This window comes from Paraburkholderia youngii, assembly GCF_013366925.1.
GTDB classification, from domain to species: domain Bacteria; phylum Pseudomonadota; class Gammaproteobacteria; order Burkholderiales; family Burkholderiaceae; genus Paraburkholderia; species Paraburkholderia youngii.
Genome location: NZ_JAALDK010000001.1, coordinates 227524 through 285194, shown reverse-complemented (window position 1 = coordinate 285194; position 57671 = coordinate 227524). Strand labels below are relative to the sequence as shown.

Genomic DNA, 57671 nt, shown 5'->3' with positions numbered 1-57671 from the left:
GGATTGCCGGCACCGAATTGCCACGACTTTACGCCGCTTCCAGCGCCCACTCCACATGCTCGCGCACGAGCGCCGACGGATCGTCGGCTCGCTGCTTCAACGCCCGCACGATCGCATCGCGCGCGTCGGCGTCGAGAGCGCCGGGCGCGGCGCGCAACGCGTTGCCCATGCCGACCGCGAGATTGCGCAGCCAGCACTCGTAGCCGATGCGGCGAATCGCGCTGCCCTGCATGCGCGTATCGAACTCCTGCGCGCTCCACGCGAACAGTTCGACCAGCGACGCGCGATCGAGCCCGTGCCGCACGTCGAAATCGGCGACTGGCGCGGCCTGCGCGAACTTGTTCCACGGACACACGAGCTGGCAATCATCACAGCCATACACCCGATTGCCGATCAGCGGCCGCAGCTCGCGCGGGATACTGCCCTTCAGCTCGATCGTCAGATACGAAATGCAGCGGCGCGCGTCGACCTTGTACGGCGCGACGATCGCGCCGGTCGGACAGGCGCCGATGCAGCGCGCGCAGCTGCCGCAATGCGAGCCCGGCGTTTCGGGCGCGGCCTCGGGCGAGGTTTCGGCGTCGGTCGGCAGCGGGATGTCGACGTAGATCTCGCCGAGGAAGAACAGCGAGCCGGCGTCGCGCTGCAGAAGCAAGGTATGCTTGCCGCGCCAGCCGATGCCGGCCTTCTGCGCGAGCTCGACTTCGAGCACCGGCGCCGAATCGGTGAACACGCGATAGCCGAACGGCCCGGTCGCCGCTTCGATCCGGTCGGCCAGTTGTTGCAGGCGCTGACGCATCACCTTGTGATAGTCGCGGCCGCGCGCATAGATCGACACGACCGCCGTCGATGGGTCCGCGAGCCGCGCGTGCTCGGCCGCGCGCCAGTCGCGCGCGCGGGGTGTCGCGCGTGACGGGGGTGGACTTACGTCTTGCGGCATGCTTTCAGGCGCGCGTTCATGCGCCCCTTCATACGTCTCTTCAGCCGCCTCTCCTTCCAGCGTCCGCGCAGGCAAATAGGCGATGCGCACGGTGATCACGCGTCGCGTGCCGGCCACAAGCTCGGCGGGCCTCGCGCGTTTCATGCCGTGTTTGGCCATATAATCCATCTCGCCGTGGCAACCCGCTTCGAGCCACGCTGCAAGCGGCGCTTCGGCGGCCGACAGATCGGTATCGCTAATGCCGATCGCCCCGAAACCGAGTTCACGGCCCCACGTCTGGATGTCGAGCGCGAGCGCCCGAAGCGCCGCCTCATCCAAACGGGACGTTGCATCAGAAGCTCGCACGGCATCAACGGCCGATGCGGGCGTGCAGGAAACAGGGGACTTCGGACTTCGGTTCATCACGCCATTTTACGAGAATGCCCGTCAATCCCGATCACGCGACCCTACCGTCCGCTCCGGTGCTGCTCGAACGCTCTTTCGCGCTCGCGGACGAGGCCGCCACGCAGACGTTCGGCGCGCGCTTCGCACAGGCGATCGAAAGCGTACGCGCGGCCTCGCAGCAGGCACAGTCAGCACAGCCCGGCGCCGTAAGCGACCTCGCATTCCACGGCCTGCAAGTCCAACTCGTCGGCGATCTCGGCGCCGGCAAAACCACGCTCGTGCGCGCGACCTTGCGCGGCCTCGGCCACACCGGCCGCGTGCGCAGTCCGACCTACACGCTCGTCGAACCGTATGTGCTCGCACGGCCCGCTGGGGAACTCGCGCTCTATCACTTCGATCTGTACAGATTCTCCGATCCGTCCGAATGGGCCGACGCGGGCTTTCGCGAATATTTCGATAGCGGCGCGGTCTGCCTCGTCGAATGGCCGCAACGCGCGGGACCGCTGCTCGGTGTGCCGGATCTCGTCTTCTCGCTCGGGCTCGTCGGCAACATGGACGCAAACGCGGACGCACGCACACTCGTCGCACGCGCTTATAGCGAATCAGGAAAGGCATGTCTCGAAAGATGTTAATCAAACCGTTCCATTCGATCGAATCGGCAGCGGGCGCAACGCATAACTGGCGGCGCCGGCAGATCCTGCGCGCGGGTGCGTCGACGCTGGTGCTCGGCCTCGTCGCGCCGCGCCTCGCGTTTGCGAGCTCGGTGCTCGGCGTGCGTGTGTGGCCCGCGCGCGACTACACGCGCGTGACGATCGAATCCGATCAGCCGCTGCAGAACACGCAGCAACTGCTGCAGGGACCGGACCGGCTCGTCGTCGATCTGAACGGCCTCGATCTCGATCAGGCGCTCAAGGAACTGGTGTCGAAGATCACACCGAACGATCCGCAAATATCGTCGGTGCGGGTCGGGCAGTATCAGCCGCACGTGGTGCGAATGGTGTTCGACCTGAAGGGCTCGGTGAAGCCGCAGGTGTTCGCGCTGCCGCCAGTCGGCGCGTACAAGTACCGGCTCGTGTTCGACCTGTATCCGGCAGTCGCGCCCGATCCGCTGATGGACCTGCTCGCGCAGTCCGAGCGCAAGCAGCAGGCGCTCAACGAAGAAAACGGCGCGCCGCCGGCGACGCTTTCCGGCCCCGGCACGCCGCCGCCCGTCGACAACAGCGAGGCGTTCTTCGAGCATTACGCGCAGAACGGTGGCGCGGGTAGTGGTGCTGGCAATGGCGGTGCGGGCGTACCGCGTCCGCCCGCGCGTGGCACGCCGGCGCCGTCCGCACCCGCCATTGCCGGCAGGCAGCCCACACCCTCTGCGCCGTCCGCGCCGCCCAGCGTGATCGCCCGCAACAAGGATGGCAGCGCCAACGGCAACGGCACCGCACGCGGCCTCGACAGCAACAACGACAACCTCGGCGACAACGGCGACACCTACGCATTCACTACGCCGAAGTCGGGCCGCAGCAACACCGTGCGACTGCTCACCGTCGCGATTGATCCGGGTCATGGCGGCGAGGACCCGGGCGCGATCGGCGGCTCAGGCACCTACGAGAAGCACGTCGCGCTCGACATCGCGAAGAAGCTGCGCGCGAAGATCGACGCGCAGCCGAACATGCGCGCGATGATGACGCGCGACGCCGACTTCTTCGTGCCGTTGAACGTGCGCGTGCAGAAGGCGCGGCGCGTCGGCGCGGACCTGTTCGTGTCGATCCACGCGGACGCGTTCACGACGCCCGAGGCGAAGGGCTCGTCGGTTTTCGCGCTGTCGGAGCACGGCGCGTCGAGCGCGGCCGCGCGCTGGATGGCGAACAAGGAAAACTCGTCGGACCTGATCGGCGGCATCAACATCAAATCCGACGACGCCACCGTGAACCGCGCGCTATTCGACATGTCGACCACCGCGCAGATTCGCGACTCGATGCGCTACGGCAACTTCGTGCTCAAGGAGATCGGCGACATCAACAAGCTGCACAAGGGCTCGGTCGAGCAGGCCGGCTTCGCGGTGCTGAAGGCGCCGGACATTCCGTCGATCCTCGTCGAAACCGCGTTCATCAGCAATCCAGATGAAGAGCGGCGCCTGAACGACGACGCGTATCGCGACAAGATGGCCAACGCGATTCTGACCGGCATCAAGCGCTATTTCGCGGCGAATCCGCCGCTCGCCAAGAGCCGCATGACGTGATGTCGGCAGCCACTCGCCGCCTGCCAGCACGTATTGGCGTTGGCTGGACGGTTCTCGCCGGCCGAAGCCTGAGATGGCGTCGAGCCGACGCCTGACGAAGATCGGGAGGCCCGATACGGCGCGGGCCTTTTTCGCATGAAGAAGCCCCGCTGAAGCGGGGCAACGATCAAAACTCAAAGGTCAACGAATCGTGGCAGCAAATCCTGGTCTGCCAGACGGATTTCGATATCGTTAGCCGCCTTGACGTGTTTGCGGTTGTTCACGTCGAAGACGTCATCCGTCACGCTGACGATGATCGTGCCTTGCTGCTTGTGTTCCCGCATGACAGGGATCAGGGCGCGCGCTTCTGGCACTTGAGCGGCTGTCAGAGTATGTGGCAAGTAGAGCATCCAGCTAACGCCAGGACGATCTTCAAACACTTTTTCCTTGAAATAGAAGTACGGACCGAATGTGATGTAGAACGACCCATAGATTTCCACAATTTTAGAAAGAACCTCTGCTACGGAGTTATAGTCGCCCAGGCGGGAATTCCGATTTCCCATCTTCTCGTTAAGGGATATGTCAAGCGATTTTGAAAAAATCTCTCCGCCATCAATCTCGACTGTTATTGATGCGCCAACCTGATCCGATCTAACCCCATTCCATATTCCGATTGATTTTGGATCGTCTTTGCTTTTCCCCGGGTACTCTCTCGAAAGAGCATCGATTGCAGTCGTTGATGGAACTTTGTCGTCATAGGCGCGATGCTGAAGTGCCTCTTGCTCGCTCTCGCCCTGTAGATACCATTCGCTCAACTCCCTATCTTTGCGTTTCAGTAGGTCGATGACAGGCCACAGGCGACTCAAGTGAGTTTGCCAATCTGCATTGGGTAAATCAGTCCGATCACGATGTTGTTCTGACAGGTTCATTATTTTCTCACGGCTGGAAAACGGAAGAAACGCCAAATCTCTGCAGTGGCGGCAACATAAACTCTCTCGTTTTAGATGTCTGAAAATACCACATCAGTTTGGCGGGTGGATTGCTGCGTGCAATCGTGCCTTGCTTTTTGATTTGTTCAGCCATGTTTGTAAAGCCTTTAAAAAACTCAAGCGGTCTTCCATTTCCACCGATAAATTGGTCGTAATTCCCCTTGGCTTCCTGCAAGAGACATTGGGAAGGCTGGAAACCATCAAAGTCTGTGCCCAGCCACGCCCATTCCATATTCCAGCCCTGGCTGGTTTCCCTGCCTTTCCCGTCCGACACAATTCCGTACTCAAACCCTGTGATGCGGGCCTGGTAGCGTCGCGGCTCAGGATTCATTCCGTGATTCCTTTGTACCCTTTCGCCGCCCTTCTCAGGCGGGCACTTGCACGGCCTCTCACGCTCGCGGGAGCGATCGCGCGGTAGTTCGCCCCATCCGCCGTCTGCACCCGCACCAGTGCCGCCGCTGCCTGCAGGACCAGCAGACGGTGCGGCGGTGGGGCCTGGAATAGGCAGTGGCATTGCCTGCGCCATTGCGTTTGCTGCGCGCGCGAGCGTCGCCGGGAATGGAATAGCCATCAACGTTTCTCGTTCATTTCCTGGTGTCTTTTTCGCGTTGCCTGCATTGATATTTCGAATCGCTGTTCACCGGAACGCCTGGTTCGCACAGCCAATCTATGACTGCCGGAATCTAGAAAAACTCCGGCGAACGCTATTTTTCCAGAACACATCCGACGAATTAATCATCTAAAACGCGACATAGTCAACGACTTTAAATTGAGATAAAACCGCGTTGACAGATATTCGCAGTTGCTCTGCCATCTTATTTTCAGGTGCATTTCTCCAACATCACCGTCCAACAAAAAAGCGGCATTGAGCCGTATGCCGTCCAATTAAGGTCTCTTTTGAGAACGCGAACGGTATAGCGAAACGGTCTGGATTTGACGATCCGAGCGCAGGTGCGCCCGGGCCGTTTCTCATTCGGAAGTTGCTTGAGCCGCGCTCGCAAGCGCCTGAGCAACCCGGGCAGTTTGCCGTACGAGCGCGTCACGTCCGCCTAGCCCATTTCGTACTGAATGGTATGCAACGCGCGGATGAAGCTCAGTGCTTCGGGTGCGTGCCTGGCGTGCGGGTAGCCGACGCCGCCGTCCCGATTACAACTGCTTTGCGCCAAAAAACGAAATGCCGTTCAGTCGCTTGACCGAACGGCATTAGGCCTCACGACCGTTTTTCTATTCACGCGCGCAACGCGTGGCGCAACGGTTGCTCAGCGCGCCGGCATCAAGCGTTGCACGACCCAGCCGCCGAACACGTTGACCGCGAGCCCCGCCATCACGAGCAATGCGCCCGCCACCTGCATCGCCGACAGTTCCTCGCCGAGCAGCAACGACGCCGACGCGAGACCGACGATCGGCACCAGCAACGAGAACGGCGCGACCTGGCTCGCCGGATAGCGCGACAGCAGACGGCTCCACAAGCCATAGCCGACCAACGTCGCGATAAACGCCAGATAGACGATCGCGAAGATCGACAGCGCGCTGATACCGGTCAGCGCGGCGGCGATCTCGCGCGGTCCCTCGAACACGAACGACGCGGCGAAAAACGGCAGCGGCGGAATCAGGCTGCCCCACACGACGAGTCCGACCAGATCGACCTTGCCGACCTTCTTCGTGACGATATTGCCGAGCGCCCACATGCACGCGGCGCACAGCGTCAGCAGGAACCCGACGAGCGACATCGTGTGGCCGCCTTGCAGGCCGATCACCGCGAGCCCCGCCGCGGCGATCAGCAGACCCGCGACGTTCGGCAAACGGAAGCGTTCGTGCAGAAACAGCGCCGCGAAAATCAGCGTGAAAAACGCCTGCGCCTGCAGCACCAGCGACGCGAGCCCCGCCGGCATGCCGACGTACATCGCCGAGAACAGGAACGCGAATTGCCCGAACGATATCGTCGCGCCGTAGGCGAATAGCCACCGCCAAGGCATCTGCGGCCGCTTGACGAAAAACACCGCCGGCACCGCGGCGAGCGCAAAGCGCAGCGCGCCGAGCAGCATCGGCGGCACGCCATGCAGGCCGACCTTGATCACGACGAAATTGACGCCCCACGCGACCACGACGATCAGCGCGAGCAGCAAGTCCCTGGGCGACATCCAGGTCTCCAATGAAATGGTTCGATCCGGCAGTGTAGCCGAGGCTGCGACCCCGGTTCGTTGCGCCCGCCGATGGCGAGCGTGCACCGTTGCCGTCGGCCGCGCGCGACGCGCAGTAGAATCGTCCATTCGAGCTTTCTTCTTCCACTTTCCGTCGAGCCTGCCCATGACTTCCTCGATCAAAGCCGTCCTCACACCGCACCTACGCGACATCGGCAATCTGGCCGTGCGACGCGTGCTGCCGGCGATGGCGGCGCGCCTCGTCGGCCCGTTCATCTTCTTCGACCACATGGGCCCGGCGACCCTCGAACCCGGCACCGGCCTCGACGTGCGCCCGCATCCGCATATCGGCCTCGCGACCGTCACCTATCTGTTCGACGGCGCGATCATGCATCGCGACAGCCTCGGCTCCGAGCAGAAGATCGTCCCCGGCGACGTCAACTGGATGACGGCCGGACGCGGCATCGTCCATTCGGAGCGCACGCCGGCCGAAGACCGCGCGCGCGGCCAGAAAATTCACGGCATCCAGACCTGGGTCGCACTGCCGCTCGCCGATGAAGACGCCGAGCCGTCGTTCGCGCATCATGCGGCGGCGACCTTGCCGGTCGTCGAGCGCAATGGCGTGACGCTGCGCGTGATCGCGGGCACCGCGTTCGGCGCGGTGTCGCCGGTCGCGACGTTCTCGGGCACGCTGTACGTCGCCGCCGACTTCACGCCGGGCAGCGCGTTCGCGCTCGAACCGGAGCACGAGGAGCGTGGTGTATATCTGGTGGAAGGCGATCTGGAGATCGACGGCACCACGCTCGAAGTCGGCCAGATGGCCGTGCTCGCGCTGGACGAAACCGTCACGCTCGCGAGCACCCACGGCGCGCGCGTGATGCTGCTCGGCGGCGAGAAGCTCGACGGCGAGCGCTTCATCGAATGGAATTTCGTCGCGAGCTCGCGCGAGAAGATCGAAGCCGCGAAGCTCGCATGGACGAATCAGGAAATGGGCCACGTGCCCGGCGAAACCGAATGGATTCCGCTGCCGCAGCGCAAGTAACGGCGCCGGGGCCGCATGCGCGGGACCGCATTGAAATCGCGCGATTCGGCCCCAGCTAGCTACAAACCGTTTCTATCGACGAGGACGCAATGGACACCACTCTGGCCACTTTCGAACAGGACGTCATCAAGGCGTCGATGCTGGCCCCCGTGCTGGTCGATTTCTGGGCGCCGTGGTGCGGCCCCTGCAAGAGTCTCGGCCCGATGCTCGAAAAGCTCGAAGCCGAAGCCGCCGGCAAATGGAAGCTCGTGAAGGTCAACGTGGACGAGAACCACGAACTGGCCGCGCACTTCCAGGTGCGCAGCATTCCGCACGTGATCGCGTTCGCCGACGGCCAGGCCGTCGATCAGTTCATCGGCGTGCTGACGGAAGGACAACTGCGCGAGTTCCTCGACCGGCTCGTGCCGCAGGGCGCGCCGGGAGCGCGCATCGAAGCGCAGACCGCGCTCGCCGAAGGCCGCCGCGACGACGCCTACGACCTGCTGCAAGCGGCGCTCGCGTACGACCCGGGGTTCGACGACGCGCGCATGGACCGCATCGAGTTGCTGCTAGAAGACAACCGCATCGACGAGGCGCGCAACGAAGTCGATTTGCTGTCGCCGAAAACCACGCAAGGCATCGACGCGCGTTTCAACGCAATCAAAACCAGGCTCGACGCGGTGGACGCCGCCGCGGACCTGCCGCCCACCGATGCGCTCGAAGCGCGCGTCGCGGGCAATCCCGACGATCTCGAAGCGCGCTTCGATCTCGCGAATGCGTTTATCGCGCGGCACAAATATGCGCAGGCGCTCGAACATCTGCTCGCGATCGTGCAGCGCGACCGCGCGTTCCGCGACGATGTCGGCCGCAAGACGATGTTGTCGGTGTTCGATCTGGCCGCGCATCAGCCGGAGCTGGTGGCGCAGTGGCGGCGCAAGCTGAGCGCCTCGTTGAATTGATCGTTTGTGATGTTTCGCCCGATGGCGGCCTGGGTCGGAGCGGTTGAAACCGCCGCCCAGGCTGCCACCTAAACCTAAACCGTCGCCTTCTTCGCCAGCTCCCGCAACACATACGCCGCGGCCGCGAAACCAAAGCTCGCGGTCACGCATACGCTGGACCCAAACCCCGCGCAGTTCAAACCGACCGGCCCCGTATGTCCGGGCGACGTGCTCACGTGCTCGGCTTCTTCGTCGATGTCGCAGACGGCCGCTTCCGGATAGATCAGCGGCTCGTCGGAATACACGGCGCTCACCTTGAACTTCGCTTTCGGCCCGCGCGGAAAGCCGTGCTGCTTGCGCAACTGCCCGCGCACCTTCGACAGCAGCGGGTCCTGAATCGTCAGCGCCAGATCGTCGATGCGGATACGCGTCGGGTCGAGCTGACCGCCCGCGCCGCCGACCGTGATCAGCGGCTGCTTGCGCTCGACGCACCACGCGATCAGCGCGGTCTTCGTGCGCACACTGTCGATCGCGTCGATCACATAGTCGAAGCCGTCGCCGAGCGTCGCCGCGAAATTGTCCGGTTCGACGAAGTCTTCGATCAGCCGCACGTCGCAGTGTGGATTGATCGCCGTGATGCGCTCGGCCATCGCTTCGACCTTCGGTTTTCCGTAGTTGCCGTCGAGCGCGTGAATCTGCCGGTTAGTGTTGCTTTCCGCGACGTTGTCGAGATCGATCAGCGTCAGCGTGCCGAGCGCACTGCGCACTAGCGCCTCCGCGACCCACGATCCCACCCCGCCGATGCCGATCACCGCGACGTGCGCCCCCTCGAACGCGGCGAGCGCGGGCGCGCCATACAGACGGGCGATGCCGCCGAACCGGCGGGCGCGGTCGGCGGTTTCGTTCGCGTCAAGGCTGGTAGTAAGATCGGATTGCGCGGTGGTGCTGGACATGATGGCAGGGCTCGAAAACACAGGCGGAACGTAACAGGCGGCGGCGCGTTGGCAATTCGCTTTGGCCAATCAGGCGCGCAGCCCGTATTTTGCCTGAACACGTGAAAGCAGCCGCGCAGGACCCCGAGCAGCGACACAACGTTGCAGGCTTGGCGCTCGCAACATGCGCCCGCCATACGTTGATCCGCTCGCGCGCAAAAACCTGGTGCCTTAGCTATACTTGGCCCACTGTAGCGTTCGCATAAGAACATGATCTCACTCGCCGAGCTTCGAAAAAACTACTCGCTGGGCTCACTGGACGTTGCCGACGTCAACCACGATCCGTTCCGTCAATTCGACACGTGGTTCCAGCAGGCCATCGACGCCAAGCTGCCCGAGCCGAATGCGATGACGCTTGCCACGGTCGACGCGCGCGGCCGGCCTTCGGCACGCATCGTGCTTATCAAGGGGGTCGACGCGCGTGGTTTCGTGTTCTTCACCAACTACGAGAGCCGCAAAGGCCGCGAACTGAGCGCGAATCCCTACGCGAGCCTGCTGTTTCACTGGATCGAACTCGAACGCCAGGTGCGCATCGAGGGCCGCGTCGTCAAAACGAGCGAGGCAGAAAGTGACGCGTATTTCGCATCGCGTCCGCTCAGCTCGCGGATCGGCGCATGGGCATCGAATCAGAGTCAGGTAATTGAAAGCCGCTCGCAGCTCGAAGTGCGCGAACGCGAAATCAGCCTGCAATACGGCGAAAATCCTCCGCGTCCGCCGCACTGGGGTGGCTACCGTCTGGTGCCCGACGCGATCGAGTTCTGGCAGGGGCGGCCATCGCGGCTGCACGATCGTCTGCTTTATACGCGCGCGGAAGAAGGCGCCCACTGGCTGATCGCACGCCTGTCGCCCTGACCGGACGATGATGGGACGAATGACGCCGGCCGTGCCGCCATCGTAGCGGCGCGCGTCGGCGGGATTGCGTTGCGCGGCCCGCGGAATGCGCCGCGCCCTATCGCGATCCACATAGCTTTGCTTTAAATCAACGGACACGGAGAGATCACATGTTCTGGGAGAAAAAGCTGGCGCAGTGGGTTGAAGATGTCAAAACCACAGCTAACCTGCCCGCACGCCTCGTGCTGTGGGACGGTCAGCAACACGACTTCGGGCAGTTCGCCGCGCCCCAGGTCACGCTACACGTGAAGAGCGCAACCGCGCTGCCCTATCTGCTCGAACCGAGCCTCGACAATCTTGGCGAAGCCTATGTCAAAGGCAAAATCGACATCGAGGGCAAGCTGTCGGACATCATCAATATCGGCTATCAGCTCGCGCGCAGTACCGTGACGAGCGCCGGCAAGCTCGCGCGCGTGCGGCGCTACTTCAATCATTCGAAGACGTCGGATAAAAAAGCCATCCAGTATCACTACGACGTGTCGAACGAGTTCTACAAGCTGTGGCTCGACGAAAACATGGTCTATTCGTGCGCGTACTTCGAGACTGGCACCGAAGACCTCGCAACGGCGCAGCTGAAGAAAATCGATCACATTCTGACCAAAATCCAGCTGCAGCCCGGCCAGCGTCTGCTCGACATCGGCTGCGGCTGGGGTGCGCTCGTGCTGCGCGCCGCGCAGAAGTTCGGCGCGAAGTGCGTCGGCGTCACGCTGTCACAGAACCAGTTCGATCTCGCCACCGCGCGCGTCAAAGCAGCGGGGCTCGAGAACCAGATCGAAATCCGCCTGCAGGACTATCGCGACATCCCGGGGCAGTTCGACCGCATCACGAGCGTCGGCATGTTCGAGCACGTCGGCCGCAAGAACCTGCCCGGCTATTTCCAGAAGATGCACGATCTGCTCGCCGACGACGGCATCGCGATGAACCACGGCATCACGTCGAGCGACGCCGATAGCGGCGAAACCGCGCTCGGCGGCGGCGAATTCATCGACCGCTACGTGTTCCCGGACGGCGAGCTGCCGCATATCAGCCTCGCGCTGGAATCGATGCAGCGCGGCGGACTCGAGCCGATTGACGTCGAAAGCCTGCGCCGTCACTATGCGCACACGCTCGACATCTGGGCGGAAAATTTCGAAGCCCACGCGGATCAGGCGCGCAAGCTCGTCGACGACGAAAAATTCCGCATCTGGCGCGTGTATCTGGCTGGCTGCGCGTATGCGTTCGAAAACGACGACGTGTCGATCTTCCAGGTGGTGTGCCGCAAAGCCGGCCGCAGCGCGAAAACCCTGCCGTGGTCGCGCCGCTACATGTACGAAAAACCGCTGTGACCGTGCTGTGACCGGTTACGCCGCGGCGGCGTGCATGAAGCGCGCGCCGCTGCGCATTTCTGATCAACAGCAGGCCGGACATTGATGGACCAGAGCAGGACGAGTGACGTTGAAGAGCCGTTGAACGGCAAGGACGGCAGCGCGGACGATGCGGCGCACGACGCCGCGCAGCAGTTCGATCTGTTCGGGATGCCGGTGGAGGCTGCTGTAGAAGCGCCGGCCGTGTCCACGAGCGAGGCCGACTCCATCGCAAGCGCTGCCGCGCAGCCAGAGCGCAAGCGTGCGCCGAAGCCCGCAAAGGCCATCGCCGCCGCGTCGCTGTTCGAAGACGCCGCCCCGCCCGACAGCCCCGCTGCTGAACCAGCCTCCGCACCCGTCCCCACCGACGCCCCGAAGAGACGCCGCGGCCGCGACGTGCTCGCCGCGCCGCCCTCGCCCGAACTGCTCGCGCTCGCGGCGCAATTGCCGCCACAGATCCACCTCGGCACGTCGACATGGTCGTTCCCGGGCTGGAGCGGCATCGTCTACGGCGACGACTACAGCAACAGCAAACTGTCGCGCGAGGGCTTGAGCGCGTACGGCGCGCATCCGCTGCTGAAGGCGGTCAGCATCGACCGCTCGTTCTACCAGGCGCTGACGGTCACCGAATACCTGCGCTACGCGCAGCAGGTGCCCGAGCACTTCCGCTTCATCGTCAAGGCGCCGATGACGATCACCGACGCCACCGTGCGCGCCGAGCGCGGCGAGCCGGTGTCGTTGAACCCGTGCTTCCTGAACGCGCAGATGGCGATCGACGACTTCGTCGCGCCCTGTGTGGAAGGCCTCGGCGCAAAGGCCGGCGCGCTGGTGTTCCAGTTCTCGCCGCTGCCGGATCAGATGCTCGCGCAGCCGGCGGTGTTCATCGAGCGTCTGGGAGAGTTTTTCGGCGCGCTGCCGAGGCTGCCCGACGGCAGTTGCTACGCGGTCGAGATCCGCGACGCGAGTCTGCTCACGCCACGTTTCATCCGGATGCTGAAGACGGCGGGCGTTCGCTACTGCGTTGGCATTCATGCGCGGATGCCCGATCCGCTGCGTCAGGCCGCGGCGCTCGCGCTGCTCGACGGCGAGCCGGCCGGTCCGTTGATCGTGCGCTGGAGCCTGCACGGCGGCTTCAAATATGAACAGGCGAAGGCGAAGTACGAGCCGTTCAACCGGCTCGTCGACGAAGATCCGGCGACGCGCGCGTCGCTCGCCGAGCTGGCCGCGCGCTACGCGCTGGCCGGTCAGCCGGTTGTGATCGCGGTCAACAACAAGGCGGAGGGATCGGCGCCGCTCAGCTGCGTGAAGCTGGCCGAAGAGATTGTCGAAGCCTGCGTGCGTGTCACCCAGGGACGCGGGAATGATGGCGCCGGCGTTGATGACGCGCGGTCGCAAGCACAGGAACCGCAGTGACGAACAGCAGCGGGCGTTCTTGCGTGTCCGCCCGCTGCCGACCTCGATCCTCGCGCTGCGCCGTTAGCCCGCCTTGATCCGATGCGCGAACTTCTGGCGGAACTTCGCGACCTTCGGCGCGACCACGAACGAGCAGTAGCCCTGATTCGGATGCTGCGCGAAATAGTTCTGATGGTAAGCCTCGGCGGGCCAGTAGTTGTCGTCGAGCGGCAGCACCTCGGTCACGATCTTGCCGTCGTAGATGCCCTGTTCGCCGATCTCGCGAATCGCCTGTAGCGCGGTTTCGCGTTGCGCATCGGAATGCGTGAAGATCACCGAACGGTATTGCGTGCCGACGTCGTTACCCTGCCGGTTCACCTGGGTCGGATCGTGGATTGCGAAGAAGATGTCGAGAATCTCGCGATAGCTGATCTTCGCCGGATCGAAGTCGACCCTGACCACTTCCGCGTGACCGGTGTCGCCGTCGCAGACCTGCTCGTAGCTCGGACGGCGCGTGTGACCGCCCGCGTAACCCGACTCCACCGCGTTGACGCCCTCGACGTCCAGATACACCGCTTCGAGGCACCAGAAACATCCACCGCCGAGCGTTGCCGTCTCGTTCATAAGCTTCACCCCAGGATCAGATCCACACAATGATCGGCAGTCGGCCTGCGCAGCGCCGCCGGGTCTGCCACCGCATCCGAATATATGGCCGAAAACGCGGACTAAAAGGCACAACTGATGCACCCGTCGCGCGGCGCCGTTTGCAACGCGTCGCGCCATTCCACGCGAATCCCGCAGTGCAGATATCGAGTATAGAAAGGCCGTCGCCCGACGGGTGAATAACCATGCAGCACAACAGCAAGCGCCGCGCCCAGGCGAACGCATGCTCAGCGAAGCGAAGCGAAAAATGCGGCGAGACGAAGCATGATGATCGGCGTGTCCGCACGAAACACGGCGGCCGGTTCGTGCTCGACTGTGAACGAGCGAACGCCGGATTGCGCACCGTACGCAACGCCGTGCGGCGCGCGCGGCGATTACAGTTAAAATTGGCGGAAATCGATGATTTTCACCATGACTTTCGAAACATCCGCTGCCAGCCGCACATATCCGCGTTGTTATCCGCGCCTCGATTCGCGCTTAAGTCCGTCTTTCACACGGCGCGCGCCGGGGACCCTGCCCCGATGAAGAGCGCGAGCCCACCCAACTTCGACCAGTCCGCGTTTAGACAGGCGCTCAGCCAGTTCGCGACCGGCGTCACCGTGATCACGACGCGCGCCGCGTCCGGCCAGCTGATCGGCATCACGGCCAGCTCTTTCAACTCGGTGTCGCTCTCTCCGCCGCTCGTGCTATGGAGTCTCGCGACGCGCTCGGCGTCGATGCCGGTGTTCCGCGCCAACAGTCACTACGTGATCAATGTGCTGTCTTCGACGCAGCTCGATCTGTGCAAGCGCTTCGCGACCGTGAAGGGCGACCGCTTCGAGGGCGTATCGCACGCGGCGGGCGACACCGGCATGCCGGTGCTCGACGGCGCGCTCGCGTGGTTCGAATGTCATAACCGCAGCCGCTACGACGAAGGCGACCACGTGATTTTCGTCGGCGAAGTGGAGCGCTGCGGCGTGCACGAAAATGCCGCGGACATGCTGCCGCTCGTGTTCCAGAGCGGACAGTTCCACGGCCTGAAGCCGCTTTGAGCGGCGCGGCGCGCCCCTCGCGCCGGTAGTGCTTGTCGGTCGGACGCGCCAAAACGGCGCGCCCCCTCGTCATCGTCAACGGTCGCTATGCGTGGCCCCATGCCCGCTGCTCTTCTTCACGAGCGACACCGGCACGCCCGAATCTTCCTTCAGCGTTTCGAGCACGATGTTCGAGCGGATGTCCATCACGCCCGGCGCCTTGTACAGGCGGTTGAGCACGAAATCCGAATAGTGTTTGAGGTTGTGCGCAAGCACGCGCAGCAGGTAGTGGGTTTCGCCGGTCACGACGAACGCGCCGACCACTTCGGGCCAGTCGCGCAACGCCTCGGCAAAGCGCTCGTGCCAGTTCTGCTGGTCGTTGCGCATGGACACCTGCACGAACGCTTCCAGCTCGAACCCCAAAACTTCGCGGTTCAGACACGCGCGGTAGTGTTCGATGACGCCCTGCTCCTCCAGCAGACGCAGGCGTCGCAGACAGGCTGATGGCGACAGCGAGATACGCTCCGCCAGGTCGAGATTGCTGATCCGTCCTTCCTGCTGAAGCACCGTCAAGATACGGCAATCGGTGGCGTCGAGCGAGATCGCGTTCATATTCGGTCTCCCTTTCCGGTTTGGCTCAAATTATGTTCCAAGACACGGCTTGTTAGGAGATTTTTTCGCAATCACATTTCACGGCTTGACCTCTATCATTTAGAGATAGTCACCTTCCGTCGAAACCGTCATGCGCGCACTCTGGGACATCACCCCCGCCGTCGATCCCGCCACGCCCGTCTGGCCGGGCGACACGCCGGTCGGCATCGAACGCGTCTGGCGCATGGAGGCTGGCTCGCCGGTCAATGTCGCGCGTCTGACGATGTCGCCGCACACCGGCGCGCATACCGATGCGCCGCTGCACTACGACGCCGACGGCGCCGCGATCGGCGACGTGCCGCTCGACGCGTATCTCGGTTTATGCAGAGTGATTGACTGTGTCGGCGCTTCGCCTGTTGTGACGCCACAACACCTGACCGGCTCGCTCGACGATCTGCCGCCGCGAGTCTTACTGCGCACTTACAGGAATGCGCCGACGCGCGAGTGGGACAGCGCGTTCTGCGCGGTCGCGCCCGAGACCGTCGATCTGCTCGCCGCGCGTGGGGTGAAGCTGATCGGCATCGATACGCCATCGCTCGATCCGCAGGAATCGAAGACGATGGACGCGCATCACCGCATTCGCGCGCACCGGATGGCGATTCTCGAAGGCATCGTGCTCGACGCGGTAGAACCCGGCGACTACGAGCTGATCGCGCTGCCGCTGAAGCTGACCACGCTCGACGCGAGCCCGGTGCGCGCGGTGCTGCGCGCACTACCCGGCTCGCGCCAGGCCACGCCCGCGGCGAGCTACTGACCCGACAACCCAAACCCAACCCATCGAACCACCATGAACCATCGTGACGAAGCCGTGGCGCTCGACAGCGCCGACCCGCTCGCAGCGCTGCGCGACCAGTTCGCGCTATCGCCGACGACTATCTATCTCGACGGCAACTCGCTCGGCGTACCGCCGGCCGCCGCCGCGCAGCGCGCGCAAACCGTGATCGCCGCCGAATGGGGCGAAGGGCTGATCCGCAGCTGGAACAAATCCGGTTGGTTCGTGCTGCCGCGCCGGCTCGGCAACAAGCTCGCGCCGTTGATCGGCGCAGCCGAAGACGAAGTCGTGATCACCGACACGATCTCGATCAACCTGTTCAAGCTGCTGTCGGCCGCGCTGCGGCTCGCGAATGCGCGCGATCCGCAGCGTCGCGTGATCGTGTCCGAGCGCTCGAACTTCCCGAGCGATCTGTATATCGCGCAGGGTTTGATCGAACAGCTCGATCGCGGCTACGAGCTGCGCCTCGTCGACGATCCGTCCGAGCTGCCCGACGCGATCGGCGCGGACACCGCGATCGCGATGATCACGCACGTGAACTACCGGACCGGCTATATGCACGACATGGCCGCGCTGACGAAGCTGATCCACGACAGGGGCGCGCTCGCGCTATGGGACCTCGCGCATTCGGCGGGCGCGGTGCCGGTCGATCTGAACGGCGTCGGCGCCGACTACGCGGTCGGCTGCACCTACAAGTATCTGAACGGCGGCCCCGGTTCGCCCGCATTCGTGTGGGTGCCCAAGCGCCACCAGAACGAGTTCGCGCAGCCGCTGTCGGGCTGGTGGGGGCGTCGCGCGCCGTTCGAAATGAATCCGACGTATCAGCCCGACAACGGCGTAGGCCGCTTCCTGTGCGGCACACAGCCGATGGTGTCGATGGCGCTCGTCGAATGCGGGCTCGACGTGTTTCTGCAAACCAACATGCAGGCGGTTCGCGAGAAGTCGCTCGCGCTGACCGATCTGTTCATCGAACTGGTCGAGACGCGTTGCAGCGAATTTCCACTGAAGCTCGTGACGCCGCGCGAGCATGCGCAGCGCGGCTCGCATGCGAGCTTCGAGCATCCGCACGGCTACGAGGTGATGCAGGCGCTGATTGCGCGTGGCGTGATCGGCGACTATCGCGAGCCGCACGTGCTGCGCTTCGGCTTCACGCCGCTGTACACGCGTTTCGTCGACGTCTGGGACGCCGTCGAAACCTTGCGCGACGTGCTCACCCGCGAGGCCTGGAAAGCTCCTGAATTCGCCCAGCGCGGCGCCGTTACCTGAGGACGACAGAATGACCGATCACATGCACACGCCGGGCTTGCCAGAAGAACCGGCGGCACAGGGCTGCCCGTTCGGGCACGGACAGATGGCTTCGGCGCCGGCAGCGAGCGCCGCGAGCACGACAAATAGCGGCTGGCACGACGCGCAGCTCGACTTCTCGGAGTCGATGAGCTACGGCGATTATCTGTCGCTCGGCACGGTGCTGGACGCGCAGCATCCGTTGTCCCCGGATCACAACGAGATGCTGTTCATCATCCAGCATCAGACGAGCGAGCTGTGGATGAAGCTCGCGCTGTACGAGTTGCGCGCGGCGCTCGCGGCCGTGCATCGCGACGAGCTGCCGCCGGCGTTCAAGATGCTCGCGCGCGTGTCGCGGATCATGGAGCAACTGGTGCAGGCGTGGAGCGTGCTCGCGACGATGACGCCATCCGAATACACGGCGATGCGGCCGTACCTCGGCACTTCGTCGGGCTTCCAGTCGTATCAGTACCGGCAGATCGAGTTCCTGCTCGGCAACAAGAACGAGCAGATGCTGAAGCCGCATGCGCATCGCGCCGACGTGTACGCGCAAGTGAAGGCATCGCTCGAAGCGCCGTCGTTCTACGACGAAGTGGTGCGGCTGCTGGCGCGTCGCGGCTTCAAGATTTCGCCCACGCGGCTCGAACGCGACTGGACCAGGCCTACTGAACATGATGCGTCGGTGGAGGCCGCGTGGCTCGAGGTGTATCGCAATCCGTCCGAGCATTGGGAGCTGTACGAGATGGCGGAAGAACTGGTCGATCTCGAGGATGCGTTCCGCCAATGGCGCTTCCGCCACGTGACGACCGTCGAGCGCATCATCGGCTTCAAGCAGGGCACCGGCGGCACTAGCGGCGCGCCGTATCTGCGCAAGATGCTCGATGTCGTGCTGTTCCCGGAGTTGTGGCATGTGCGGACGATGCTGTAACGGTTGGCGCGTGTCAGACAGGGTATGACCGGTAAATCACGGCAAGCGTAATGCCGCGGTTATTCCCGCTTGTTGCATAACAGGCACCGTTCATCGGGCTGAGGAAAGTTCGGAGTTCTCCGAATCTTGAGAGATGGTCAGCATGGCAGCATCGGAACCCCATAAAAAACATCAGAGGGTTTCGATATGCCCGGTGCCGATAACGCCGAAGGAGTGAAGGTTGTACTGAGTGCTCCGCAACTCGCGGCCGTGCTATCTCGTCAGTCGATCAGCCAGTCGGAAATGCTTTCCAACCGGCTTTGGGGCGGTTTACAGGTCGTCGGCGGCGTGCTGGAAATGGTCGGTGCGGGTGCGCTTTGCGCTTTGCGCTTTGCCAGAAGACTGACACCCTAGTGGACAGCAGTAAAGTGAAGGTCATCTTGAAGCACGGGACGTACAACGGGATGCCGTACTACATTCTCACGGCTATGATCGAAGGCTGAATTTCACATGGATATTGATATATGAGATACGAAAATTTGTATCAATTGATTTGTGGCCGCTTCCATGAAGACTTCGACCTTTTTTGGCAACACAATCGAGGAATTGGTCTTGTCTTTTACATGCGAGTGCACACAGGAAGAGATTAATGCGACGGTGGCCGAGATAGACCGATTCAAGAGCGAACATGCTGGGAATCTCGACGCCGCGTTTGAGAAAAATTTTGGCTATCAGTGCGATCCGACGGTGTGGGAGCAAACCACCGAGGCTTTTCTCGACAAACTTAAGAGTCTTCTCCTGAGCGAGTAGCCTGATTTTCCTCGCACTGGACGGCGATACATGAGATACGACGATCTGGATCAATTGATCGGTGTCTACTTCAACGAGGATTCCGACTACTGGGGAAACACAATTGAAGAGTTGGTGCGGACTTGTGCAAGCGGATGCACGCCAGAAATGATTAACGCAAAGCTGGCCGACATAGATCGGTTCAAGAGAGATCACGCTGGAAATCTTGGCGCTGCCTTCGAGGAGGAATTCGGCAGGCAGTTCGATCCGACGCTGTGGGGTCACACCGTCGAATCTTTTCTCGACAAACTTAAACGTCTTCTTCTGAGTGAGTAGCCTGCACCACCGCCCGCCGGACGGCCCCGCCGTCTGGCGGGGCTTACGTCTATTTTCATTTCACCAGGCAACCAACGGCGCTTGACACCCCCTAACGCGCGGTATAACCACCATCAATCGGCAAACACACCCCGCTAACCATCGACGCCGCATCGCTCAACAAAAACAGAATCGGCGCCGCGACCTCGGCGGATTCAGCAAAGCGCCTGAGCGGAATCGCCTGCAACGCAGGATCGCGTTTGACGGGATCGCTCCACGCCAGCACCGCCATCGGCGTCAGCGTGACCGTCGGGTTCACGCTATTCACGCGAATCCCGTGCGGCCCCAGCTCGATGCACAACGCGCGCGTGACCGCATCGAGCGCCGCCTTCGACGCCGAATAGCTCAGATGATCGTCGAGCGCGACGAGCGCGGCCTGACTCGAAACGTTGACGATGCTGCCCGCGCGCCCCGCGTCGAGCATGCCGCGCGCGACGTGCTTCGCGACCAGCACCGCGCCGCGCGCATTCACCGCCATCACGCGATCGAAGCTCGCGGCCGTGGTATCCACCGCGCGTTCCAGCAACGCGATGCCCGCGCAATTGACGAGACCGTCGAACGGTTCGAGCGACGCGAATGCTTCGTCGATTGCGGCTTCGTCGCTAACATCGAGCTTCAACGGCTCGCAGCCGGTTTCCTCGGCGAGCCGCGCGAGCTCGTTCACGTTGCGCGCGGCCGCGACGACCGATGCGCCGCTCGCGCACAGCGCCTCGACCGTCGCGCGGCCGATGCCACTGGAGGCGCCCGTCACCAGGATCGAGCGTCCGGAAAAATCGAAAGTAGCGTTCATGATGATTGCAAGCGATGCATGACCGGCTTCAAAACCGGATAGAGATCCACGTACACGCCGAAGCGCTGCTCGTATAACGCCATGCGCCGTGCGTCGGGCTGCGCGCGCTCGATCAGTGTGACCCAGCCGCCTTGCGCCGCTTCGCGCGACACGAGGCTGACGCCGAGCGCGGCGAGCAACGCCGCGCCCATCGCGGCTTCTACATCTTGCTCGATCGTGTAGACCGGATAGCCGGTGACATCGGCGATGATCTGCATCCACAGGTCCGAATGCGCGGCGCCGCCCACGACGATCAGCTTGTCGTCGAGCGATTGCGCGCCTTTGCGCCCCGCCTCGATGTTGTGTTTCAGCGCGAACGACACCCCTTCGAGCACCGCGCGATACAGATGCGCACGCGTATGAAACAGCGACAACCCGACGAACGCGCCGCTCGCCTTCGCATCCCACACCGGACTTCGCTCGCCCATCAGATACGGCAGGAACAGCACGCCGTCGGCGCCGGCCGGCACTTGCGCGGCCGTTTCTTCGAGCAGCCGATGCGGATCGCCATGCGGTGTCGCGCGCGCGGCCTCGATCTCCGCGTGACAGAACTGCTCGCGATACCAGCTGACCGACGCGCCCGCGGTAATCGCGCCGCCGAATACGTAGATATCGTGCTGCCCGTTGAAAACGTGCGGCATGCTGACCAAACCGTGGCGTGCGTCGACACGCTGATTGATGTAGCCCCAGCACATGCTGGTGCCGATCATCGCGACGTGCTGCCCGGCGCGCGTGACACCGGCCGCGAACGTCGCCATCGCCGCATCGACGCCGCCCGCGACGATCGCCGTGCCTGCATCGAGCCCAAGCTGCGCGGTCCATTGCGACAACAAGCCGCCCACCACCTCCGACGATTCGACGAGCCGCTCCGGCATCATCGTCGCGGGAATGCCGAGCATGTCGAGCGCTTCGTCCGACCAGTCGCGCCGCGGGATATCGTAGACGCCGCCGATATTGCCAGCCGAGCTGTGATCGACGGCGACCTCGCCGGTCAGCATGTAGATCACGTACGCGTTCGGCGGCAGGAAGTAGCGCGTATGCGCCCACACGTCCGGCTCGTTCTCGCGCAGCCACAGCATCTTCGTGTAGCCGTAGTAGCTGTCTACCCCATTACCGGTGATCGTATGGAGCCGTTCGAGATCGACGTTCTCGCGCACCCAGTCCACCTGCGCGGTCGCGCGCCGGTCCATCCAGATCAGGCACGGTGCGAGCGGCCGCATGTCGTTATCGACCGGGATGCCAGAGCCGCCGTACAGGCTGCTCACGCACAGCGCCTTGATCGCACCCGGCGCGATGCCGGCCGCCTTCGCGTCGCCGACGCACGCGGCCACGCATTCGACCACGGCCTTCAGCCACACCGCGGGCCACTGCTCGGCCCACAACGGCTTCGGCGTATCGGGTTGATAGCTCGACGCATGCTGCGCGACGATCGCGCCATGCTCGTCGACCAGCAACGCTTTCGTGCTCTGCGTGCCGATATCGACGCCGATGACGTAGTTCATAGAGTCTCCGTTGAAACGCCGCACACGAGATTCATGCGCGCGGCTTCATCAGCACCTTGATCGAGTCGAGCGAATTCGCGATCCTGATCGCTTCGTCCCATTCTTCCAACGAAAAGCCGTGCGTGACGATGCCCTTCGACGTGACAAGTCCGCGCGCGAGCAGATCGATCGCGATCGGATAGCAATAAGGTCCAAGGTGCGCGCCGCGCACATCGAGTTCCTTGCGATCACCGATCACCGACCAGTCGAGCGTCGTATCCGCGCCGAACACCGAGAATTCGACGAAGCGCCCGAGCTTGCGGATCAGGTCCATCCCCTGGTTCACGCCGATCGGCGCGCCCGTCGTTTCAATATAGACGTCGCAGCCGTAGCCGTCAGTCAGTGAACGAATGATCGCGAGCGCGTCGTCCTTCTGAGGATTGATCGTCACGTCCGCGCCGTATTCGCGCGCGAGCGCGAGCCGCTCTTCGACGAGATCGATCACGACGAGCTTCTTTGGCGTCTTCAGATGCGCGACCTGCGTCATCATCAGACCGAGCGGCCCCGCGCCCGCGATCACGACGACGTCGTCGAGTTGCAGATCGCCGCGATTGACCGTGTGAATCGCGCACGCGAGCGGCTCGATGATCGCGGCGTCTTCGAGCGAGATGCCGTCGGGAATCTTGTGGACGATCGCGGTCGGCGGAATCCGCATGTACTCCGCCATGCCGCCATCCGCGACCTCGCGCTGAAAGCCGAAGATGTTGTGCACTTCGCACATCCAGTACTGGCCTGATTTGCAGTAGCGGCACTTGCCGCACGGCACGATCTGCTCGGCGATCACGCGCTCGCCTTTTTGCACGCCGAAATGCTCGGCCGCGCCCTCGCCCAGTTCCTCGACATAGCCAAAGAACTCGTGGCCCGGAATCACCGGCGCCTTGACCCACGGGCTCGGGCCGCCCCAGAACATCTTCGCGCCCGAATGGCATTTGCAGTCGCTCGCGCAGATGCCGCACGCGGCGATGCGGATCACCAGCTCGTGCGCGCGGGCGCGTGGCTTCTGCACTTGCTCGACGCGATAGTCTTTCGGTGCATGACAGACGATGGCGGTCATGTTCTGCTGGTCGGATGGAGTCGTCATTGCATGGTCCTGCAAAAAAGATGTGGGGAAGTGAGCGTTACTTTCTGCGGTCGCGGCTGATATAGATCGCGAGCAGAATGATTCCGCCCTTGATCACGTTCTGCACGTATGGATTGACGCCGACCATGTTCAGGCCGTTATTCAGCACACCGAGTAACAGCGCGCCGATCAGCGTGCCGATGATCGAGCCGCGTCCACCGGAGATCGACGTGCCGCCCATCACGACGGCGGCGATTGCGTCGAGTTCGAAGCCGACGCCCGCGTTCGGCTGGCCGCTCATCAGACGCGCGGTCAGCACGATCGCGGCGAACGCGGACGTCAAGCCGGCGATCGTGTAGACGATCAGCTTCACGCGCGCGACGCGCACGCCGGACAAGCGCGTCGCCTGCTCGTTGCCGCCGATCGCATACACGTAGCGGCCGAACGGCATCCGTTCGAGCAGCACCCACGCGATCACATAGATCACCGCCATGATTACGACCGGCGCCTGGATGCCGAGAATCTTGCCGCTGCCGAAGAAGCTGACCCAGTCGGGCAGACCGTCGATCGGGTAGCCGCCGGTGTAGATCAGCGCGAGGCCGCGCGCGATACCCATCGTCGCGAGCGTGACGATGATCGGCGGCATGCCGGCGAACGCGACGAAAAAGCCGTTGGCCGCGCCGAAGCCGAGACCGACCGCGAGGCCGATCGCGAGCGCGGCCACCCCGTTCATGCCCGCGACCATCAGCCCGGCCGACAGCGTGCCCGCGAGCGCCATCACCGAGCCGACCGACAGATCGATGCCGCCCGTCAGGATCACGCAGGTCATGCCGACCGCGATGATCGCGTTGATCGACACCTGGCGCAGCACGTTCTCGATGTTCGCGGCCGACAGAAAGCTATCGCTCGCGAACACCATCACGATGCAGACCACCAGCAGGCCGATGAACGGATAGAACAGCGACGAGCGCTTCAGCGCGGCCCACGTGAAGCGCACCGGCGCGCCCGCCGTGTCGCTGCTGACGCTCGATGTTTTCGGCGAAGAGGAAGGATTAGGCAAGTTCATGAGAAGCTCCAAGCGAACCGGCGGTCGCATAGGTCATCACGGCGTTCGATTCGATCGCGTCGCCTTCGAGCAGCACTTCGATGCGGCCCTGCCGGAACACGGCGACGCGGTCGCACATGCCGACGATCTCCGGCAACTCGGACGAGATCATGATGATCGAGTAGCCGCGCGCGGTCAGTTCGCGCATCAGCAGATAGATTTCGGCCTTCGCGCCGACGTCGATGCCGCGAGTCGGTTCGTCGAAGATCAGGATGTTGGTGTGGTGATTGAGCCAGCGCGCGATCACGACCTTCTGCTGATTGCCGCCCGACAGCGTCGCGACTTCGGTGTGCATCGTCGGCGCCTTCACGCCCACGCGCTTCATGATGTCGGCGGTCGCGCGCGCCTCGCTGCGCTGGTCGATGAAGAAACGCAGCGACCGGTACTTGCCGAGGTTGTTGATCGAGATGTTCTGCTTGATCGAGAAGTCGGTAATGAGCCCTTCGGTCTTGCGGCTCTCGGGCAGAATGCCGACGCCCGCGCGCAGCGCTTCGGCCGGATCGGCGAGCTTTGCGGCGGTGCCGTTCACGCGAATCTCCTTCACGTACGCGCGCTCCGCGCCGATCACCGCGAGCGCGGTCTCGGTGCGCCCCGAACCGACGAGTCCCGCGAAACCGAGAATCTCTCCTTCGCGCAGCGTGAAGCTCAACTCGGGGCTGTCTTTGAACAACTGCAAGCGCACGACGTCGAGCACGACCTTCGCATCGGCGCGCGGCGCCGGCTTCGGCGGAAAGCTGCTTTCGATGCGGCGTCCCACCATCATCTGCACGAGCCGGCTCACGTCGGATTGCGCGACCTCGGTCATGCCGACGTACTGGCCGTCGCGCAGCACCGTGATGCGGTCGCACACCTCGAAGATCTCTTCGAGGTGGTGCGAGATAAAGATCATCGCGACGCCCTGCTGCTTCAGCTCGCGCATGATCGTGAACAGATGCGCGGCTTCGGCGGGCGTCAGCGTCGCGGTCGGTTCGTCGAGAATCAGCACGCGAGCATCGAGCGACAACGCCTTGCCGATTTCGACGAACTGCTGCTGCGCAACGGAGAGTTCCCTGATCGGCACCGACAGATCGATCGCAACGCCAAGCCGCTGAAAAATCGCGGCCGCCGCGCGGCGCATTCTGGCGCGTTCGAGCAGGCCGAAGCGATTGCGCATTTCACGGCCGAGAAACATATTCTCCACCGCGTTCAGATACGGAATCAGGCTGAACTCCTGAAACACGATACCGACGCCCGCGGCCACCGCGTCGTGGTAGTTCGCGAAGTGGCGTTGCTCGCCGTCGAGCGTGATCGTTCCTTCGTCCGGCTGATAGATGCCGCACAGAATTTTCATCAGCGTCGATTTGCCCGCGCCGTTCTCGCCGAGCAGCGCGTGAATCTCGCCACGCGCGATCTCCAGGTGAATGCCTTGCAGCGCCTTCACACCGGGAAAGCTCTTGCTGATGTTGTCGAGCTTCAGAAGCGCATCCATCGCGTGTTCCTTTTGCTGCGCACCGCCGCGCATGATCGCCACGCGCGGCGGCCTGCGCTTGCGTTACCAGCTGAAGCCCTTCGCGTTGTTCCTGTCGATCATTTTCACGTCGACCGGAATCGCTTTCGGCACATTGGCGCCCCACTTCTTCGCGAGCGCGATGCCGAGCGCGATGCGCACCTGGTCGGCCGGGAACTGCGCCGACGTCTCGACGAATTTCGAATCCGGCTTCTGAATCGCGGCGATCGCCTCAGGCGCACCATCGACGCTCGTCAGCTTGATGTCCTTGCCCGACGATTCGATTGCCGACAGCGCACCCATCGAACCGCCGTCGTTGACGCTGAACACGCCCTTCAGATTCGGATGCGCCTGGATCATGTTCTCGGTGACGGACAGCGCGGTCGCGCGTTCCTGCTTGCCGTTCTGCGTATCGACGAGCTTCACGCCCGGCGACTTCGCGAGCGCCGCCTTGCAGCCGCGCACGCGTTCAAGAATCGGCACGACCGGAATGCCGTCGAGAATCGCCACTTCGCCGCTGCCGCCGATCGACTTCGCGAGGTAGTCGCAAGCCATCACGCCCGCGTCGTAGTTCTTCGAACCGACGAACGAATCGACGGGTCCGTTCGCGTTCGCATCGACCGCGACCACGACGACGCCCGCCTTCTTCGCCGACGTGACCGCCGACTGGATGCCGGTCGAGTCGGTCGGATTGACGAGCAGGATGTCGATCTTCTTTTGCAGCATGTCTTCGACGTCACTGACCTGCTTGCTGACGTCGTGATGCGCGTCGGTGACGACGACGGTCGCGCCGGTCGACGCGGCCGCGTCGTTCAGCGCTTTTTGCATCGTCACGAAGTACGGGTTGTTCAGCTCCTGAAACGTCATGCCGATTTTCAGCGGCGCGGCCTGCGCGGTCTGCGCAGCCGATACGGCGACGAGCGACAAACCGAACGCGAGCGCGCAGATGCGGCGCGCGAACATCGTCGAAGAATTGTGCGAAAGAGTAGACGGCTTCATGGTTGTCTCCATTTTTTGAGGTGAGCACGCCCCCTCGCGCTGTGGGCGCACAGCGCGATCGATGCGTGTTGAAACGCGAGTGGACTAAAACAGCGGACTACCGGGCGGGAACTATGTGACCGGATAGGCGACGCCGCTACGCGGCAAGCCCGGCGCGAGCACGATCGCCGGCGCGTTGTCGATGCCCCGGCCACGCGCGGCCGCTTGCTCGGAAGCGTCGCGGCTCGCATCGTTCAGTTGCTGATAACGGCGGAACGTCGATGGCGCCATGCCCTTCATGGCCAGAAACTGCCGGTTGAAATTCGACAGGTTGTTGAAGCCCGCCTTGAAGCAGATGTCGGTCACGCTCAGATCGCCGTCGGTCAGCAACTGGCACGCGAGATTGATGCGCATGCGATTCACGTACTGCACGAAAGGCAGCCCGGTATGGCGGCGGAAATAACGCGAAAACGCGCTGACGCTCTGGCCGGCGAGTTGCGCAAGCTCCGACTCGCGCAATTCGTTCGAGAGGTTCTTGCCGATATACGCGAGCACATGATTGATGCGGGTCGCCGCGAAACTGGTGGGATCGGCCTGGTATGCGGGACTCGCGAGCGTGTCGCGATCCGGCGCGTTCATCAGGATCTCGAGCATCGACATGAACAGCACGAGCCGGCGCAGTCCGCGCGCCCCGAGCAGTTCGAGAAAGAGCGGCTTGATTTGCGCCGAGGTCTCGTGACCGAACGACAGGCCGCGACGCGCATCGGCAAGCATCGCCTCGACCTGACGCCACTCCGGAAAACTCTCAAGACAGTTCGACACGAACTCCTGGCCGAATTGCACGACCAGATTGCGCTGCGCGACGCTCTCGCCTTCGGGCACGTCGCTGACCCAGTTGTGCGGCAGGTTCGGCCCCATCAGCACGAGATTGCCGGGCGCGAAGCTGCCGATGTGATCGCCGACGAACATCTTGCCGGTCGTCGCGACGATCAGATGGATCTCGTACTCCGGATGAAAGTGCCAGCGCACCGTGCGATACGGATAGCCATGCGACCACACTTTGAACGATTCGTCGTGGCGTACGGCCACGATTTCGAGATCTGGTTGCACTGTCTGCCTCCATGGAGCGGCACGGGTGAGGCGCCGCCGATCTTGATCTTGTAAAGCAAAAAGTAACCGCCAAACGCGTTGGCGACCACTTAAAAAGAAACCGCGGACCGATACTTTTTTGCACCGGGGTTTATCCGGACGCGCGCGAGGTCAAATTTGATGCAATGCAATATGAGGAGCGCAGCGCGTGTTCCCGCCTCGGACACTGCTCGCTGCCGCCCGCGCATCCAGCATGCCGCGCTGCGCCATCAAAACCCCGCCCCGTTGCCTTGACTTTCGTTTCGCCGGGTACGATCATTCGCTCACATACAGAGCAAATGCTCTGCACGCACAAAACCCGCGCCACGAGCGCGGTGGACATTGCAACTACGTTGCATGGGACCAGAGTAAGCGCTGAAGCGCCAACTCTGGCCGACATCGGAGACACGACATGAACAGCGGGCAAGGCAGCGGCGCGGCCGCACACGTGATCCTGCACATCGGCGCGGGTTCGTTTCATCGCGCGCATCAGGCGTGGTATCTGCATCGGCTGAACGAAGCGAGCGCGGCCAGCGAGCCGCACTGGTCGCTGACCGTCGGCAATATTCGCGGCGACATGAACCCGGTGCTCGAAGCGCTCGCTGCGCAGAACGGCGTCTACACGCTCGAAACGGTCACGCCGCAAGGCCAGCGCGCCTACGAGACGATCCGCTCGATCGAGCGCGTGCTGCCGTGGAGCGAAAGCCTCGACGGGTTGATCGAAGCGGGTGCCGATCCGGCCTGCAAGATCATCGCGTTCACCGTGACCGAAGGCGGCTATTACCTCGATGAACACGACCGGCTCGACACCGCGAATCCGGATCTCGCCGCCGACCTCGCCGGCGGTCACACGACGATCTACGGCGCGCTCGCGGCGATTCTCGACGCGCGCGTGAAGCGCGGCGCGGGACCCGTCACGCTGCAGACCTGCGACAACCTGCGCAGCAACGGCGAGCGCTTTCATGCGGGGATGAGCGAGTTTCTCGAACGACGCGGCGCGAACGAACTCGCGCAATGGTTCGACGACAATACGTCATGCCCGTGCTCGATGGTCGATCGCATCACGCCGCGTCCGACGCCCGACGTGCGCGAGCGCGTGAAGGCCGCGACCGGCGTCGACGACGCGAGCCCGGTGATGGGCGAAGCGTTCATCCAGTGGGTGATCGAAGATCGCTTCATCGCGGGACGGCCGGCCTGGGAGAAGGTCGGCGCGGAACTCGTCGATTCGGTGCTGCCGTACGAGGAAGCGAAGATCCGCATCCTCAACGCGACGCATAGCTGCATCGCGTGGGCGGGCACGCTGGTCGGCCTGAACTACATCCACGAAGGCACGCTCGACGCCGACATCCGCCAGTTCGCATACGACTACGTGACCGAGGACGTGATCCCGTGTCTGACACCGAGCCCGCTCGATCTCGAACGCTATCGCGACGTCGTGCTCGAGCGCTTCAGCAATCCGCATATTCTCGACACGAACCAGCGCGTCGCCGCGGATGGCTTCTCGAAGCTGCCCGGCTTCATCGCGCCGACACTCGCCGAATGCTTCGAGCGCGGCGTTACGCCGGCGGCGACCGCGATGCTGCCCGCGTTGTTCTTCCGCTTTCTGGAGCGCTGGCACACGGGCAAGCTGCCCTACGCGTATCAGGACGGCGTGATGGACGAGCGCGTCGCCCACGGCTTGTTCACGGCGCCCGATCCGCTGCGCGCATTCGCGGCCGACCGGCTGCTGTGGGGCGGCATGGCGCAGACGCCCGAGCTCGAAGCGGCGCTCGCGGGCGCGCTCGCGCGTGTCGACGCTTGGCTCGCGAAACGCGGCGCGGCTTGACGAGCCAGGCTTAATGCGCATGACAGCGCGCGCGATGTGCGGATAAAGTAGCGCATCTCCAACGACGAAGGTTTCGCTCCCATGTACCTAGGCATCGACCTCGGCACGTCCGAAGTGAAAGTTCTGCTGCTCGCCTCCGATGGCCGCGTGATCGGCACCGCAGGCTCGCCGTTCACCGTTTCGCGCCCACACCAGCGCTGGGCCGAGCAGAATCCCGAAGACTGGTGGGCGGGCACGCGCAGCGCGCTCGCCGCGTTGCGCGAGCGTCATCCCGACGAGTTCGCGCAGATTCGCGGCATCGGCCTGTCGGGGCAGATGCACGGCGCGGTGCTGCTCGATGCGGAGAATCGCGTGCTGCGGCCCGCGATCCTGTGGAACGACATGCGCAGCGACAAGGAATGCGCGGAGCTGACCGAGCGTGCGCCGGACCTGCACAGCGTCGCCGGCAATCTGGCGATGCCCGGTTTCACCGCGCCGAAGCTGCTCTGGGTCGCGCGTCACGAGCCGGAGATCTTCGCGAAAACCGCCTGCGTGCTGCTGCCCAAAGACTATCTGCGCCTGCAACTGACGGGCGGCAAGGTGTCCGATCCGTCGGACGCGGCCGGTACGCTGTGGCTCGACGTCGCGAAACGCGATTGGTCGGATTCGCTGCTCGCGGCCTGCAACATGACGCGCGCCCAGATGCCGGCGCTGCGCGAAGGCAGCGCGCCGGCCGGCACGCTGTTGCCGGAACTCTCGCGCGAATTCGGCCTGCGCGATGACGTGATCGTCGCGGCCGGCGGCGGCGACAATGCGACCAGCGCGATCGGCATCGGCGCGACGCAACCGGGCGACGGCTTCGTGTCGCTGGGTACATCGGGCGTGCTGTGCGTGGTCGGCGACAGCTTCCGGCCGAACCCGGCCTCCGCCGTGCACGCGTTCTGTCATGCGATCCCGGACCGTTGGCATCAGATGAGCGTGGTGCTGTCGGCGGCGAGCTGTTTGCGCTGGGTCTGCAAGCTCACGTCGACCGACGAGCCGACGCTGCTCGCCGAAATCGAGGCGCTGCCCGCCGAGGCGTTGACCACCGCGCCGCTCTTCTTGCCGTATCTGTCGGGCGAGCGCACGCCGCACAACGACCCCTACGCGCAAGGCGTGTTCTTCGGCATGACTCACGCTACCGACCGCGCGCTGCTCGGCTATGCGGTGCTCGAAGGCGTGACGCTCGCGCTGACCGACGGCCTCGACGCGCTGCGCGCGGCCGGCACCGAAGCGAAGGTACTGTCGCTGCTCGGCGGCGGCGCACGCAGCGATTACTGGGCCCAGTTGCTCGCCGATGCGCTCGACACCGTGACCGTCAAGCATGGCGGCGGCGAAACCGGCGCGGCACTCGGCGCGGCGCGTCTCGGCTGGCTCGCGGCAGGTGGCGAGCCGGCCACCGTGCTGACCAAGCCGCCCGTCGAAAAGGAGTTCACGCCGAATCCGCGCCGCCACGCGGAATTGCGCACGCGCCTCGAAGCGTATCGCGCGCTGTATCGCCACGTACGGCCGCTGTTCGATCCCGCCCGCGCCCCGCTCGCCTGAGCGTCATCCGCGGCCGGCCTGCGCGACAGACGCGCCGCCGGCCGCTATCATCGGCACACTTCAAGCGAAATCTCATCGTGCCCAGGTCCACAGAAAAACTCGATCTCGCCACGCGCGCCGCGTGGCTTTACTACGTCGCGGGCAACACCCAGAACGAAATCGCCGAGAAGCTGCAGGTGTCGCGGCCGGTCGCGCAGCGGCTCGTCGCATTCGCGGTCGAAAAGAACCTGATCCGCGTGCGGGTCGATCACAAGCTCGCCGATTGTCTGTCGCTCGCCGATCAGCTGTCGAAGCGCTACGGCCTCAGCATGTGCGAGGTCGTGCCGATCGATGGCGATACCCCCGAGGAACTCGACCGCAAGCTCGCGGTGGCCGGCGCGCAGGTGATGGAGCGTTATCTGACAGCGGAAAAGCCGATGGTGGTCGCAGTCAGCAGTGGCCGCACGCTGAAGGCCGCGGTCGATCAGATCGCGCAGCTGGACCGTCCGCAGCACCGGTTGGTATCAATGGTCGGGGCGATCGCGCAGGACGGCTCCTCGAACCGCTACGACGTCGCGCTGCACATTTCTGAAAAGACCGGTGGCAAGCATTTTCTGCTGCCCGCGCCGCTACTCGCCGACAGCGAGGCCGAGCGCGCGCAGTGGTGCAATCACCGTCTTTATCGGATCGTCGAGTCGCTGTCCGCGCAGGCCGACGTGGCGTTCGTCGGCATCGGCAACATCGGCATGACCTGTCCATTGCACGAAGACGGCTTCATCACGGAAGGCGAGGTGAAGGAGCTGATGCACAACGGCGCGGTCGCCGAAATGCTGGGCCTGCCGATCGATGCGGCCGGCGCGCACGTCGAATCGCCGACCGGCCGGCGCGTGACGAGCATCGCGCTCGACGCGCCGCCACGCCGGCCCACCATCGGGTTTGCGGGCGGCCAGCGCAAGCGTGAGGCGTTGATCGCGGTGCTCAAGGGTGGGTGGTTGTCGGGGCTCGTGACGGATGAGTTGTGTGCGCGGGCGGCGTTGGAGGCGTGAAAAAACGCCCGCAGAAGAAGGCGGGCGATCGGTGTAGACGCGCCGCAAGATGGCGCGGTTGGAAGCTTACTCGCTCAGGAGCCTCGTCAACTCCTCAAAAAATGAGGCGGCCGTGCGCCCCCACAGGTCTGGCGAAAAGTCCTGCCCGTAAGTCTCCTCAAATGCCCTGTCCGGGTCAGGGTGCTCGCGCTTGAATCGCCCCATCTCAGACAACATCCTTTCATGCGCGTCCACAGGCGTTCCCTGTTTGTAGCATTCAACGACCTCAGCGATTGCGTCTCCTGAAAGTTCGTAATCTTGATAAGTTGACTGGTTTTCCATGATTTATCTGAAGGCGTCGAATCAATCTTCATCTTCAAACCAGATACAGAAATATTGACCATCTCCACTACTTATAATAATACCCGAGTCAAATGTCGAGTCCGTAAGACCATTCCATGAATTCGACAATGGCGATTCCTTGTTTGAAAAATACCTACTGTCTTTTAATTCATTTTCAGAAATTATTCTTTCAGCAAGCTCTTCCGCTTTACCCCTGTTCATGCGCTCACAATCATAAGCCTGTTCTTTCCATAGCAGATTCGTAAGAATAGCAATGGCCCCGGCTCTATCCTGGGGCATAAGCATCTTCTCGTCGGGCGTCAGGCCGAATTTGGACAGCGCCAAGGACAGGTCATCTGAATAGTCCAGTACATCGGAAATTCTGACCATCGTTGGGCCTCTCGCCGCGAGGATATCGGTGATTAAACTCATTTTCACTTGCCTCAATTAAACATCCAAATAAGCGGTGAGAAAGATAACCGGTGGATTCACGGTCCGTCTATGGGCGAGGGATGATTCGGAGAGAAGGCGCTGTTCGGCGGCCAATACCGGGCCGCCAAAGCTGCTGTCGCTGACCGACAGTCAGACGGCACCGCGCTCGCACTATCTGTAGCTCCGTTACGACGAAACAGTCGCAACGAGCGTAATGCTTTGGCTATTCCCGCTTCACGCAAAACAGGCACCGCGCATCCGACCTACGGAAAATTCGGAGTTGTCCCAATCTTGAGAGGCGGTCAGCAAGTCAGCATTGGAGCCCCACAAAAACATCAGAGGGTTTCAATATGCCCGGTGCCGATAACGCCGAAGGAGTGAAGGTTGTACTGAGTGCTCCGCAAGTCGCGGCCGTGCTGTCTCGCCAGTCGATCAGTCAGACGGAGATGCTTTCCAACCGGCTTTGGGGCGGGTTACAGGTCGTCGGCGGCGTGCTGGAAATGGTCGGCGCGGGTGTGCTGTGCGCTTTGCCAGATCCGACGATGGCGAGCAAAGCCGGCTGTGTCGTATTCGGGATACATGGCTCCGACTCAGCGGCGGCTGGGCTGCGGCAGGTCTGGACGGGTCAGGACACGGCCACGCTGACCCAGCGGGGCACGACTAAACTCGCTGAAGCGATGCAAGCGAGCCCCGACATGGCGAACAACATCGGCCTGTCCCTCGATATCGCCGTGCCATTCGGCTTCTCTGGCTTGATCAGGGCGGCGCGCGCCGCCCGCATAGCAGTAGGCCGGATCAACCTGGACATGCATGAAGCGAAGGAGGGCAGCAGGATCGGTGGACATACGCTTTTGAAACATGTCGGAAGGACTGAAGCGCAGTTGCGGGAAAGACTGGTAAATGAGCCGCAGCGGAAAGTCGTGTCATCGTTCACAAACCGCGGAACTGCGGAATTGGCTATATCGGAAGTTATGTCTTCAAACGCAATTAGACTCCGCGCGTGGGCGCAGAATCCGACGCGAGATATTACTCTTACACTGATTAAGCACGTCGCAGGCGACGTTGGATATGGGATATCGAGGGAACAGGAAAGCTGACGAAAATGAATAGAGTGACAGTCTTTCTAAGGTACGAACCCTATAATGGCATGCCATATTACGTGCTTACCGCTTATATTGACTGAAGGGAAAACGATGTCGCCCGAACGCTACCCCGCGATGCACCGCATATTTCACGTATATTTTGGTCAGGACTTTGACCTTTTTGGCGAAACCATTGCCGAAATCTTGGCTTGTTACAAAAAGGACAGCCCCCACACTTATTCGAATTTGATTCATGAAATCAATTCGTTCATGGATGAGCACTCGGCCGATCTGGATTGTGCGTTTGAAAGAAGCTATGGAGCGGGCGTTGATCCGACGCTGTGGGGACATACCACCGAGTCTTTTCTTAATGAGCTTAAGGGTCTCATGAGCGAATAGCGTCGCTTTCCCCGAACCGGACGGCTCCCGCCGTCCGGAGGTTTTCCCTGCTTTTATTTCACATCGGAAACCCAAAGCGCCCAACATCCTCGAAAGACAGCGCCTTGAGTGCGCCGTCTGTTTCCGCAATGCGTCATCGCCCGATCACGCCGCCAACACCTCAACAATCTTGCGCTGGAACGCCTTCCCGTCGCTGTCGAACAGATGGCAATGCTCCGGAGTCGCGCCGAGCTTCTGCGTGTTGCCCTTCGCATGACGTTCGAGCGGCGGAATCCGCGCGATCAAACCGTCCGGCGCGACGCTCGACTCCGCGTACAGGTACGCGGCATCGCCGAGCGATTCGACCGTCATCGTGCGTGCCTCGATACCGTCCTCGGTCGTGCTGACGTGCAGGTGCTCGGGGCGAATGCCGACCGTTACCTTGTCGCCCTGCCTGGCCGCGCCGGGCTCGACCGACACCCGCTGCGTCTCGCCGGTCTCGTAACGCACCGCGACACCGTCGCGCGACACCGACTGCACAATGCCTTCCATGAAGTTCATCTTCGGCGAACCGATGAAACCTGCGACGAAACGGTTCGCGGGCGCGTGATACAGCATCGTCGGGCTGCCGACCTGCTCCAGATTGCCCGCCGACAACACCACGATCTTGTCGGCCAAAGTCATCGCCTCGACCTGGTCGTGCGTCACGTAGATCATCGTCGTCTTCAGCTCGTCGTGCAGGCGCGCGAACTCGAGGCGCATCTTCACGCGCAACGCGGCGTCGAGATTCGATAGCGGCTCGTCGAACAGGAACACCTTCGGCTTGCGCGTGATCGCGCGGCCGATCGCGACGCGCTGCCGCTGTCCGCCCGACAACTGCTTGGGCTTGCGATCGAGCAGATGGTCGATATGCAGAATCTTCGCCGCGTTGCGTACGGCCGCGTCGATCTCCGGCTTCTTCGCGCCGGCGAGCTTCAGGCCGAACGCCATGTTGTCGTACAGCGTCATGTGCGGATACAGCGCGTACGACTGGAACACCATCGCGATGCCGCGCTTGGCCGGCGGCACGTCGTTCATGCGCGCGGCGTCGATGTTCAGATCGCCGCCCGTGATGTCCTCGAGGCCCGCGATCATCCGCATCAGGGTCGATTTGCCGCAACCGCTCGGCCCCACGAACACGACGAATTCGCCATCGGCGATGTCGAGATTGATGTCACGCATCACTTCGTTGTCGTCGTAGGCCTTTCTGATGTTGCGCAAGGTTACGCTTGCCATGATGTGTCTCCGTGTAATGCTGTCGATGCTGCTCGTTACTTCGTGCTGCTACCTGATGCCGTGTCGTGTCGCATAGGTTCGCGCGCTCATGGTGCCGCGGCCGTCACGGACAGCGACCATTGCGCGACGAGGTCGGGCAACTGCCGCATATCGTCGAATACATGACGCGCGCCCGCCGCGTGCAGACGCTCGATCTGCGCATCGCTCGCATGACCGCCGCCGATAAACCCCAGCACCGCCATGCCCGCCGTGGCCGCCGCCGTGACACCCGTCACGCTGTCCTCGACGACGAGGCACGCGGCAGGCGCAAGCCCGAAGCCTTGCGCCGCCGCCAGATACACGTCCGGCGCGGGCTTCGGATTCGGCACCGCGTCGGCGCAGAACAACCGCTCGCCGAAGAACCGCTTCAGGCCCGTGCGCGCCAGCACCGTCTCGACGTACGGCCGGAAGCTATTGCTCGCGCAGCCTTTGACGAGCGGCACCTGGGTCAGCGCCATCTCGATGCCGTCTACCGCGGGCGCATCGATCGCCGCCGCTTCGACCGCGCGGCGGATCGCGTCGATATCGTCGGCGCCGAGCTGCTGGCCGAGCTGCGTCGCGGTGTCCTGCAGCACGCGCTCGATGCGCAGCCCGAGCAGCGGCAGCACGACCGGCTCGACGTCGACGCCGGGCCAGCGCGCCTCGAGTTCCCGCACCAGCATGCGCGCGGCCACCGCTTCGCTGTCGATCAGCACGCCGTCGCAATCGCAGATCAACGCATATCGCGCGACGCCCGGACCCGCCGTCGGGTCCGCCGTCACTTGACCGCCCCGAACGTGAGGCCGCGCACCAGCTGCTTCTGCGACAGCCAGCCGACGATCAGGATCGGTGCGACCGCCAGCAACGAAGCGGCCGACAACTTCGCCCAGAACAATCCTTCAGGGCTCGAATACGACGCGATGAACACGGTCAGCGGCGCGGCGTTCGAGCTCGACAGGTTGATGCTCCAGAACGCCTCGTTCCACGCCAGGATCACGAGCAGCAGCGCGGTCGACGCGAGTCCGGGCAGTGCCATCGGCATCAGCAGATAGACGATCTCCTGCCATGTCGCCGCGCCGTCGATGCGCCCGGCTTCGAGAATGTCACGCGGTATTTCGGCGAAGTACGTGAACGCCATCCAGACCGCGATTGGCAGATTGATCAGCGTGTAGACGATGATCAGACCCGACACCGTATCGAGCAGGCCGCTGTTTTTCCACAGCAGATAGATCGGCACGAGCACGCCGACCGACGGCATCATCTTCGTCGACAGCATCCACAGCAATACCTTCTGCGTGCGGTTCGTCGGGAAGAACGCCATCGCGTACGCGCACGGCACCGCGAGGATCAGGCACAGCAGCGTGACGCCGACCGAGATCAGCACCGAGTTCCACGCGAACGCGAAGTAGTTGCTGCGCGCGAACACTTCGCGGAAGCTGTCGAGCGTCGGCATGAAAAACAGCGACGACGCGTAGGCCTGCTGCTCGGTCTTGAACGCGGTGATCGTCATCCAGAAGATCGGGAAGAACAGCAGCAGCGCGACGAGCCACGCGATCACGCCGGGAATGCCGCGGCGAATCGTGTCGAACGGCGATTTGGTCGGCAACGCGACGGGTTGGGTCGTCGATGCAGCAGTAGAGGCAACGTGGCTCATTTTTCGTACTCCCCTTTCAGGTTCTTCGCGAGCATCCGCACGAGGAAGAACGACACGATGTTGGCCAGCACGACCGCGAGAATACCGCCCGCCGATGCGAGACCGACGTCGAACTGTTGCAGGCCGAGCGAGAAGATCAGATACGACAGCGTGGTGGTCGCGTTGCCGGGGCCGCCGCCCGTGGTCGTGTAGATCTCGGCGAAGATCGACAGCAGGAAAATCGTCTCCATCATCACGACGACCGCGATCGCGCGTCTCAGATGCGGCAGTGTGATGTAGAAGAACATCGAGAACGGACCCGCACCGTCGATCTTCGCGGCTTCCTTCTGCTCCTGGTCGAGCGACTGGATCGCCGTGAACAGGATCAGGAACGCGAACGGCAGCCACTGCCACGCGACGATCATGATCACCGCCGTCAGCGGATAGTCGGCGAACCAGTCGATCGGCTGCATGCCGAGCGCGCGCATGCCCTGCGCGACGAGGCCATACACCGGGTGCAGGATCATGTTCTTCCAGATCAGCGCGCTGACCGTCGGCATCACGAAGAACGGCCCGATCGCGAGCAGGCGCGCGATGCCCTGCCCGTAGAACTTGCGATCGAACAGGATCGCCATCAGCACCCCGCCGACCACGGTGATCACGAGCACCCACACGATCAGCTCGATCGTGTGCGCGATCGACGGGCCGAACGACGGATCGGTCGCGAGATAGCGGTAGTTGTCGAAACCTGCGAAACCGCGCAGATCGGGATTCAGCAGGTTGTAGTGCGAGAACGAGAACCAGATCGTCATCGCGAGCGGAATGACCATCCACAGCACGAGAACGCTGACCGACGGCGCCACGAGCCAGCGGGCCGAATTGGCCTTACGCTCCTCGCGTTCTTTTTCTGTCTGGGGATGGGCGTGCATCAAAGGTAGGCGCAAAGGACGCATGATGGACCACCTGTTCGGTAATGCGCGGAGCGTTCGCCCGAGCCGCGTGTGTGCGACGCGGCATGCCGTGCTGAATGACGCACGGCACGCGCCGCATCGCTTACGGCGCAGACCAACGGCCGCCCTGCTTCATGAGCCGCATCGGTCGATGCGGCGGGCATGCCGGGTTACAGCAGCGCAGTTATTTCTGCGCAGTTACTTCTGATAACCCGCCTGCTTGACTGCGCGGTCCGCGGCCGCGTTGCCGGCCGCGAGCGCCTGGTCGACCGTCATCTGACCGGCGATCGCGCCGGAGATGCTCTGCCCGACCACCGTGCCAAACGACTGGAACTCAGGAATTCCGACGAACTGGACGCCGGTGTACGGGACCGGCTTCAAGGTCGGATGATCCGGGTCGGCGGTCTGGATCGCCTTCAGCACGAAGTCGCCGAACGGCGCGGCCTGCTTGTACTCGGGGCGCGCATAGGTGGACTGGCGCGTGCCCGGAGGCACCGAGGCCCAGCCTTCGTCCTTCGCGACCAGTTCAATGTACTCCTTCGAGGTCGCCCACTCGATGAACTTCTTCGCCGAATCGGCCTGCTTCGACGACTTCGGAATCGCCAGCGCCCACGCCCACAGCCAGTGCGAGCCCTTCGGCGTGACCGCGACCGGCGCCGCGGCGAAGCCGACCTTGTCGGCGATCTGCGACTGCTGCTTGTTGTACAGCATGCCGGCCGCGACCGTCGCGTCGATCCACATCGCGCACTTGCCGGACGACATCAGCGTCAGGTTTTCGTTGAAGCCGTTCGAGCTCGCTCCCGGAGGGCCGTCCTTCTTCAGCAGATCGACATAGAACGTCATCGCCTTCTTCCATTCCGGCGAGGTCAGCTGCGCGTTCCACTTGTCGTCGAACCAGCGGCCGCCGAACGTGTTCACGACCGTCGTGCCGTACGCCATGTTCTCGCCCCAGCCCGCCTTGCCGCGCAGGCAGATGCCGTATTGCTCCTTGGACTTGTCGGTGAGCTTGTCGGCGAATTGCGCGATCTGGTCATAGGTCGGCTGGTCGGGCATCTTCAGGCCGGCCTTGTCGAACAGATCCTTGCGGTAATAGGTCATCGAGCTTTCGACGTAGAACGGCAGCGCGTACAGCTGGCCGTTCGCGGACAGGCCGTCGCGGGCCGTCTTGACGACGTCGTTCAGGTCGTAGTTCGCGGGCAGGTTCGCGATCGGCGCGAGCCAGCCGCGCTTGCCCCATTGCGGCGTTTCGTACGCGCCGATCGTCATCACGTCGAACTGGCCGCTGCCGGTCGTGATGTCGGTCGTCGCGCGCTGACGCAGCACGTTTTCTTCGAGGATCACCCAGTTCAGCTTGATGTCCGGATTCGCTTTTTCGAACGCGGGCGACAGCTTCTTCAGCTCGATCATGTCCGGATTGTTCAGTGTCGCGATCGTCACCGTCGCCGCCGATGCGCTCAGCGCGAAGCAGGTGGCCGCGCCGGCACCGGCCGCCTTCAGCGCGAATTTGAAAGCTGGTTTCATGGTTGTCTCCTTTCTCATACGTTATGTGATGCTGCGTTCGTTTGACGGAATGACGCGCCGCTCCGAGCAGCCAACGTGCCCGCTCCCTGCTCTTCGTTCAGCTCATCCAGTTGCCGCCGTCGACGTTCAGCGTCTGCGCGGTGATGTAGTCGGCATCGGCAGACGCGAGGAACAGCGCGGCGCCGGTCAGGTCGTCGGGCACGCCCATGCGGCCGAGCGGCACGGCCTCGCCGACGAGGCGCTTCTTCTCGCCGAGCGGCCGGTTCTCGTAGCGTGCGAACAGCGCGTCGACCTCGTTCCACATCGGCGTGTCGACGACGCCCGGCGCGATGCCGTTTACATTGATCTTATGCGGCGCGAGCGCGAGCGCCGCGGACTGCGTATAGCTCAACACCGCCGCCTTGGTCGCGCAGTAGTGCGACACGAGCGCCTCGCCGCGCCGGCCGGCCTGCGACGACATGTTGATGATCTTGCCGCCGCGGCCCTGCTCGACCATCTGCCGCGCGACCGCCTGCATCAGGAAGAACATGCCCTTCACGTTGACCGCGAACAGGCGGTCGAACACGTCCCAGGATTCGTCGAGGAGCGGGCGCATGTCGAACAGCGCCGCGTTATTGAACAGGATGTCGATCTGGCCGAAGCAGCCGAGCGTGCTCGTGACGATGCGCTCGATGTCCTCGCGGCGCCGGACGTCGGCACTGACGCTCAACACGCGCTCGCCGTAGGTGCCGCGCAGCGCGCCGCCGATGCTGTCGGTCGGCTTCACGTCGACCAGCACGCAGCGCGCGCCTTCGTCGAGATAGCGCAGGGCTACCGCTTCACCGATACCGCTGGCCGCGCCCGTCAGAATGGCGACCTTATCCTGCAATCGTGCCACTGCCTGTCTCCGGTTCGTTTTTACATCCTCGCGCCTAGTGAGCGAACGCTCATCGTGCGATCAATTGCTCGGCTAGTGATCGAATGATCGGATACGGGCCGGGTCATGTCAAGGCACGCGGACGAATTTCGATGGTGCAGCGCGGCAGGCTTCCAATCCGCGAAGATCCGCGCTGCTGACAAAAAATCGCGATACGTTATATCATTTCGACCTCGTCGCCCGCCGGGGGCGTCACGCCAGGAGATTCACGCCGATGACTACCTCGCTCGCCGAACAGCACGCCATGCGCCTCGCGCATGCGGATGCGCACGCCGCGGCGCAGGGGCTCGCGCTGACGCCGCTGCGTCGCCAGGTGTATGCGGCGATCGTCGCAAGCGAGCGGCCGGTCGGCGCGTACGAGTTGCTCGACGCGCTCGCGCCCGAGCGCGGTCGCATGCCGCCGACCACCGTCTACCGCGCGCTCGACTTCCTCGTCGCGCATGGCTTCGTGCATCGGATCGAATCGAAGAACGCATTCGTCGCTTGCTGCGAAATCGGCGTGCCGCATCGCAGCCAGTTCCTGATGTGCGACGGCTGCGGCGCGACCGTCGAGATTCCCGGCGACGAACTCGCCGACCGCCTGTCGCACAGCGCGCCCGCGTATGGCTTCGAGGTGCATCGCCAGGTGATCGAGTTGAGCGGCCTGTGCGGGCTATGTGCGCGAGCCGCGAAGCCTGGCGGCGGCGCAGCGGGCGCTTCGTCGTAATCAGACGCGCGGCGCCGCGCTGTATTTGGCCTTGCCACCCCGAGTAACTCATTCAAACTCTCAAGCAGTAGGAAACAACGATGAAAACGATCCGCTTGATGTTGTCCCGAGCGCAGCGCGCGCTGAAGGGTTCGATGTCTGTACGCACCCATCTGCGCACCTGTCTGCTCGCGCTCGCGGCGTTCGGCTTCGGCCATGGCGCGTTCGCCGCCGACGCGAAGATTTCGGTCGTCGCCGCGGAGAATTTTTATGGCGATGTGGTGCGGCAACTCGGCGGCGATCGTGTCGACGTGACCAGCATCCTCAACAACCCGGACCAGGACCCGCATCTGTTCGAAGCGAGCCCGGCCACCGCGCGCGCGTTGCAGCACGCGAGTCTCATCGTCTACAGCGGCGCCGACTACGATCCGTGGATGGGCAAGCTGCTAGCCGCGTCGAAAGGCGCGCAGCGCACCGTGATCGTCGCGGCCGATCTGGTGGGCAAAAAAGGTGGCGACAATCCACACCTGTGGTATGACCCGGCGACGATGCCCAAAGTCGCGCGCGCGGTCAGCGACGCGCTCAGCGCTACTGACCCGGCGCACAAGTCGGCGTACGATGCGAACCTCGCGAAGTTTCTCGATTCGCTGAAGCCGATCGACGCGAAAGTAGCCGAGCTGCATGGCCGCTATGCGGGCCTGCCGGTCACGGCGACCGAGCCGGTGTTCGGCTATATGTCGGACGCGATCGGCCTGAATATGCGCAACCAGCGCTTCCAGCTCGCCGCGATGAACGACACCGAAGCGAGCGCGGCCGATATCGCCGCGTTCGAACGCGATCTGCGCGAGCGGCGCGTGCGCGTGCTGATCTACAACAGCCAGGCCACCGAGGCGCTGACCCGACGCATGCTGAAGCTCGCGCAACAATCGAAGGTACCGACGGTGAGCGTCACCGAAACCCTGCCGGCCGGCAAGACCTATCAGACGTGGATGCTGACGCAGCTCGACGCGCTGCAGAAGGCGCTCGCGGCGGGTGATACAAACGGCCCGAACGGTGCGACCAACGCAAAAGGACAGACTCCATGACTCCGACTGTCCATCGAACGCCAGCAGGTGCGCCGGCAGACGTACCGACCGCGCACGGCGACACGCCCGTGCTCGAACTCGACAACGTGACGCTCGATCTGGGCGGCCGCACGATCCTGCGCGACACCAGCTTCGACGTGAACCAGGGCGAGTTCATCGGTGTGCTCGGGCCGAACGGCGCGGGCAAGACGACGCTGATGCGCGCGGTACTCGGCCTCGTGCCCGCCGCGGCCGGCGCGATTCGCGTGCTCGGGCAGACGGTCGAGCGCGGCAACGCGTCGATCGGCTATATGCCGCAGACGCGCAGCGCGCTCGCCGGCCGCCGTGTGCGCGGCCGCGATTTCGTCGCGATGGCCGCCGATGGTCATCGCTGGGGCTTGCCGCATGCGGATGCGAAAACGCGCGCGGACGTCGATCGGGTGCTCGAACTCGTCGGTGGGACGAATCTCGCGAAGCGGCCGCTGTCGGAGTTGTCGGGCGGCGAACGGCAGCGGCTTCTGCTCGCGCAATGCCTGCTCGGCAATCCGAAACTGCTGCTGCTCGACGAGCCGTTGATCAGTCTCGATCCGCATCATCAGAAGAGCGTCGTCGAACTCGTGCGGCGCGTGCAGCGGGAGCTCGGCATCTCGGTGCTGTTCTCCGCGCATGAACTCAATCCGCTGCTGAACTCGATCGATCGCGTGCTGTATCTCGGCAGCGGCGTCGCGGCGCTCGGCACCGTCGACGAAGTGATCACGCGGCCGGTGTTGTCGCGTCTGTACGGCTCGCCGATCGACGTGATGCGCGTGAACGGCCGCATCTTCGTGATGTCGGGCGGCGTCGAAGTCGAGAAGCACGATCACGAGCACGAAGACGACGAGGAAGGCGGACATACGCATTCGCACGGCTACCCGCATGACCACGGCCACGGTCATTCACACGGCCACTCACACAGTCACTTGAACCCGCAAGATTCACGCGACGGACACAAGCACGATGTTTGAATACGATTTCATGGTGAACGCATTCGCGGCGTCGGGGATCGTCGCGGTGCTGGCCGGCGTGGTCGGCTATTTTCTGGTGATGCGTGGACAGACCTTCGCGGGCCACGCACTGTCGCATGTCGGCTTCACCGGCGCGACCGGCGCGGTGCTGATCGGCATCTCGCCGATCTGGGGGATGATCGGCTTCACGCTCGCGGCCGGTGTCGGCATGGGCGCGCTCGGCGAACGGCTCGCTGGGCGCGACGTCGCGATCGGCGTGATCCTTTCCTTGTCGCTCGGCTTCGGGCTGCTGTTTCTGCACTTTTTCACCGCGTATGCGACGCAGGTGACGGCGCTGCTGTTCGGCAACGTGCTCGGCGTCAATGCATCGACGCTCGGGGTGCTTGCCGCGCTCGGTGTAGTGAGTCTCGTGGCGCTCGCGGCGATCATGCGGCCGCTGCTGTTCGCGTCGCTGCAGCCGGAGCTGGCCGAAGCGAAGGGCGTGTCGCTGCGCCGCGTGTCGGTGCTGTTTCTCGCGATCGCCGCGCTGGCCGTTGCCGCCTGCACACAGATCGTCGGCGTGCTGCTCGTGTTCACGCTGATGGTAGGCCCGGCCGCCGCCGCGCAGAACCTGAGCACGCGGCTGTCCACCGGTCTCGTGCTCGCGGCCGTCTTCGCACTCGCGCAGGCGTGGCTCGGCTTGACGCTCGCGTTCTATACCGATTGGCCGACGAGCTTCTGGATCACCGTGCTGTCGGCGGCGGTGTATGGCGGGAGTTTGCTGAAGCGGCATTGAGCGGCGCTTTCGTCGATCACATGAAAACGGCGGCACGTCACGTGTCGCCGTTTTTCATTTCGCGCCGCGCTTTACGACGTTTTTCAGCCTAGCAACACCTTCGCGTGATGCGCGAGATGATCCTCGATGAATGTCGAGATGAAGTAGTAGCCGTGGTCGTAGCCTTCGTGACGATGCAACGTCAACGGCTGCCCCGCGGCCTTGCACGCCACTTCGAACACGTCGGGATTCAGCTGCGTGGGCAGGAACTGATCCGCGAGTCCCTGATCGACGAGAATCCCTGCCGCGAACTTGCGCGTCGCGTGCGCGACCAGCTCGCTCGCGTCGTACTGCTTCCACGCTTCACGGTTCTCGCCGAGATAGCCGCTGAACGCCTTCTCGCCCCACGGACAACGCATCGGCGCCGCGATCGGCGCGAACGCCGACACCGACCGATAAATGTCCGGATTGCGCAGCGCGAGCACCAGCGCACCGTGCCCGCCCATCGAGTGACCGAAGATGCCGAGGCGCTCGCCGTCGACCGGCAATTCGTTCACGACCGTCTCGCGCAGTTCATCCCGCACGTATGAGTACATCCGGTAGTTCCTGGACCACGGCTCCTCGGTCGAGTCGACATAAAAGCCCGCGCCGACGCCGAAGTCCCACGCATCGCTCTCGCCTGGCACGCCCGCGCCGCGCGGACTCGTGTCCGGCGCGATCAATGCGAGCCCATGCTGTGCCGCGAAGCGCTGCGCGCCGGCCTTGATCGGAAACGTTTCTTCCGTGCTGGTCAGTCCGGCCAGATAGAACAACGCCGGCACACGTCCCGCGTTCTCATGCAATGCCTGCGGCGGCAGATAGACCGAGAAGCGCATCGGCAGACCGATCGCGCGCGACTCGTGCCGGTAAAAGCGCTGCTCGCCGCCATGACAGGCGTGCGACGATAGTAGTTCGAGCATCGTTAGATTCCTCGCTTAGTAGAGCACGGCCGAGCGGATCGACTTGTCCTTCTTCATCAGATCAAAGCCCTCGTTGATACGCTCGAGCGGCAGACGGTGCGTGATGGAGTAGTCGGTATGGCAGATGCCCGTCGCCTTCACCTCGATCAGGACCTCACTGGCGCGCGGGCCTTCGAGTTCGACTTCCTCGATCGTCAACGGGGCGCCTGCTTTCCATGCGATTGCTGCTTTGCTCTTCATCGTCAATCCTCCTCCCAGTCCGTGAGTGCGTGAGTGCGTGAATGCGAAATGGGCATCGCGTGCCCGGCGACCACGTGGCGCGCGAAAAGCGTAATGGTATTGCATAGCGCGCGAAGGCTGCGCCGCCGCTGCTACTGCGCTTCGCGTGGCGCCCCGCCGCCGAACCACGGCTCGACCCGGCCGTACAGCTCGACGAAGCGCGCATACCGTTCGGCAAGGGCCGCATCACCTCGCGGACCCGCGACGCGCGTCGCGCCCGGCGCGAGCGCGGCGAGATCGCGCGTTAGCCAGTGGCCGCACGCGAGGCCGCCAAGGATCGCCGCGCCGCGCGGTGCCGCGTTCGGGCAATCGACCGCGTGCAGCTCGACGTCGAGCGCATCGGCGAGCAGTTGCCGCCAGCGTGCATCGACGGAGCCGCCGCCCGCGAGCTTGAGCGCCGTCACCGGTGCGCCGCTCGCGCGAATCGCGTCGAGCCCGGCGCGCAACGAGAACGCCACACCTTCGAACGCGGCGCGCATCATCGCCCCGCGCGTGTGCTCGAGCGATAAACCGAGCCAGCCGCCGCGCGCCTGCGGGTTCAGCCACGGCGTGCGCTCGCCGGTCAGGTACGGCAGGAAAGTCAGCGTCGACGCGGCGTGACCCGTTGCATCGGCGGCTGCATCAGCGGCATCGCCGAATGCGTCGCGGTAAGCCTGCGCCCACTCATACGACAGCCACCCGCGCACCCGCTCCAACGCGATGCCGACGTTCTGCATCGCCGCCATCCGATACCAGTGATCGCTCGCCGCCCGATAGCGATGCAAACCCTTCAGCGGCGCCGGTTCGTCGTTCGCGAGCACGACGATCTGTCCCCCGCTGCCGGTCGTCAGCAGCGCGTCGCCGTCCTGCGCGAGTCCGCTGCCGAGCGCAGCGCACGGTGTGTCCGCGGCGCCGGTCGCGAGCACGATACCGGCCCGCAAACCGAGTGCCTGCGCGGCCTGCGGCGACAGCGCGCCCGACGCCGCATACGACGACGCCAGCGGCGCGAACCACTCGCGCGGAATCTCGAGCCGCTCCAGCAGCGCCGTGTCCCACGCGCCGGCGGGATTAGCGAGCGCGGTCGCGCACGCGTCGGACGCATCGGTTACGCACGCGCCGCCGAGCGCGACGCGCAGCCAGTCCTTCGGCTGCAGCGCCCAGCGCGTGCGGCGCGCGGCCTCCGGTTCATGCAGCACGAGCCAGCGCAGCAGAGGACCGGCCATGCCGGGCGCGACCGGATTCGGTTGCGGCTCCGCCCATGCGTCGAGCACGGCGAGCGCGCGCGAGTCGGGCCACAGCATCGCGCGCCGCACCGCCGCGCCGCTTGCATCGAGCAGCACGACGCCGTGCATCTGACCGGAGAAGCCGATCGCGCGCACGCCATCGCGCAGCTCGCGCGGCAGGCCCGCCATCGCATCGACGAGCGCGTTCCACCACGTCTCGACGTCGGTTTCGGCCCAACCCGCGTGCGGCGTAACCAGCGCATACGCGACGCTCGATACCGCCTGCTCGCGTCCATGTTCGTCGACGATTGCCGCTTTCAGGGAGCCGGTGCCGAGGTCGATGCCGAGAAAACTCATGAGCGCAGGGACGTTGGAATGACGATGAGGAAGGAGCCAGCGAGGCTGGCGACGAGACATGCAAGCGAAGCAAATAAACCAGGCCGCCGCGACACCGCGAACGTTCGGCGAACGGGTCGAAAAACTCGCGGAAAGAAGCCCATTCGCGGGTTAACCCCCTCGTGCGGCGAGCGTCGTCAAAACAGGACTATGCATGAAGCGTGATACACGCCATTGATTCTCACACATATCCCCGCCAGCGACGAAGCCGCGCCGCGCACGCGACGCACCGCCGGCAATCGCCGCCGCATAGGGCTTGCCGCCGCTGCGCTGCCGATCCGTCCCACGCGCGGCTTTGATTTGCCTTTCAAAATAGGCCTGTGCATATCGTCGCCGGGAATGCCGGAATAGCCACGTATGGTCTTGTTGCGACTTTTCGTCCCCGATACCTTGGAGTCATCCCAAAACGAGATGGTGGAGACAGACGATATGCAAGCGAACACGGTTCACCCGTGCGACGAGCGCCTACCGGCCGGCCAGTTGCTTACTCTCGGCATCCAGCACGTGCTGGTCATGTACGCTGGCGCGGTCGCGGTGCCGCTCATCATCGGCGCCGCACTGAAGCTGCCGAAAGATCAGGTCGCCTTTCTGATCAGCGCCGATCTGTTTTCCTGCGGCATCGCCACGCTGATCCAGACGCTCGGACTGTGGATCTTCGGCATCCGCCTGCCGGTCATCATGGGCTGCACGTTCGCGGCCGTCGGCCCGATGGTCGCGATCGGCACCAATCCTTCGCTCGGCCTGCTCGACATCTTCGGCTCGACGATCGCGGCCGGCGTGATCGGTATCCTGCTCGCGCCCGCGGTCGGCAAGCTATTGCGCTTCTTCCCGCCGGTCGTGATCGGCGTCGTGATTTCGGTGATCGGTTTGTCGCTGATGGAAGTCGGGATCAACTGGGCGGCCGGCGGTGTCGGCAATCCCGAATACGGCAATCCGGTCTACCTCGGCCTGTCGCTGCTCGTGCTGACGCTGATCCTGCTGATCAACAAGTTTGCCAGGGGTTTCGTCGCCAATATCTCGGTGCTGCTCGGTATCGTCGCGGGCTTCGCGATCGCGCTGATGCTCGGCCGCGTCAACCTTGACGGCGTCATGCACGCGCCGTGGGTGGGCTTCGTGATGCCGTTCCACTTCGGTCTGCCGCGCTTCGATCCGCTGTCGATCGCGACGATGGTCACCGTGATGTTCGTCACGTTCATCGAATCGACCGGCATGTTCCTCGCGGTCGGCGACATGGTCGATCGTCCGGTCGATCAGAAAACGCTGGTGCGCGGCTTGCGCGTCGATGGTCTCGGCACGCTGATCGGCGGCATCTTCAACTCGTTCCCGCATACGTCGTTCTCGCAGAACGTCGGGCTGATCGGCGTGACCGGCGTGAAGAGCCGCTTCGTCTGCGCGATGGGCGGCGTGATCCTCGTGCTGCTCGGACTGTTTCCGAAGATGGCGCAGGTGGTCGCGTCGGTGCCGGCGGTCGTGCTCGGCGGCGCGGGCATCGTGATGTTCGGCATGGTCGCGGCGAACGGCATCAAGGTGCTGTCGCGAGTCGACTTCGTCAGGAATCAGCACAACCTGTTCATCGTCGCGGTCAGCATCGGGCTCGGCCTCGTGCCGGTGGTGTCGCCGCACTTCTTCTCGCAACTGCCGCCGGCGTTGTCGCCGCTGCTGCACAGCGGGATTCTGCTTGCGTCGGTGTCGGCGGTCGTGCTGAACCTGATCTTCAACGGCGTGAAGAGCGAGAAGAAGGCGAAGAGCGAGCTTCGCCGCGCCGGGCACGATCTCGACAATAGCGCGGGCAGCGAGCCGCAGGGCAACGAGATGCTGCGGGCGGCGGATCTGCATTGAGCGTTTGATGCGTCGCTGACGCGCCGAGCGGCAACGAACGCCGCGCATCAACAAAAACGCCACGGCATGCCGTGGCGTTTTTGTTTTGCTTCAGCGTTTCATCAACCTGCCGGGCTCACCCCGCGGTGGCCGCCGATGCCGCGACCGGCGCGCTCGCCGCACCGTAGTCGACCGGTGCGTCGGCGGGACGCGGCTGGTCGCCGTTGTACTCGATCCAGCCGCCGCCGAGCGCCTGATACAGCGTGACCAGGTTCTGCAGACGCTCCATGCGCGCGGTCACCAGCGCCTGCTGAGCCACGTACAGCGCGGTCTGCGCGGTCAGCACCGACAGATAGCTGTCGACCCCGTTCTTGTAACGCAGGGTCGACAGATCCAGCCGGCGCTGCTCGGCCGCGACATCCCGCTCGAGCGCCGCGATCTGCTCATCGTAGGTGCCGCGCGCGGCCAGTCCGTCCGCCACTTCACGGAAGGCCGTCTGGATCGCCTTTTCATAGGTGGCGATCTGCACGTTCTTCTCGATGTTGGCGAGATCGAGATTGGCCATGTTCTGACCGCCCTCGAAGATCGGCAGCGTGATCGACGGCGCGAAACTCCATGCCGCCGAACCCGGCTTGAACAGGCCGCCGAGCGTGGGACTCAACGTGCCGGCGCTCCCCGTCAGCGTGACCTTAGGGAAGAACGCGGCGCGCGCCGCGCCGATGTTCGCGTTGGCCGCGAGCAGATTCTCCTCGGCTTCCATGATGTCCGGACGACGCGTCAGCAGATCGGACGGCAGGCCCGCCGGAATATCCGTGAGCAGATTCTGGTCGCTCAGCGGCAGGCCTGGCGACAGATCCGCCGGCAACGGCTCGCCGATCAGCAGCACCAGCGCGTTATCGGCCTGGGCCCGCAAACGCATCTGCGACTGCAGGTTCGCGCTCGCGGTCTCGACGACCGTTTGCGACTGGCGCAGATCGAGTTCCGATCCCGTGCCGTTGTCGAACTGCAGTTTGGTGATGCGATACGACTCCTGCGCCGTAACCAGCGTGTTCTGCGTGACCTTCAGCAGATCGTCCAGTTCGAGCACCGTCATGTACTGGTTCGCCACCTGCGAGACCAGCGCGATTTCGGCGGCCTTGCGCGCCTGCGCGGTGCCGAGATACTTGGCCAACGCCTGATCCTTCAGACTCTGCACGCGCCCGAAAAAGTCGATTTCCCACGACGCGTTCAAGCCCACCGAATACGTGTTGGAGATCGTCACGCCGGTGAAAGTCAGATCCTTCGGCGTGCGCGATCTGCTTTGCGAAGCCGCGGCGTCGAGCGTCGGGAACAGACCCGCGCGCACGATGCGGTACTGCGCCGCCGACGCCTGCATGTTCAGCACCGACACACGCAGATCGCGGTTGTTCTTCAGCGCGATTTCGATCAGCTGCTGCAGACGCGGATCGACGAAGAAGTTGCGCCAGCCGATGTCGGCGGCGGCCTGGCCGTCCGCGCTGCGCGCGCCCTGCGCGCCCGGCTGCTGGTCGTACACGCCGCCGGTCGGGAAGGTCGCCGTTACGGGCGCCGCGGGCCGCTGGTAATGCGGCGCCAGCGTGCAACCCGTGGCGAGCAGCGCGACTGCCACTGCAATCAAAGAGTGTTTTTGCATCTCAATGCCCATCCTTGCCCGAGCCATTGCCATTCGACCCGTCGGTCGTGCCACCCGTCGCGCCGCCTTGCGGATCGTGCGGATGGTGCTGTTCGTAGTGGCGCAGCGCCTCGTCCGGGTCTTCCTTCTCACCGCCGAACTTCGCGCGAATCACGACGAAGAACATCGGGATCATGAAGATCGCGAGGAAGGTCGCCGTCAACATGCCGCCGATCACGCCGGTACCGATCGCGTGCTGGCTGGCCGAGCCCGCGCCGTTACTGATCGCGAGCGGCAGCACGCCGAGAATGAACGCGAGCGAGGTCATCAGAATTGGTCGCAACCGCAGACGCGCCGCTTCGAGCGCGGCCTCGATCGGCCCCATGCCTTCACTCTGCTGCAGTTCTCGCGCGAATTCCACGATCAGAATCGCGTTCTTCGCCGACAGACCCACGGTGGTCAGCAGACCCACCTGGAAGAACACGTCGTTCTCGAGTCCGCGCAGCGTCGCGGCCAGCAGCGCGCCGATCACGCCGAGCGGCACCACCATGATCACCGAGAACGGGATCGACCAGCTTTCATACAGCGCCGCGAGACACAGGAACACGACGAGAATCGAGATGCCGTACAGGATCGGCGCCTGCGAGCCCGACTGACGCTCCTGCAGCGACAGACCCGTCCACTCGTAGCCGACACCCGCAGGCAGCTTGGTGACGATCTGCTCCATCGCCACCATCGCCTGACCGGTCGACTTGCCCGGCGCGGCCGCACCCTGGATTTCCACCGACGGGATACCGTTGTAGCGCTCGAGCTTCGGCGAACCGAAGGTCCACGCGGTGTTCGTGAAGGCCGAGAACGGCACCATCGCGCCCGCGCCATTGCGCACGAACCAGGCATTCACGTCTTCCGGTTTCATCCGGAACGGCGCGTCGCCCTGCAGGTACACCTTCTTGATCCGGCCGTCGGTGTCGAGGAAGTTTTGCACGTACGCCGAGGCCCAGGCGATCGAGAACGTCTGGTCGATCGAGGAGAGCGACACGCCGAGCGCCGAAGCCTTCTCGTGGTCGATGCTCACCTTGAACTGCGGTGTATCGTTCAGGCCGTTCGGACGCACCTGCGCGAGCGTCGGATCTTTCGCCGCCAGACCGAGCAGCATGTTGCGCGCTTCCATCAGCTTCGCGTGACCGATGCCCCCGCGGTCCTGCAACTGGAAGTCGAAGCCCGCCGCGGTGCCGAGTTCAGGAATCGACGGGGGATTGACCGGATACACGACCGCGTTCTTGTAGCCGCTGAAGTGCATGAACAGCCGCCGCACCAGTGCCTGCACCTTCTGGTCCGCATGCTGACGCTGCGCGTAGTCCTTCATCCGCACGAACACCAGACCCGCGTTCTGGCCACGACCCGCGAAGCTGAAGCCGTTCACCGTGAAGGTCGATTCGACGATCGCCTTCTCGTCGGTCAGCAGGTAGTCCGACACGTCCTTCAGCGCGCGCGCGGTGGTTTCCTGCGTGGAACCCGACGGCGTTTGCACCAGCACGAACATCGTGCCCTGGTCTTCGTCAGGCAGGAACGACTTCGGCAGGCGCACGAACAGCAGGCCCACCGCGAAGATCACCACCATATAGATGATGAGCCAGCGGCCCGAGCGCTTGATCACGTGGTGCACGCCCGAGTGATACTTGTCGCGGCTCCTGTTGAAGGTACGGTTGAACCAGCCGAAGAAGCCGGTGGCTTTTTCGTGATGACCCTTCGGAATCGGCTTCAGGATCGTCGCGCACAGCGCCGGCGTCAGAACCAACGCGACGAGCACGGACAGCACCATCGCCGCGACGATCGTCAGCGAGAACTGCCGGTAAATCGCCCCGACCGAACCGCCCGAGAACGCCACCGGCACGAACACCGCCGACAGCACGAGCGCCACGCCGACGAGCGCGCCGGTAATCTGGTCCATCGCCTTGCGGGTTGCCTCGCGAGGCGATAAGCCCTCCTCCTGCATCACCCGCTCGACGTTTTCCACCACCACGATCGCGTCGTCCACCAGCAAGCCGATCGCGAGCACGAGACCGAACATCGACAGCACGTTGATCGAGAAGCCGACCACGCTCATGATCGCGAACGTACCGAGCAGCACCACCGGCACCGCGATCGTCGGGATCAGCGTGGCGCGCAGGTTCTGCAGGAACAGGTACATGACGAGGAACACCAGCACGATACCTTCGAGCAGCGTCTTGACCACTTCCTCGATCGACAGGCGCACGAACGGCGTCGTGTCATACGGGTACTGCACCACCAGACCGTGCGGGAAGTACTTCGACAGTTCGGCGATCTTCGTGCGCACCGCCTTCGCGGTGGCGAGCGCGTTCGCGCCCGTGGCGAGCTGGATACCGAAGCCTGCCGTCGGCTGGCCGTTGTACTTGGTGTCGAAGTTGTAGTTTTCGCCGCCGAGCTCGATGTGCGACACGTCGCGCAGACGCACCTGCGAGCCGTCCTGATTCACCTTCAGCAGAATGTTGCCGAACTGCTCGGGCGTATTGAGCAGCGTGGCCTGCGTAATCGTGGCCTGCAGCACCTGGCCCGGCACCGACGGCGTGCCGCCGAGCGCGCCACCCGCGACCTGCACGTTCTGCGCCTGCAGCGCGGCTTGGACATCGAGCGGCGTCAAGCTGAAGTTATTCAGCTTGTTGGCATCGAGCCAGACCCGCATCGCGTACTGCGAGCCGAACAGCGTCACCGTACCCACACCGTCGATACGGCTGATCGGATCCTGGATGTTCGACGCGACGTAGTTCGCAAGGTCGTACTTGCTCATGCTGCCGTCGGTCGACACGAACGCCATCACCAGCAGGAAGCTGCTGCTCGACTTCGTGACCCGGGTGCCGAGCTGCTGCACCGCCTGCGGCAGCAGCGGCGTGGCGAGCTGCAGCTTGTTCTGCACCTGCACCTGCGCGATGTCAGGGTTGGTGCCGGCAGCGAACGTCAGCGTGATGGTGGCCGTGCCCGAGTCGTCCGAGGTCGACGCGAGGTACAGCAGGTGGTCCAGACCGCTCATCTGCTGCTCGATCACCTGCGTGACGGTGTTTTGCACCGTCTCCGCCGAAGCACCCGGATAGGTTGCGCTGATCTGGATGGCCGGCGGCGCGATGGTCGGGTATTGCGCGATCGGCAATGTGAACACCGACGCGAGACCCGCGAGCATCAGGATGATGGCGATCACCCATGCAAAAATCGGGCGATCAATAAAGAACTTTGCCATGAGGCGGGCTCCCTGTTATTACGCGCCCGAAGCGGCGGAGGCAGGCTGAGCCGCGGGTTGACCTGTCTGGGCGCCGCCAGCGGCCGCGTCGGAAGCCGGGGTGCCGGGCAGTTGCGCCGGCACGGGCTTGACCTGCTGGCCGGGACGCGCCTTGTCGGTGCCCTGGACGACCACGCGGTCACCCGGCTTCAGGCCGTTCGACACCACCCAGTACGAGCCGAAGGTGCCCGTGGTGACGAGCTGACGCAGCTCGACCTTGTTGTCGTTGCCGACGACGAGCGCGGTGGGCTGACCCTTCTGGTCGTGCGTGACGCCGACTTGCGGCACGATCAGCGCGTTCTGGTTCACGCCCTCTTCGATCTTCGCGCGCACGAACATGCCCGGCAGCAGCACGTGGTTCGGGTTCTTGAAGATCGCGCGCACCGTGACCGAGCCGGTGCCCGGGTCGACGGTCACGTCGGTGAACTGCAGCTTGCCCTTCTCGGAATAGATGCGGCCGTCCTCCAGCACCAGCGTGACCTGCGCGGCGCCCGGGCCGGTCGTCTTCAGACGCCCTTCCTGCATGTCGCGGCGCAGCTTCAGACCATCGAGGCTCGATTGCGTGAGGTCGACATACATCGGATCGAGCTGCTGGACCGTGGCCATGAGTGTGGCCGCGCTCTGCTGCACGAAGGCGCCCGGCGTAACCTGCGACACGCCGATCTGGCCGGTTACAGGCGAGGTCACGTCGGTATAGCCGAGGTTGATCTGCGCGGTATCGACCGCGGCCTTGCCGGCGGCGACGTCGGCGGCGGCCTGGCCTTCGGCGGCGACCGCGTTGTCGTAGTCCTGCTTGCTGACCGCGTTCGCCGCGACCAGCACCTTGTAGCGACTGGCCTGCGCGGTGGTTGTCACGAGGTTCGCCTGCGCCTTGGCAAGCGATGCCTTCGCGTTGTTCAACGACGCGATGAAGGGCGCCGGATCGATCTTGTACAGACGCTGACCGGCCTTGACCTCGCTACCCTCGGTGAACTCGCGGCGCAGCACGATGCCGTCGACCCGCGCGCGCACTTGCGCGACGAGGAAGGCACTGGTACGACCGGGGAGTTCGGTGACGACGGGCACGGTCGTCGGCTGGAGGGTGACGACGCCGACTTCGGGCGTCTGGGGCGGCGGGGCAGATTGTTTTGGTCCGCACGCCGCCAGCAAGATGGCAGCCGTCGCGGCACTGATTAAGCGGAATGAAACCCGTTCGACGCGCATGGAGCGACCTCTGTCAAAGACTGAGAATGAAAAAGTGCGCGCATCCCTACCCCGGGGACGACAGCGCACACAGGCGTCTCTCGACGCTCAACCGGAAGCCCACGGATGCAAACCTGCGCCTGCAGGGCACCCTGCTACTAATGCGCCATACCGGGGAATGCCGCACAGCACCGCCGTTTGACGGCTGCGATAGCGTTTTGGAAGACAACAGTGACGGATATTAACCGGTCGTCACGGCTTGGGCTATCCGATCGTGGGGTGCTATTATATATACATTCACGAATGCATGTAAAAGTGCGTTTATATCTTCCAGGGATCGGGGGCCGCAAATTCGCGTCGCAATTTGGTGCAGAAATAGTCAAATTGTCATCAGGCCGACTTAAAAACGCCCGCATAAACCCCAGGATCAGCGCAGGTCATACCAATATGGTCAGAAGAACCAAAGAAGAGGCGCTGGAGACGCGCAACCGCATTCTCGATGCGGCCGAACGGATCTTCTTCCAGAAGGGCGTATCGCGCACGTCGCTGGCCGATATCGCCCAGGCCGCAGGCGTGACGCGCGGCGCCATTTATTGGCACTTCGCCCACAAGAGCGAGCTCTTCACCGAAATGTTCGACCGCGTGCTGCTGCCGCTCGACGAGTTGAAGGCGGCATCGCTCGATCCCAACGAAACCGATCCGCTCGGGCGCATCATGGAAATCTGTGTGGTCTGCCTGCGCGACACCGCCAACGATCCCCGCCGTCGCCGCGTGTTCGACATCCTGTTCCTGAAGTGCGAGCTGGTCGAAGAGATGGGGCCGGTGATGGAACGCTATCAGACCAATATGCGCGAGGGGCTCGCGAAGCTCGAGGGCGGTCTGCGCAACGCGATCTCGAAAGGCCAGATGCCCGCCGACCTCGACACGAAACTTGCCGCGGCGATGGTGCACGCGTTCGTCGGCGGCTCGTTGCGCGACATGCTGTTTTTGCCCGACGCGACCGACTTCGGCGCGCACGCGCAGCAGATGGTAGAAGTGATGTTCGACGGCTTGCGCGTCAGTCCGGCGTTGCGCAGAAAGGCGGCGTAGAAGGCGCGCAAGGGTTGAGGATTGGCACAGCGGGCGGTTCGGTGAACCGCCCGCTTTCATTTGTGGAACGGCCCACCCGCCCCCCGCGCCGGGTTCAGGCAACCGCACGGCGCGCTCGCGCCGCCTGATTCGACGCATAGATGTTGCCGCGCTCGAGCGGCGCGCGGCTGTTTAGCGCCGCGATCCACTGGTCGGTGCTCGCAACCGCCGAGAAGCGCGACTGCAGCACCACGCTGAACACGCGATGAATCTCCTCCGCGCTCGCGAAGCCTGCACTGTTTTCATACGGCACCGAGCCGGTCGCGTCGTGCAGGAATTCGACGGCGAGGCCGGCATGCACCGCGTGGTTGATCGTCGACGCATCGCAGTTGTGAGTCATGTAGCCGGTAACGGTGAGCGTATCGATCTGCCGGGCGGCGAGCCAGTCGGCCAGATCGGTGCCGGCGAATGCACTCGGCAGCGACTTCTCGACGAAATGGTCATGAGCGCGCGAGCTCACGACCGTGTGCAGTTCCGCACCCGCGCTGCCGCGCGCGAACAGCGGCGAGGTGGCGGGCGCGACGTTCTGCACGACGACGACCGGCACGCTGGCGGCGCGCGCCGCATCGATCGCGCGAGCGATGTTGGCGAGTGACGTGCGCACGTCCGGAAATTCGATCGGCAGGTCGCCGCTCACGTATTCGTTCTGCACGTCGATGACGATCAGCGCACGGCGCGGCGCAGGTGTGTTCATGGCAGGGCTCCTTGTCAGAAAAGCGGTCGATGGCGCGCGCCCGGCGAGATGGCCGCGGCGCGACGGCAATGACGGCATTGTTGCTCCGCTGCCCGTCCGCCGACAGCGGCCCAAATGACAAGCTTCGCTAGAATCGGGCCATACTTCTGGCATTCATGAATGAGGCGGGCGGCATGACCAACTTCGCATCTTCCGACGATATCTCCGATCAGGCGCCGCGCCACGTCGTCGCCGTCGTCGCGTTCGATCGCATCAGCCCGTTCCATCTGTCGGTGCCGTGCGTCGTGTTCGGCGAGGACCGCCGCGGCGGCGGTGTCCCCGCGTTCGACTTCCGCGTCTGCGCTGTGGAGACGGGCGCGCTCGCGACGACCGCGGGCTTCTCGATCGCGGTCACGCACGGACTCGAAGCGCTTGCCGACGCGCAGACGATCATCGTGCCGAGCTGGCGCGATCCCGACGAACGCCGTCCGCCGCGCTTCTCGACGCGCTGAGGGCCGCGCATGCGCGCGGCGCGCTGCTTGTCGGCCTGTGCCTCGGCGCTTTCGTGCTGGCCGCGGCGGGCATCCTCGATGGACGGCCCGCTTCGACGCACTGGGCCTGGGCCGACGACTTCGCGCGCCGCTACCCGCGCGTGCGGCTGGACCCCGACGTGCTGTACGTCGACGACGGCAACGTGCTGACCTCGGCCGGCACCGCCGCCGGCCTCGACTGCTGCCTGCATGTGCTGCGCAAGATTTGCGGCGCGCGGGTGGCTAACCACGTCGCGCGCCGGCTGGTCGTCTCGCCGCATCGCCAGGGTGGTCAGGCGCAATACGTGCAGCAGCCGA

At 63.9% G+C, this 57671-nt stretch carries 51 protein-coding genes and 4 pseudogenes (1 of these 55 running past the window's edge); 26 read left to right on the top strand and 29 right to left on the bottom strand.

The genetic code is table 11. The features are described 5' to 3' along the window. Positions 1–28: 28 nt before the first annotated feature. A complete protein-coding gene (gene queG, locus G5S42_RS01345) occupies positions 29–1339 on the bottom strand; it encodes a tRNA epoxyqueuosine(34) reductase QueG (RefSeq protein WP_176105200.1) in 1311 nt (436 codons plus the stop codon). A gap of 17 nt (positions 1340–1356) precedes the next feature. Here queG and tsaE point away from each other — a divergent pair, with 17 nt between their 5' ends. Beyond that, positions 1357–1953 (top strand): tRNA (adenosine(37)-N6)-threonylcarbamoyltransferase complex ATPase subunit type 1 TsaE, encoded by a 597-nt coding sequence (gene tsaE / locus G5S42_RS01340; RefSeq protein WP_176105199.1) that lies wholly within the window; start codon positions 1357–1359, stop codon positions 1951–1953. Continuing rightward, the gene (locus G5S42_RS01335; protein WP_176105198.1) at positions 1935–3554 is read left to right on the top strand and encodes an N-acetylmuramoyl-L-alanine amidase; all 1620 of its coding nucleotides are present in this window, start codon (positions 1935–1937) and stop codon (positions 3552–3554) included. Before tsaE ends, G5S42_RS01335 begins: the two co-directional genes overlap by 19 nt. Positions 3555–3727: 173 nt before the next feature. Here the strand turns inward: G5S42_RS01335 and G5S42_RS01330 are convergent, their stop codons facing one another. The 3 genes from G5S42_RS01330 to G5S42_RS01320 form a co-directional block, all read right to left on the bottom strand. Further along, positions 3728–4462, bottom strand: coding sequence for an immunity 52 family protein (locus tag G5S42_RS01330; RefSeq protein ID WP_176105197.1), 735 nt, complete (start codon positions 4460–4462; stop codon positions 3728–3730). 7 nt (positions 4463–4469) lie between these two features. Next, complete coding sequence (locus G5S42_RS44000; RefSeq protein ID WP_246391775.1) at positions 4470–4853, bottom strand: restriction endonuclease fold toxin 5 domain-containing protein; 384 nt, start codon at positions 4851–4853, stop codon at positions 4470–4472. A 928-nt stretch (positions 4854–5781) separates the two neighbouring features. Continuing rightward, entirely contained in the window at positions 5782–6663 is an 882-nt protein-coding gene (locus tag G5S42_RS01320) for an EamA family transporter (protein WP_176105195.1), read from the bottom strand. A 166-nt stretch (positions 6664–6829) separates the two neighbouring features. On the opposite strand from G5S42_RS01320, the gene G5S42_RS01315 reads away from it, so the two are divergent. Together G5S42_RS01315 and trxA are read left to right on the top strand one after the other, a co-directional pair. After that, positions 6830–7705: a pirin family protein gene (locus tag G5S42_RS01315; RefSeq protein WP_176105194.1), complete on the top strand. Its 876-nt coding sequence runs from the start codon at positions 6830–6832 to the stop codon at positions 7703–7705. Between the two features lie 89 nt (positions 7706–7794). Next, a complete protein-coding gene (gene trxA / locus G5S42_RS01310) occupies positions 7795–8643 on the top strand; it encodes a thioredoxin (protein ID WP_176105193.1) in 849 nt (282 codons plus the stop codon). A gap of 74 nt (positions 8644–8717) precedes the next feature. On the opposite strand, the gene tcdA is transcribed toward trxA, so the two are convergent. Next, positions 8718–9575 carry a tRNA cyclic N6-threonylcarbamoyladenosine(37) synthase TcdA gene (tcdA, locus tag G5S42_RS01305; RefSeq protein ID WP_176105192.1) on the bottom strand — a complete coding sequence of 286 codons (858 nt, stop codon included), beginning with the start codon at positions 9573–9575 and terminating at the stop codon, positions 8718–8720. Between the two features lie 249 nt (positions 9576–9824). Here tcdA and pdxH point away from each other — a divergent pair, with 249 nt between their 5' ends. From pdxH to G5S42_RS01290, 3 genes are all read left to right on the top strand, one after another. Next, entirely contained in the window at positions 9825–10466 is a 642-nt protein-coding gene (gene pdxH, locus G5S42_RS01300) for a pyridoxamine 5'-phosphate oxidase (RefSeq protein ID WP_176105191.1), read from the top strand. Between the two features lie 149 nt (positions 10467–10615). Beyond that, complete coding sequence (locus G5S42_RS01295; protein ID WP_176105190.1) at positions 10616–11830, top strand: class I SAM-dependent methyltransferase; 1215 nt, start codon at positions 10616–10618, stop codon at positions 11828–11830. An 84-nt stretch (positions 11831–11914) separates the two neighbouring features. Then, on the top strand, positions 11915–13261 hold the full coding sequence (locus G5S42_RS01290) for a DUF72 domain-containing protein (RefSeq protein ID WP_176105189.1): 1347 nt from the start codon (positions 11915–11917) through the stop codon (positions 13259–13261). Between the two features lie 63 nt (positions 13262–13324). Here the strand turns inward: G5S42_RS01290 and msrA are convergent, their stop codons facing one another. Then, positions 13325–13864, bottom strand: coding sequence for a peptide-methionine (S)-S-oxide reductase MsrA (msrA, locus tag G5S42_RS01285; RefSeq protein WP_176105188.1), 540 nt, complete (start codon positions 13862–13864; stop codon positions 13325–13327). Between the two features lie 560 nt (positions 13865–14424). Here msrA and G5S42_RS01280 point away from each other — a divergent pair. Continuing rightward, positions 14425–14934, top strand: a complete 510-nt coding sequence (locus G5S42_RS01280) for a flavin reductase family protein (RefSeq protein WP_176105187.1) — start codon at positions 14425–14427, stop codon at positions 14932–14934. A gap of 75 nt (positions 14935–15009) precedes the next feature. Here G5S42_RS01280 and G5S42_RS01275 read toward each other — a convergent pair whose 3' ends face one another. Continuing rightward, complete coding sequence (locus G5S42_RS01275) at positions 15010–15525, bottom strand: Lrp/AsnC family transcriptional regulator (RefSeq protein WP_176105186.1); 516 nt, start codon at positions 15523–15525, stop codon at positions 15010–15012. 130 nt (positions 15526–15655) lie between these two features. On the opposite strand from G5S42_RS01275, the gene kynB reads away from it, so the two are divergent. From kynB to G5S42_RS01245, 6 genes and pseudogenes are all read left to right on the top strand, one after another. Further along, complete coding sequence (gene kynB, locus G5S42_RS01270; RefSeq protein ID WP_176105185.1) at positions 15656–16318, top strand: arylformamidase; 663 nt, start codon at positions 15656–15658, stop codon at positions 16316–16318. Positions 16319–16351: 33 nt separating this feature from the next. Next, a complete protein-coding gene (gene kynU, locus G5S42_RS01265) occupies positions 16352–17602 on the top strand; it encodes a kynureninase (protein ID WP_176105184.1) in 1251 nt (416 codons plus the stop codon). A gap of 10 nt (positions 17603–17612) precedes the next feature. Next, positions 17613–18548: a tryptophan 2,3-dioxygenase gene (gene kynA / locus G5S42_RS01260; protein WP_176105183.1), complete on the top strand. Its 936-nt coding sequence runs from the start codon at positions 17613–17615 to the stop codon at positions 18546–18548. Positions 18549–18734: 186 nt separating this feature from the next. Next, positions 18735–18914 (top strand): annotated as a pseudogene (locus G5S42_RS01255) (RNase A-like domain-containing protein); the annotation flags it as partial. A 180-nt stretch (positions 18915–19094) separates the two neighbouring features. Beyond that, the gene (locus G5S42_RS01250) at positions 19095–19337 is read left to right on the top strand and encodes a contact-dependent growth inhibition system immunity protein (protein ID WP_246391774.1); all 243 of its coding nucleotides are present in this window, start codon (positions 19095–19097) and stop codon (positions 19335–19337) included. A gap of 30 nt (positions 19338–19367) precedes the next feature. Then, complete coding sequence (locus G5S42_RS01245) at positions 19368–19652, top strand: contact-dependent growth inhibition system immunity protein (RefSeq protein ID WP_176105182.1); 285 nt, start codon at positions 19368–19370, stop codon at positions 19650–19652. A gap of 91 nt (positions 19653–19743) precedes the next feature. Here the strand turns inward: G5S42_RS01245 and G5S42_RS01240 are convergent, their stop codons facing one another. The 7 genes from G5S42_RS01240 to G5S42_RS01210 all read right to left on the bottom strand — a co-directional run bounded on the left by G5S42_RS01240 (position 19744) and on the right by G5S42_RS01210 (position 27800). Continuing rightward, complete coding sequence (locus tag G5S42_RS01240) at positions 19744–20481, bottom strand: SDR family oxidoreductase (protein ID WP_176105181.1); 738 nt, start codon at positions 20479–20481, stop codon at positions 19744–19746. Then, the gene (locus G5S42_RS01235) at positions 20478–22022 is read right to left on the bottom strand and encodes an FGGY-family carbohydrate kinase (RefSeq protein WP_176105180.1); all 1545 of its coding nucleotides are present in this window, start codon (positions 22020–22022) and stop codon (positions 20478–20480) included. Before G5S42_RS01235 ends, G5S42_RS01240 begins: the two co-directional genes overlap by 4 nt. 31 nt (positions 22023–22053) lie before the next feature. Then, complete coding sequence (locus tag G5S42_RS01230; protein WP_176105179.1) at positions 22054–23142, bottom strand: alcohol dehydrogenase catalytic domain-containing protein; 1089 nt, start codon at positions 23140–23142, stop codon at positions 22054–22056. A gap of 37 nt (positions 23143–23179) precedes the next feature. Then, positions 23180–24187, bottom strand: coding sequence for an ABC transporter permease (locus tag G5S42_RS01225; RefSeq protein ID WP_176105178.1), 1008 nt, complete (start codon positions 24185–24187; stop codon positions 23180–23182). Next, positions 24174–25694 carry a sugar ABC transporter ATP-binding protein gene (locus G5S42_RS01220; RefSeq protein ID WP_176105177.1) on the bottom strand — a complete coding sequence of 507 codons (1521 nt, stop codon included), beginning with the start codon at positions 25692–25694 and terminating at the stop codon, positions 24174–24176. Before G5S42_RS01220 ends, G5S42_RS01225 begins: the two co-directional genes overlap by 14 nt. A gap of 63 nt (positions 25695–25757) precedes the next feature. Further along, positions 25758–26711, bottom strand: a complete 954-nt coding sequence (locus G5S42_RS01215) for a substrate-binding domain-containing protein (RefSeq protein WP_176105176.1) — start codon at positions 26709–26711, stop codon at positions 25758–25760. 111 nt (positions 26712–26822) lie between these two features. Then, entirely contained in the window at positions 26823–27800 is a 978-nt protein-coding gene (locus G5S42_RS01210; protein WP_176105175.1) for an AraC family transcriptional regulator, read from the bottom strand. 430 nt (positions 27801–28230) lie between these two features. Between G5S42_RS01210 and dalD the strand changes: the two genes are divergently transcribed. The 3 genes from dalD (at position 28231) to G5S42_RS01195 (ending at position 32231) form a co-directional block, all read left to right on the top strand. Beyond that, complete coding sequence (gene dalD / locus G5S42_RS01205) at positions 28231–29643, top strand: D-arabinitol 4-dehydrogenase (protein ID WP_176105174.1); 1413 nt, start codon at positions 28231–28233, stop codon at positions 29641–29643. 81 nt (positions 29644–29724) lie between these two features. Further along, entirely contained in the window at positions 29725–31206 is a 1482-nt protein-coding gene (gene xylB, locus G5S42_RS01200; RefSeq protein ID WP_176105173.1) for a xylulokinase, read from the top strand. 77 nt (positions 31207–31283) lie between these two features. Continuing rightward, complete coding sequence (locus tag G5S42_RS01195; protein ID WP_176105172.1) at positions 31284–32231, top strand: sugar-binding transcriptional regulator; 948 nt, start codon at positions 31284–31286, stop codon at positions 32229–32231. Between the two features lie 66 nt (positions 32232–32297). Here G5S42_RS01195 and G5S42_RS01190 read toward each other — a convergent pair whose 3' ends face one another. Beyond that, entirely contained in the window at positions 32298–32552 is a 255-nt protein-coding gene (locus G5S42_RS01190; RefSeq protein ID WP_176105171.1) for a contact-dependent growth inhibition system immunity protein, read from the bottom strand. A 21-nt stretch (positions 32553–32573) separates the two neighbouring features. Next, a complete protein-coding gene (locus G5S42_RS01185; protein ID WP_176105170.1) occupies positions 32574–32984 on the bottom strand; it encodes a hypothetical protein in 411 nt (136 codons plus the stop codon). 350 nt (positions 32985–33334) lie between these two features. Here G5S42_RS01185 and G5S42_RS01180 point away from each other — a divergent pair. After that, positions 33335–34167: pseudogene (locus G5S42_RS01180) on the top strand (RNase A-like domain-containing protein). 10 nt (positions 34168–34177) lie between these two features. Continuing rightward, a complete protein-coding gene (locus G5S42_RS01175) occupies positions 34178–34465 on the top strand; it encodes a contact-dependent growth inhibition system immunity protein (protein WP_176105169.1) in 288 nt (95 codons plus the stop codon). Between the two features lie 144 nt (positions 34466–34609). Here G5S42_RS01175 and G5S42_RS01170 read toward each other — a convergent pair whose 3' ends face one another. The 6 genes from G5S42_RS01170 to G5S42_RS01145 all read right to left on the bottom strand — a co-directional run bounded on the left by G5S42_RS01170 (position 34610) and on the right by G5S42_RS01145 (position 40718). Next, complete coding sequence (locus tag G5S42_RS01170; protein ID WP_176105168.1) at positions 34610–35719, bottom strand: ABC transporter ATP-binding protein; 1110 nt, start codon at positions 35717–35719, stop codon at positions 34610–34612. 86 nt (positions 35720–35805) lie between these two features. Then, on the bottom strand, positions 35806–36519 hold the full coding sequence (locus G5S42_RS01165; RefSeq protein WP_176105167.1) for an HAD family hydrolase: 714 nt from the start codon (positions 36517–36519) through the stop codon (positions 35806–35808). Beyond that, positions 36516–37391: a carbohydrate ABC transporter permease gene (locus G5S42_RS01160; protein ID WP_176105166.1), complete on the bottom strand. Its 876-nt coding sequence runs from the start codon at positions 37389–37391 to the stop codon at positions 36516–36518. The genes G5S42_RS01165 and G5S42_RS01160 overlap by 4 nt, the downstream gene beginning before the upstream one ends. Beyond that, the gene (locus tag G5S42_RS01155) at positions 37388–38323 is read right to left on the bottom strand and encodes a carbohydrate ABC transporter permease (protein ID WP_026229139.1); all 936 of its coding nucleotides are present in this window, start codon (positions 38321–38323) and stop codon (positions 37388–37390) included. Before G5S42_RS01155 ends, G5S42_RS01160 begins: the two co-directional genes overlap by 4 nt. 195 nt (positions 38324–38518) lie before the next feature. After that, entirely contained in the window at positions 38519–39841 is a 1323-nt protein-coding gene (locus tag G5S42_RS01150; protein WP_176105165.1) for an ABC transporter substrate-binding protein, read from the bottom strand. Positions 39842–39938: 97 nt separating this feature from the next. Beyond that, positions 39939–40718, bottom strand: coding sequence for an L-iditol 2-dehydrogenase (locus tag G5S42_RS01145; RefSeq protein WP_176105164.1), 780 nt, complete (start codon positions 40716–40718; stop codon positions 39939–39941). 253 nt (positions 40719–40971) lie between these two features. On the opposite strand from G5S42_RS01145, the gene G5S42_RS01140 reads away from it, so the two are divergent. The 4 genes from G5S42_RS01140 (at position 40972) to G5S42_RS01125 (ending at position 44285) form a co-directional block, all read left to right on the top strand. Then, on the top strand, positions 40972–41463 hold the full coding sequence (locus G5S42_RS01140; RefSeq protein WP_176105163.1) for a Fur family transcriptional regulator: 492 nt from the start codon (positions 40972–40974) through the stop codon (positions 41461–41463). A gap of 80 nt (positions 41464–41543) precedes the next feature. Next, positions 41544–42527 carry a metal ABC transporter solute-binding protein gene (locus tag G5S42_RS01135; protein WP_176105162.1) on the top strand — a complete coding sequence of 328 codons (984 nt, stop codon included), beginning with the start codon at positions 41544–41546 and terminating at the stop codon, positions 42525–42527. Continuing rightward, positions 42524–43510, top strand: a complete 987-nt coding sequence (locus tag G5S42_RS01130; protein WP_176105161.1) for an ABC transporter ATP-binding protein — start codon at positions 42524–42526, stop codon at positions 43508–43510. The genes G5S42_RS01135 and G5S42_RS01130 overlap by 4 nt, the downstream gene beginning before the upstream one ends. Continuing rightward, a complete protein-coding gene (locus G5S42_RS01125) occupies positions 43503–44285 on the top strand; it encodes a metal ABC transporter permease (RefSeq protein ID WP_013090401.1) in 783 nt (260 codons plus the stop codon). Before G5S42_RS01130 ends, G5S42_RS01125 begins: the two co-directional genes overlap by 8 nt. Positions 44286–44368: 83 nt before the next feature. On the opposite strand, the gene fghA is transcribed toward G5S42_RS01125, so the two are convergent. From fghA to G5S42_RS01110, 3 genes and pseudogenes are all read right to left on the bottom strand, one after another. Continuing rightward, positions 44369–45223 carry an S-formylglutathione hydrolase gene (fghA, locus tag G5S42_RS01120; RefSeq protein WP_176105160.1) on the bottom strand — a complete coding sequence of 285 codons (855 nt, stop codon included), beginning with the start codon at positions 45221–45223 and terminating at the stop codon, positions 44369–44371. 108 nt (positions 45224–45331) lie between these two features. After that, a pseudogene (locus G5S42_RS43990) lies at positions 45332–45463 on the bottom strand (S-(hydroxymethyl)glutathione dehydrogenase); the annotation flags it as partial. Between the two features lie 131 nt (positions 45464–45594). Then, positions 45595–47061 carry a xylulokinase gene (locus G5S42_RS01110; RefSeq protein ID WP_176105158.1) on the bottom strand — a complete coding sequence of 489 codons (1467 nt, stop codon included), beginning with the start codon at positions 47059–47061 and terminating at the stop codon, positions 45595–45597. A gap of 468 nt (positions 47062–47529) precedes the next feature. On the opposite strand from G5S42_RS01110, the gene G5S42_RS01105 reads away from it, so the two are divergent. Continuing rightward, positions 47530–48939 carry a nucleobase:cation symporter-2 family protein gene (locus tag G5S42_RS01105; RefSeq protein WP_176105157.1) on the top strand — a complete coding sequence of 470 codons (1410 nt, stop codon included), beginning with the start codon at positions 47530–47532 and terminating at the stop codon, positions 48937–48939. 115 nt (positions 48940–49054) lie between these two features. Here G5S42_RS01105 and G5S42_RS01100 read toward each other — a convergent pair whose 3' ends face one another. From G5S42_RS01100 to G5S42_RS01090, 3 genes are read right to left on the bottom strand one after another with little or no spacing between them, the layout of a single operon-like run. After that, positions 49055–50569, bottom strand: coding sequence for an efflux transporter outer membrane subunit (locus tag G5S42_RS01100; RefSeq protein ID WP_176105156.1), 1515 nt, complete (start codon positions 50567–50569; stop codon positions 49055–49057). 1 nt (position 50570) lies between these two features. Continuing rightward, complete coding sequence (locus G5S42_RS01095; RefSeq protein WP_176105155.1) at positions 50571–53801, bottom strand: efflux RND transporter permease subunit; 3231 nt, start codon at positions 53799–53801, stop codon at positions 50571–50573. Positions 53802–53819: 18 nt separating this feature from the next. Beyond that, positions 53820–55043 carry an efflux RND transporter periplasmic adaptor subunit gene (locus G5S42_RS01090; RefSeq protein WP_176105154.1) on the bottom strand — a complete coding sequence of 408 codons (1224 nt, stop codon included), beginning with the start codon at positions 55041–55043 and terminating at the stop codon, positions 53820–53822. Between the two features lie 426 nt (positions 55044–55469). Here G5S42_RS01090 and G5S42_RS01085 point away from each other — a divergent pair, with 426 nt between their 5' ends. Further along, positions 55470–56111: a TetR family transcriptional regulator gene (locus G5S42_RS01085; protein ID WP_176110258.1), complete on the top strand. Its 642-nt coding sequence runs from the start codon at positions 55470–55472 to the stop codon at positions 56109–56111. A gap of 94 nt (positions 56112–56205) precedes the next feature. Here G5S42_RS01085 and G5S42_RS01080 read toward each other — a convergent pair whose 3' ends face one another. Further along, on the bottom strand, positions 56206–56844 hold the full coding sequence (locus G5S42_RS01080; protein ID WP_176105153.1) for an isochorismatase family protein: 639 nt from the start codon (positions 56842–56844) through the stop codon (positions 56206–56208). A 173-nt stretch (positions 56845–57017) separates the two neighbouring features. Between G5S42_RS01080 and G5S42_RS01075 the strand changes: the two are divergent. Beyond that, positions 57018–57671 (top strand): annotated as a pseudogene (locus G5S42_RS01075) (helix-turn-helix domain-containing protein) (it continues 341 nt past the right edge of the window).

Coding starts and splice junctions, on each gene's coding strand:
- fghA (WP_176105160.1), bottom strand. CDS start 45,223: ATGCTCGAACTACTATCGTCGCACGCCTGTCATGGCGGCGAGCAGCGC.
- xylB (WP_176105173.1), top strand. CDS start 29,725: ATGTACCTAGGCATCGACCTCGGCACGTCCGAAGTGAAAGTTCTGCTG.
- G5S42_RS01100 (WP_176105156.1), bottom strand. CDS start 50,569: ATGCAAAAACACTCTTTGATTGCAGTGGCAGTCGCGCTGCTCGCCACG.
- G5S42_RS01175 (WP_176105169.1), top strand. CDS start 34,178: ATGTCGCCCGAACGCTACCCCGCGATGCACCGCATATTTCACGTATAT.
- G5S42_RS01080 (WP_176105153.1), bottom strand. CDS start 56,844: ATGAACACACCTGCGCCGCGCCGTGCGCTGATCGTCATCGACGTGCAG.
- pdxH (WP_176105191.1), top strand. CDS start 9,825: ATGATCTCACTCGCCGAGCTTCGAAAAAACTACTCGCTGGGCTCACTG.
- G5S42_RS01240 (WP_176105181.1), bottom strand. CDS start 20,481: ATGAACGCTACTTTCGATTTTTCCGGACGCTCGATCCTGGTGACGGGC.
- queG (WP_176105200.1), bottom strand. CDS start 1,339: ATGAACCGAAGTCCGAAGTCCCCTGTTTCCTGCACGCCCGCATCGGCC.
- G5S42_RS01250 (WP_246391774.1), top strand. CDS start 19,095: ATGAAGACTTCGACCTTTTTTGGCAACACAATCGAGGAATTGGTCTTG.
- G5S42_RS01090 (WP_176105154.1), bottom strand. CDS start 55,043: ATGCGCGTCGAACGGGTTTCATTCCGCTTAATCAGTGCCGCGACGGCT.
- kynA (WP_176105183.1), top strand. CDS start 17,613: ATGACCGATCACATGCACACGCCGGGCTTGCCAGAAGAACCGGCGGCA.
- tsaE (WP_176105199.1), top strand. CDS start 1,357: ATGCCCGTCAATCCCGATCACGCGACCCTACCGTCCGCTCCGGTGCTG.
- G5S42_RS01110 (WP_176105158.1), bottom strand. CDS start 47,061: ATGAGTTTTCTCGGCATCGACCTCGGCACCGGCTCCCTGAAAGCGGCA.
- G5S42_RS01315 (WP_176105194.1), top strand. CDS start 6,830: ATGACTTCCTCGATCAAAGCCGTCCTCACACCGCACCTACGCGACATC.
- G5S42_RS01335 (WP_176105198.1), top strand. CDS start 1,935: ATGTCTCGAAAGATGTTAATCAAACCGTTCCATTCGATCGAATCGGCA.
- G5S42_RS01130 (WP_176105161.1), top strand. CDS start 42,524: ATGACTCCGACTGTCCATCGAACGCCAGCAGGTGCGCCGGCAGACGTA.
- G5S42_RS01170 (WP_176105168.1), bottom strand. CDS start 35,719: ATGGCAAGCGTAACCTTGCGCAACATCAGAAAGGCCTACGACGACAAC.
- G5S42_RS01330 (WP_176105197.1), bottom strand. CDS start 4,462: ATGAACCTGTCAGAACAACATCGTGATCGGACTGATTTACCCAATGCA.
- G5S42_RS01295 (WP_176105190.1), top strand. CDS start 10,616: ATGTTCTGGGAGAAAAAGCTGGCGCAGTGGGTTGAAGATGTCAAAACC.
- G5S42_RS01150 (WP_176105165.1), bottom strand. CDS start 39,841: ATGAAACCAGCTTTCAAATTCGCGCTGAAGGCGGCCGGTGCCGGCGCG.
- G5S42_RS01280 (WP_176105187.1), top strand. CDS start 14,425: ATGAAGAGCGCGAGCCCACCCAACTTCGACCAGTCCGCGTTTAGACAG.
- tcdA (WP_176105192.1), bottom strand. CDS start 9,575: ATGTCCAGCACCACCGCGCAATCCGATCTTACTACCAGCCTTGACGCG.
- G5S42_RS01095 (WP_176105155.1), bottom strand. CDS start 53,801: ATGGCAAAGTTCTTTATTGATCGCCCGATTTTTGCATGGGTGATCGCC.
- dalD (WP_176105174.1), top strand. CDS start 28,231: ATGAACAGCGGGCAAGGCAGCGGCGCGGCCGCACACGTGATCCTGCAC.
- G5S42_RS01190 (WP_176105171.1), bottom strand. CDS start 32,552: ATGGAAAACCAGTCAACTTATCAAGATTACGAACTTTCAGGAGACGCA.
- G5S42_RS01225 (WP_176105178.1), bottom strand. CDS start 24,187: ATGAACTTGCCTAATCCTTCCTCTTCGCCGAAAACATCGAGCGTCAGC.
- kynB (WP_176105185.1), top strand. CDS start 15,656: ATGCGCGCACTCTGGGACATCACCCCCGCCGTCGATCCCGCCACGCCC.
- G5S42_RS01135 (WP_176105162.1), top strand. CDS start 41,544: ATGAAAACGATCCGCTTGATGTTGTCCCGAGCGCAGCGCGCGCTGAAG.
- G5S42_RS01230 (WP_176105179.1), bottom strand. CDS start 23,142: ATGACGACTCCATCCGACCAGCAGAACATGACCGCCATCGTCTGTCAT.
- G5S42_RS01155 (WP_026229139.1), bottom strand. CDS start 38,323: ATGCGTCCTTTGCGCCTACCTTTGATGCACGCCCATCCCCAGACAGAA.
- G5S42_RS01125 (WP_013090401.1), top strand. CDS start 43,503: ATGTTTGAATACGATTTCATGGTGAACGCATTCGCGGCGTCGGGGATC.
- trxA (WP_176105193.1), top strand. CDS start 7,795: ATGGACACCACTCTGGCCACTTTCGAACAGGACGTCATCAAGGCGTCG.
- G5S42_RS01085 (WP_176110258.1), top strand. CDS start 55,470: ATGGTCAGAAGAACCAAAGAAGAGGCGCTGGAGACGCGCAACCGCATT.
- msrA (WP_176105188.1), bottom strand. CDS start 13,864: ATGAACGAGACGGCAACGCTCGGCGGTGGATGTTTCTGGTGCCTCGAA.
- kynU (WP_176105184.1), top strand. CDS start 16,352: ATGAACCATCGTGACGAAGCCGTGGCGCTCGACAGCGCCGACCCGCTC.
- G5S42_RS01140 (WP_176105163.1), top strand. CDS start 40,972: ATGACTACCTCGCTCGCCGAACAGCACGCCATGCGCCTCGCGCATGCG.
- G5S42_RS01220 (WP_176105177.1), bottom strand. CDS start 25,694: ATGGATGCGCTTCTGAAGCTCGACAACATCAGCAAGAGCTTTCCCGGT.
- G5S42_RS01235 (WP_176105180.1), bottom strand. CDS start 22,022: ATGAACTACGTCATCGGCGTCGATATCGGCACGCAGAGCACGAAAGCG.
- G5S42_RS01185 (WP_176105170.1), bottom strand. CDS start 32,984: ATGAGTTTAATCACCGATATCCTCGCGGCGAGAGGCCCAACGATGGTC.
- G5S42_RS01320 (WP_176105195.1), bottom strand. CDS start 6,663: ATGTCGCCCAGGGACTTGCTGCTCGCGCTGATCGTCGTGGTCGCGTGG.
- G5S42_RS01290 (WP_176105189.1), top strand. CDS start 11,915: ATGGACCAGAGCAGGACGAGTGACGTTGAAGAGCCGTTGAACGGCAAG.
- G5S42_RS01105 (WP_176105157.1), top strand. CDS start 47,530: ATGCAAGCGAACACGGTTCACCCGTGCGACGAGCGCCTACCGGCCGGC.
- G5S42_RS01215 (WP_176105176.1), bottom strand. CDS start 26,711: ATGAAGCCGTCTACTCTTTCGCACAATTCTTCGACGATGTTCGCGCGC.
- G5S42_RS01275 (WP_176105186.1), bottom strand. CDS start 15,525: ATGAACGCGATCTCGCTCGACGCCACCGATTGCCGTATCTTGACGGTG.
- G5S42_RS01245 (WP_176105182.1), top strand. CDS start 19,368: ATGAGATACGACGATCTGGATCAATTGATCGGTGTCTACTTCAACGAG.
- G5S42_RS01160 (WP_176105166.1), bottom strand. CDS start 37,391: ATGAGCCACGTTGCCTCTACTGCTGCATCGACGACCCAACCCGTCGCG.
- G5S42_RS44000 (WP_246391775.1), bottom strand. CDS start 4,853: ATGAATCCTGAGCCGCGACGCTACCAGGCCCGCATCACAGGGTTTGAG.